We start from the raw sequence: 57,671 nt of genomic DNA, 5'->3' as shown, positions 1-57,671 counted from the left end.
GACGGGCTCCTCCAGACCCGGGCGAGGCGCGCGCGCTCGCTCATCCGCGAGGCGTATCAGCTCGTCAGCGAGCGGACATCGATGGTCTCGAAGAAGGAGACATCGATCGACGGCGAGCGCGTCCTGCTCGGATGAGCCAGCGTGCCAGTGGAGGGTCCCTGAGATGAAGATGCCCGCAGCGACGAAGGCCGGCGGCATGTGCTTCGCGATGCCCGACGTGTGCAAGGTGCCAGCGCCGCCGGCGCCCCCCGTGCCGACGCCGTTCCCGAACATCGGCACGCTGAACGGCTGCGAGTCGACCGTCTCCAAGGTGCTCGTGCAGAAGAAGGAGACCGTGACCGAGGCGTCGAAGATGCCGAGCAGCAAGGGCGACGAGGCCGGCACGCTCGGCGGGATGGTCTCGAACGTGAACCGCGGGCAGGTGACCTTCAAGCGCGCGAGCTCGAAGGTCTACGCCAAGGGGAAGAAGATCGTCTATCACACCGCCATGTCGGCCCATAACGGGTCGAACGCGAACATGCCCGCCGGCGCGCACGTCGCGCCGTCGCAGGTGAAGGTATTCGTGGCGATGTGAGCGCACGCTCGATGGGAGCGCACGCTCGACGGGAGCGCACGCTCGACGGGAGCGCAGGCTCAGCGCGTCGCGTCGCCGCGGCGGTACTCGGCGGTCACCTCGTCGAGCCGGGCCTTGAGCTGCGGATCGAGCGCGAGGTTGCCCGCGGCGAGCGTGGCGTCGAGCTGATCGGGCCGGCTCGCGCCGATGATCGCCGACGTGATCGCCGGGTGGGCGAGCACCCACGCGACGGCGACCGTCGTGAGCGACTGGCCCGCTTCGGCGACGATGCCCTGGAGCTTCTCGACCGTCGCGAACTCGCGCTCGTGCCAGTAGCGCTGCTGGTAGTTCGTGGCCGCCGCGCCGAGCGTGAAGCGCGTGCCCGGCGTGGGCTCGCCGCGGCGGTGCTTTCCGGTGAGGAGGCCGCCGGCGAGCGGGTTGTACGGGATCACGCCGAGGCCCTCCTCCTGCGCGAGCGGGAGCAGCTCGCGCTCGATCTCGCGGAACAGCAGCGCATAGCGCGGCTGCACGGAGACGAACCGCGCGAGCCCGCGCACGTCGGCGCGGCCGAGCGCGCGCGCCAGGCGATAGGCCAGGTAGTTGGAGACGCCGATGTACCGGGCCTTGCCGGAGCGAACCACGATGTCGAGCGCCTCCAGCGTCTCGTCGATCGGCGTGTCGCGATCGTCGGCGTGGAGCTGATAGAGATCCACGTAGTCGGTGCCGAGCCGGCGCAGCGAGGCGTCGATGGCGTCCAGGATGTGCTTGCGCGAGGCGCCCTGGTCCCAGTCGTTCGGGCCGACGCGGCCGACGCACTTCGTGGCAACGATGAAGCGGTCGCGCTTGCCCTTGAGCCAGCGGCCGACGATCTCCTCGGTGCGCCCGGCCGTCTGCAGGCCGCCGCCCAGCGGGTACACATCGGCGGTGTCGAGGAAGTTGACGCCGGCGTCCGCGGCCTTGTCGAGGATGACGCGGGACGTCTCCTCGTCCGTCTGGAAGCCGAACGTCATCGTGCCGAGGCACAGGCGGGAAACGGTGAGGCCGGTACGGCCGAGGCGGGTGGTCGGGAGGGTCATGGTCTTCTCTTCAGTTCAGCGCGAGATGCGATGGATCAATAGTAGATCGGGCCGACGCTGCCACCGCCCGCGACCACGGAATCGCCGTTGATCGCGACGCTCCTCGGCGACGCCAGGAACGTGACCACCCAGGCGACCTCCCGGGCGTCCACGATGCGGCCGATGCTCACCGAGGCGGCCAGGTCCTTCTCGGACTCGGCGCGGACGCGCTCGGTGCGCGTCGCGCCGGGGTGCACGACCGTGACGTTGATCCCCTTCGGGCCGAGCTCGTCGGCGAGGTTCTTCGTGATCGCCGCGACGCCGACGTTGCGCAGGGTGGCGACCGGGCGGCCGGTCTTGCGCACGGCGAGCCCGCCGATGTTGATGATGCGGCCCCAGCCGTTCGCGATGAGGTGCGGCGCCACGGCGCGCGCGGTCCGCAGGTAGCCAACGACCTTGATGTTGATGTCCTCGATCACCTGCTCGTCGACGATCTGGTCGAGGCGGGTGGCCGGCGAGATCCCGCCCGGCAAGGCGGCGTTGTTGACCAGGATGTCCACGCCCCCCAGCGCGTCGACGGCGCGCTCGACCAGCGCGTTGACCGAGGTCCCGTTGCCCGTGTCGACCACCAGCGGGACGACGCGGCGGCCGGTCTCGGCCGAGAGCTCGGCGGCGGTCGCCTCGAGCTTGTCCTTGCCGCGCGCGGCGATCACGACGTCGGCGCCCTCGCGCGCCAGCTCCCGCGCGATGGCCTTGCCGATGCCGCGGCTGCCGCCGGTGACGATGGCACGCTTTCCAGTGAGCTCGAGGTCCAAGAGAGGCTTCCTTTCGATCGATCGGCAGACACGAGGTCTGGGGTTCTTGCGCCCGTGCGCGGCAGCGGCAGCGCGGCATCGCGCTCCACAGCGCCCTCGCACAGCACGTTCCGTTCCAGCCTGATCTCCTCACCCGCGCTCCGTGGTTCGCTTGCGCCGGCGCGCGGCGCCGCCCGGCGATTCGCCTGGCGCGAGCGTCCGGGCGCCGTCGGGCAGCGCCGGTACGCCCGGCGGCTCGCCTGCTGCGCAGGCAGCAACCTGCGGGCGCTGTGCTGCGTGCGAGGCAGCCGCGCGGCGACGCGTGGCGGGCGGGCCCGCAGGCCACACCGGCGCGGCGCCCTCGAGGCTCGGTCCTCCGCAGGGCCGATCACAGGACATCTGGACTCGCCACGTCCTCCAGATCAGGCAAGGGTTGCAGGTCGAAGCCGCGAGTCTCCTCCTCGTCACCCACGGAGTCCCCCTCCTTGTGCAGCCATTTTCAGCGGGAAAATTGAACAGGGAGGCGGGGAGACGGGGAGTATTTGAAGATTTCCCTCCCCGCCTCCCCGCCTCCCTGTGAATTTTCTGAAGATTTCGAGAGGATGCCTCAGCCTCGTCACAGGGCGTCAGGAAGTTGCTCTCTCCGACGTGGTACGCTCGCCCATGAGAGGATGTTTGCCTTCTCACAGGGAGATTATCCATCCATGGTTAACTGGACACCCAGGGCAGGGTTCGCTGCCTGGATCATCGTGTCGGCGATCGCGAGCAGCGCGCTCGTCGCTTGCGGCGACGACGGCGAGCAGGCATCGGGCTCGGCGGCTACGGGAACCGGCGGAGACGGCGGTAGCGGCGGAGGAGCGAGCGGCACCGGGGGCGCGGGGGGCACCGGGGGCGCCACGGGGTCGGGAGGCGCCACGGGGTCGGGGGGCGCCACGGGGACTGGCGGCGAAGACCCGTATACGTGGCTGGAAGACGCGACCTCCGACGAGTCGCTCGAGTGGGTGAGGGAGACCAACCAGGCGACGCTCGACGCCCTCACCGAGGGGGAGCCGTTCACCTCGCTCTACGAGGATCACTACCGCGAGCGGACGAAGGAGCCGCCGCTCCGGTGCATCCCCGAGCCGGACGGCTTCGTCTACCAGTTCAAGCAGGACGCGACGAACCCGCGCGGGGTGTGGCGCCGGACGGCGGCGGAGGCCTGCCTGGCCGGCAATCCCGCGTGGGATGTGCTGCTCGACGTCGACCAGATCGCCACCGCGGAGGACGAGGACTGGGTCTACGCGGGAGCGGACTGCTACTACAACGACACCGACATGTGCCTGATCTCGCTCTCACGGGGCGGCAAGGACGCCACCGTGATCCGCGAGTTCGACAAGACCACGAAGGCGTTCGTGGCGGGCGGCTTCACCCTGCCCGAGGCGAAGTCCTATGCCGCGTGGAGCGACGAGGATACCCTCCTCATCGCGCACGGCGCCGACGAGGACTCGCTCACGACCTCGGGCTACCCGCGGCGCGTGAAGATCTGGCGCCGGGGCACCCCGCTCTCCGAAGCGAAGCTCGTCTTCGAGTCGGCGAAGGACAGCGTCCTCTCCGCCGGCGCGAGCGTCCACGACGTCGACGGATCGAGCCTCATGATCATCACGAGCTACGTCGACTTCTATCACGCGGACAACTACGTGCTGGGGAGCGACGATGTCCCGGTGAAGATCGAGGTGCCCCAGGACGCCACGCTCTGGGATCTCTTCCAGGGCAAGCTGCTGGTCCGGCTCGCCTCGGACTGGACCGTCTCCGGCACGACGCTGAAGTCCGGCTCTCTGGCCTCCGTCGCGCCGGACGACGCCGAGGCGACAGCGGAGCTCGTGTACGCGCCCGACGAGCGGAGCGCGTTCGTCGGGCTCGCGAAGTCGAGGGAGGGCATCCTCGTCACCCAGCTCCACGACGTCGCTTCCGAGATCCTCTCGTTCACGTACGCGGAGGGCGCGTGGACCTCGAAGCCGATCCCGATCCCGCCGCTCGGGACCGCCGAGGTCACCGCGGATCCGCGCATGGATGACGCGTATGTCACGTTCCGGAGCTTCCTCCAGCCCACCACGGTGTACCAGGTGAGGCCCGAGGGCGACTCGTACGATGTGACGGAGATCAGCGCGTATCCCGCGCTGTTCGACGCGTCGCCGTTCGAGGTCTCGCAGGACACCGCGACGAGCAAGGACGGCACCAAGGTGCCGTATTTCATCGTCAAGCCCAGGGCGGCGGCCGCGGACGGCAAGAACCCCACGCTCCTCTACGGCTATGGCGGGTTCGAGTACACCCTGTCGCCGTACTACCTGGGGCTCACGGGCAAGCACTGGCTCGAGGAGGGCGGCGTCTACGTGGCCGCCAACATCCGCGGCGGCGGGGAGTTCGGGCCCGCGTGGCACCAGGCCGCGCTCCTCGAGAACAAGCAGCGGTCGTACGACGACTTCATCGCGATCGCCGAGGACCTGATCGAGAAGGGCGTCACCTCCCCCGCGCACCTGGCGATCCAGGGCGGGAGCAACGGCGGCCTCCTGGTCGGCGCCGTCACGATGCAGCGGCCCGATCTCTTCGGCGCCGTCTCGTGCCAGGTCCCGCTGCTCGACATGCTGCGCTATCACGAGATCGGCGCAGGGGCGAGCTGGATGGGCGAGTACGGCAACCCCGAAGATCCCGAGATGGCCGAGATCATCCGGGCCTACTCGCCGTACCACAACATCGAGGCCGGCGTGGCGTATCCGCCGATCCTGTTCACGACGACCACGACCGACGATCGCGTCCACCCCGCCCACGCGCGCAAGATGGCCGCGCGCCTGAAGGAGATGAACATCCCCTTCTACTTCTACGAGGGTGAGAAGGGCGGACACGCGGGCTCCGCCGATCCCGCGACGTATTCGTTCCTCCAGGCGCTGAACACGACCTACCTTTACCGCGTCTTCGAGAGCCAGTAGCAAACCAGGGTCCTGACGCCTCGAGGGGGGCGCTCGAGGCGTCAGGACGGCTCGAACAGGACGTGGAGCGCGTCGGGGCCGCGGAACGCGAAGCCCTTGATCTCCGGCGCCGGCGCGGCCGGGTCGAGGCGCAGGTCCGGGAGCCGATCGAAGATCGCGTTGAGCCCGACGCGCATCTCGAGGCGCGCGAGGTGCAGGCCGAGGCACTGGTGCGGGCCGGTGCCGAACGCGAGGTGCGGCTGCGGCGGCCGGTCGAGGCGGAAGGCGTCGGCCGCCTCGTAGCGGGCCTCGTCGCGGCCGGCCGAGCCCGTGACGACGCGGAGGGCCGCGCCGGCGGGGATGGGGCACCCCGCGATCTCCGTGTCTCGCGTGGCCACGCGGGAGACCAGGGTGACGCTCGTCTCCCAGCGCAGCGTCTCCTCGATGACGGCGGGGACCAGCGACCGGTCGGCGACCACCTGCGCCATCATCGCCGGGCGGGTGAGCAGCGCGGCGAGCGCGTTGCCCAGCGCCCGGAACGTCGTCTCGGCGCCGGCGGGCAGCAGCAGGAGGAGCAGGCCGTAGATCTTCTCCTCGGTGAGGCGCTGGCCGTCGATCTCGGCGGCCAGGAGCTCGCTGATGAGATCGCCCGCGGGCTCGCGCCGGCGGGCCTCGATGATGTCGGCGAGGTAGCGCCGCATCGCCTGCGACGACGCGAGGCCCCGCGGCGGGTCGAGCGGGCCCTGCGCGACGTCCTCGGACCACCGCGCGAACTGCTCCTGATCCTGGAGCGGCACGCCGACGATACCGCAGATGACCTGAACAGGATACTTGAGGACGACATCGCGCATGAGCTCGGCGCGCCCGGCGGGCGCGATGCCGTCGAGGAGCGCGTGAAGGGTGGGCCGCACCAGCGCGTCGTCCCACCGATCGAGCACGGAGGCGCGGAACGCGTGCGCCACCAGGTTGCGGTACTGGCGGTGCTCCTTGCCGTCCATGCCCAGCATGAACTCGCCCATGTACTTGCCGACGACCTCGTTGTTGATCGAGCTCGAGAACGTCCCGGCGTCGCGCAGCACCCGCTCGGCGTCCTCGTACCGGGACACGACGAACGTGGGCGCGGGGTTGATCGACGAGGCGTCGAAGCGCTGGACCGGGGTCTCCGCCCTGGCCCTCGCCCACTGCGGATACGGCTGAGTCACGGAGAGATCGAGGATGGAGAGAGGCTCGCTGTCGTCCATCGTGAGACGCTATCGACGCGCCGGCGGCAGATCAACGGGCGGCGGCCGCGCGGAATTGCCTCGTCACGATCGCGCGGGTCACGGCGAGGAGGTTGTCGCGCGTGAAGCGGAACCAGAAGCCGGCATAACAGCCGTTCGCGCGGAAGCCGGGGTTGACCGCGGCGTAGCGCTTCGCGGCCGGACGGTCGAAGTAGCGCGGCGGATAGCGGCGCAGCGTGTCCTCGGTCATGAAGATGTTGACGAAGAAGAGGCCCGTCTCCTCGTCGACGCGAAAGTCGCTCTCGCCGGCGAGCTGGAGGAACGCCGCGCGCACCGCCTCGTCCTCCACCGTGCCCCGCCGCCCCGGGTCGAAGATCTGGTAGCGCGCGAGCGCCTCGGTGATCGCGACGAACCCGAACAGGCTGGCGATGGAGAGCCGGTACAGGCGGGCCCGCGGCGCGCGGCGCTTCGTGTCGATCAGGAACAGGAGGCCCGAGACGAGGTGCAGCCCGCGGGTGCGGAACTCGGGCGCGATCCGCAGCTTGCCGCCGACGATGGCCAGGCCGCGGGGCAAGGCCAGCGGCGCGGTCTTCCAGAACTGGAACCCGACGATCGCGCCCGTGTCGGCGCGGCGAAAGACGTGGACGACGTCGTTGGTGTGGGCGTGGACGCGGAAATGGTCGAAGTCCTCGGCCATCAGCGCGTTCGAGAGCGCGTGGAGCTCGCGCAGGCGCGGGTCGGTGAAGTCGCTCCGCCGGAGGACCTCGACGCGGACGGAGGGGCGGAGCGGGGAGAGGCGGAGGAGGAGGTTCAGCATGTCGACTCCCATCATCGCTCCTCCAGCTTGGTCCCCGCCGTGAACGCCTCCGCGAGGCGCGCCTCGGCGGTGCGCGCCTTCCATGTCTCGGCCTGGTACAGGTTGGCGCCGCGCAGGTCGGCCCCCTCGAGGTCGGCGCCGTCGAAGGCAGCGCGCATCAGGTTCGCCTGGCGCAGGCGCGCGCCGCGGAGCCGCGCCTTGCGGAAGCGGCCGTCGACGAGGTCGGCGGCGTCGAAGACGGCCCCGTCGAGCGTCGCCCGGGTGAAGCTCGCCTCCCGGAGCGCCGCGCCCGCGAAGACGGCCTCGGTGAGGTCGGCGCCCTCCCACACGGAGCCCGGGCCGCTCGCGCGGCGGAACGAGCCGCTCCGGAGCACCACGTCGTCGGCGCGGAGGTCGGCGAGCGAGGCCCCATCGAGGGTGACGCGCGTTCCCGTCGCACCGTAAATCTTCACATCGTCGAGCGTCGCGTCGCGGAAGCTCGCCCCGTCGATGGCGGCCTGCATCATCTCGGCGCCCGTGAGGTCCGCGCGGTCGAAGCAGGCCCCCGTGAGCGTGGCCCCGGCGAAGCTGGCGCCGGGCGCCCGGATGCCCTCGAAGGCGGCGCCCGCGCAGCGTGCCGCCCCCGCCGCCGCGAGCTCCAGGACGGCGCCGGCGAGGCGCGCGGCCTCGAGGTTGGCGCCGGTGAGGTCGGCCCGGGTGAGGTCGGCGCCATCGAAGCGCGCGCCCTCGGCGTCGGCCTCGGCGAGGACGGCCTCGACGAGCCGCGCGCCGTCCAGGCGGGCGCCCCGGAGGTTCGCCCGCTTCAGGATGACGCCGCTCAGGTCGGCCCCGGCGAGGTCCGCGCCGGAGAGGTCGATGCCGGTCAGATCCACGCCGGCGAGCGGCTCGCCAAGGCGGAGGAGCTCGAGGACCGCGTCGCGTCCGGCAGGCGGCGGCGCCTCCACGGGATCGGCGGGCGCTGCCTCGCGCGGCGGGGCGTCGCCTTCCGCCGGCGCTGCCGCCGCCGCCGGCTCCGCGGCGGCCTCCGCGGCCGCCCCGGCCACCGCCGCCGCCGCGGCCGCGCCGCCCCCGACCGCGGCGCGCCGCCGCGCGCGCGCCTGGGCGAGCGCCTCGGCGATGCGCGCGTCGAGGGCCGAGTCGCCCTCCTCGGCCGCAGTGTCGTTCGCCGCCCCCTCCTCGCCCGCGGCCGGCGCCTCGGCCGCCTCGCGCGCCGCCAGCTCCGCGAAGAAGCGCGCCCGCGCGTCGCGCTTCGCCGTCGGCTCGCTCTTCGCCCCGCCCTTCGCCATCGGCTCGCTCACGACGAACAGCGACGCGATCTCGGAGGCGTCCTCGTCGGCGACGTCGAGCAGGCCCCGCCAGACCAGCACGAGCCGGAGCGCGTCGGCGTCGAACCACACGGTGTCGAGCCGCATCGGCACCTCGGAGAACCCGCCGCCGGCCTTCTCCGTGGCCTGCTTGAACACGCGCACGCGCAGCTCGGGCAATCGCCCGCGGACGACCTCACCCTCCGGGCGCACGGACCAGAGCTCGAAGGGCTCGTCTCCCCGCGGATAGGCGATCTGCTGCTCGGCGGGGGCGGCGTTGAAGAACGTCCAGTCGAAGTCGTCGGGAAAGAACGGCCAGCGCGTCTTCCTCCAGCGATCGCCGTAAGAGCCGATCTTCTTGAGTCGATCGCTCCACGTCGCCGCGATCGGCGCGAAGCACGCGGGAGAGGGCCTGTCGCCCGACGAGCGGATCAGCCTGTCCGGCTGCTCGAGCGACGGCAGCGCGCCGCCCGCCCGCGCGCCGTGCCCGGTCCCCACGGGGTTCGCGCCATACCCGGCGCCGCCGAAGGCGCTCTCGAAGCGGAGCGGGATGCGGTCCCACGGCTCGGGCGCGGTGGGCGCGCCGAGCGCGTCCCAGCGGCGCGGGCCGATGGCCGCGACGGAGCGGTCGAGCGCGTCGCCGAGGCGCAGCCGGACGAGCGCCGCGGCGTCGCCGGCGCTCGCGCGGTGCGCGTGCCCGACCAGCAGGACGTCGGCCTTCGGCTTGAAGATCGCGAAATCGGACGGGTAGCGGAGGCTCTTCTCGGGGTCGTCGTCGACGTGGACGTCGCCGCCGGGGAGCTCCTGCTCGGCCGCGATCGCCGCCGGCGCCCCGGGCACGAGGTCGAAGGTGCCCTTGACCACGACGGTGAGCGAGTCCCTCGGCGGCCGGGCCTGCCACGGGACGGTGAACGCGGCGAACGGGGTGAGGTTCAGGATCGGGACGTGCTCGGTCGCCCTCGCGGGCGGCGGCAGGTCGGGCGAGCCGGCGAGATCCTCGCTTGTCGGCTTCGACGGCTCCGGCTCCGGCAGCGGGAGCGTGGCCGTGGGCAGCGGCGCGCCGCCGTGCGCCGCGATGTGCGCGGCCATTGCGGGGAACGCCTGCCGGAGGGCCTCGAGCGAGACCTCGGCCGGGGCCCGCGCGCCCTCGGCCTGCGCCGCAGGCGGCGGCGCGAGCGGGAACGGCGCGTCCTCCTGGCGGGCGCCGCGCAGCACGTCCTGCAGGTTGAACTCGCGCGTCTCGACGAGCACCGGAGGCTGCCCGGACGCCCGCGACGCCGGCGGGGCGCCCGCGCCGCCGGCCGCCTCCGCGGCGCCGGGCCTCGCCGCGGAGGCCGCGCCCGCGCCTCCCGGCGCCTCCGTCGCGCCGGGTCTCGCCCCAGCGGCCTCCGTCGCGCCGGGCCTCGCCCCGGGGGCCTCCGGGGCGACGGCGCCGGGCGGCGCCGGGTCGAACGCCAGGAGCGCCTCGGCGAACGCGGCGGGATCCAGGGGGCGCGTCTGCGTCAGGTCGAGCGACGGGCGGCCCGGCTCCGCGCCCGCGCCGCGCGCGGCCCACTCCTCGGCGCTCATGCCGCGGGCAGCCGACGGATCCGGCTCGGAGATCGGGAGCGACGGCCGCGCGACGGCAGGCGGCCTCACGCCCTCCGGCAGCGGCGCCGTCGTCGCGCCCACCGGCGGCGCCGCCGCGGCGGCTGGCTCGGGCGCGGGCCACGCCACGCGCTCGCCGGGGAGCGCGAGCGTCACCAGGACGCTGCCGCGCTCGACCATCTCCAGGGCGCGCTCGGCGACGGCCAGGGACGCGCGCCACGTCAGGGTGCACCGGAGCGCGTCGGCGTCGATCCAGAGCGTGTCGCAGCGGACGGTGAGCTCGACGCCGGCGGGGTCGACGAGGCGCGGGGCGCGGAGGAGCACGCGCGCCCTCAGCCCGGGCAGGCGAGAGCGCACCTGAGCGGCCGTGGGGTGGAGGCCTTCGAGCAGGATCCACTCGTCCCCTCGGAGATAGGGTATCTGCTGGTCGCGCGGGGCAGCGTTGAAGTAGCCCCAGTCCATGGCGGTCGGCAGCTCTGGCACGGGCAGCAGGAGCTTCGCGGGATCCCACGCGCCGAGCGCGCGCCGCCGCTGGGGCCAGGCGCTGGAGAGGGGCCCGAAGCCGTCGGGGGTGTCCGGCGCGGCGGGGTTCAGGAGGCTCGGCAGCCGGAGGTCGGCGGGGTCGGCCCCCCTGCCGACGGGGTTCTCGGGGCAGCGGGCGCCGCCGAAGGCGAGCTCGTAGCGCACGGGCAGCCGGGAGAACGGGGTCGGCGTCGTCGCCTGGCCGGTCGCCGGATCGCGCTGCCGCTCGCCCACGACCTGGAGCCGCTTGTCGACCGCGGGCACCTGCCCTTGCGCATCGAAGACCGCGAGGCGCACCCACCGGTGGCTCACGTGCTGGCCCAGCGGGGCGTACGCGCTGCCGGTGAGCAGGACGTCCGCGCGCGGCTTGTGCGGCACGGCGTCCGAGGCGACATAGAGGCTCCGCCCCGCGTTCTGCTCGTGGAAGACGTCGTGGAAGAGCGGCAGCGGCGCGGCCAGCGCGGCGACGTCGTCGGGCGAGAGCTGGAAGGTCGCCTTCACGGCGACGGTGACACACGGGCCGTTCGCCGTTCGCCAGAGCAACGTCGACGCTGCCAGGGGGCACAGGGAGATGAGCTGCATGGGCGGCGCGCCACCCTAGCCGAGGCTGGTTCCTTGATGGGAGAAGAATTTGAACCACAGAGGCACAGAGGGCACAGAGGGAGAGAGAAGAGAGAGACAGAGAAGAGAGAATATTTTATCTTTCTCTCTTCTCTCCCTCTGTGCCCTCTGTGCCTCTGGGGTTCATTCTCTCATGATCAAGAGAAGAACCTGGGCCACCCGGTACGAGGTCCCTCGCCGTCACGCCACGGCGAAGCCGGCGCTCACCAGGTCCTGCGGTCGAGACGACGCGCCGATGTGGACGCGGAAATCCCCCGGCTCCACCACGCGGCGCCCCTCGGCGTCGAGCAGGGAGAGCTCCGAGGCGGGGACGTCGAAGCGCACCGTGCGCGCCTCGCCCGGGGCGAGGGTCAGGCGGCGGAACGCCTTGAGCTCCTTCAGCGCCCACGTGGACGACGTCACGAGATCCTCGATGTAGAGCTGGACGATCTCGACGCCCTCGCGCCCGCCCGTATTGGTGACCGTCACCTCGAAGGAGGCCGTGCCGTCCCGCGCCACGCTGGGCGTCAGGACCTTCAGGTCGGCATACGCGAAGCGCGTGTAGCTCAGGCCGAAGCCGAAGGCGAACGCCGGCTCCTGCGTGAGGTCGGCGTAACGGCTCCCGTGCTGGCCGCGGGCCTGGTTGTAGAACACCGGCTGCTGGCCCACGTGATAGGGGAACGAGATCGTCAGCTTGCCAGAGGGGTTGAGCTGCCCGAAGAGCGCCTCGGCCACCGCCCGCCCGCCCATCATCCCCGGGTTGAACGCCTCGAAGATGGCCGCCGCGCCGAGCACCGAGCGCGGCAGGACCAGCGGCTTGCTGTTGACCAGGACCACCACCGTGGGCACCCCCGCCCGGGCGATCGCGTCCGCCAGGGCCCGCTGCCCGCCCATCAGCTCGAGCGTCGCCGTGCTCTTCGTCTCGCCGATGAACTCGATGCGATCGCCGACGACGAGGACCACCACGTCGGCGCCCCGCGCCAGCTCGACCGCCGCCGCGATGCCCGACTCGTCCTCGCTGACCACCGAACAGCCTGCGGCGTGGACCACCTCGCACCCCGCGGGCGCGAGCTCCCGTATCCCGTCCACGATCGTCACGATGCTCGAGCGCGGGTGCTGAGGGCCGTTGCCGCCGCTCATCTGGCCCGACCCGAGCGACCAGTCGCCGAGCTGGGCGATCGGGTCGTCCGCGTTGGGGCCGATCACCGCGATCCGCCGGAGCGGCGCCGCGCCGGCCGCGAGCGGCAAGAGGCCGTCGTTCTTGAGCAGCACCAGCGACGCCCGCGCCACCTCCAGGTTCAGATCCCGGTGGGCCGCGCACCCGATGACCTCCTTGATCCGCCGCTCGCTGCTGTACCCGGGGTCCTCGAAGAGCCCCAGCGAGAACTTGAGCGAGAGGACGCGCCGCACCACCGCGTCGATCTCCGGCTCGGCCAGGAGCCCGCGGCGCACCGCCTCCTGGGCCCCCTCGTAGAACTGCGGGGTCGCCATCATCAGATCGTTGCCGCTGCGGACCGCCACCGCGGCCGCCTCGGCCATGTCCTTGCAGACCTTCTGATCGAGCACGAGGTTGGCCACGTTGTTCCAGTCGGTCACGACGATGCCCTTGAAGCCCCACTCCTCCTTGAGCACCTCGGTGAGGAGCCAGCGGTTCGCGGTGGCCGGGATCCCGTCCATCGACTGATATCCCGTCATGAACGCCATGCAGCCGCTCTGCGCGGCCCGCTCGAAGGGCGGCAAGAAATACGAGCGCAGGTAACGACGCGAGATGTTCGCCTCCGAGGCGTCGCGGCCGCCCAGCGTCTCCGAATACCCCGCGTAGTGCTTGGCCGTGGCCAGCACCGCGTCCGGATCGTCGAGGCCCTTGCCCTGATAGCCCTTGACCATCGCGCAGGCGAGCTCGCCGATCAGGTAGGGATCCTCGCCGAAGGTCTCCCCCACCCTGCCCCAGCGGAGATCGCGCGTGAGGCACAGGACCGGAGAGAACGTCCACTTGAGCCCGGTCGCCCGCATCTCGACGGCGGTCACCCGCGCGACCTGCTCCAGCAGCCCCGGGTCCCAGCTGCACGCCATGCCGAGCTGCGTGGGGAAGATCGTGGCGCCCGCCCAGAAGGAGTGGCCGTGAATCCCGTCGTCGGCCATCAGCACCGGAATGCCGAGCCGCGTGCCGAGCGCGCGCCGTATCGCCGCGTCCGCGTCCTTGCCGTTGCAGTGCAGCAGACTGCCGACCTTCATGCGCCCGATCGCGTCCTCGAGATCTCCCTGGGCGTCGAGCTGCATGAGCTGTCCCACCTTCTCGTCCAGGGTCATCCGACTCAGGAGGTCTTCCACCCGCCTGTCCACGGGCTGCCGGGCATCTCTGTAGAGGGGAGCGTCGTTCATGAGTTCTCCTGAGCGGGATGAGGCGCGCACGATAACAGGTCCGTCCACCGTCGCAAGACCGGGCCTCCCGCCGCGTTGGCTCGGGAGACGTCGATCACGCGCGATGAACCGACAGGCGATCTGCGCGCCGCGCGCGCTCGACTCCCCCTCACGCGGCCGCGAGCTTGCTCGCCGCCTCGCCCATCACCGCCTCGGCCGCGGCGAGCTCGCTCCACCCGCGCCCCTCGGGGAACCCGCGGAGCGCGCGCGCCAGCGCGTCGTGGATCTCGCCGTACCGCCCCTCGCCCTCGATCAGACGCGCGAGGTGGAGCGACGCGCGCAGCTCGGGCGACCGCGCGCCCTGGCCCCGCGCGAGCTCGATCGCCTCCCGGTAGCTGCGCTCGGCCGCGCGCTCTTCCCCCAGCCCGCGCAGGCAGTCGCCCTTCAGGCGGTGGAGCTCCGCGACGCAGCGGCGCTCCTGGACCACCCCCGCCGCGGCGAGGCACCGGTCGATCCGCGCCAGCGCCGCGTCGAAGCGGCCGAGATCCATCTCCGACTCCGCGGCGAGCGAGCCCCAGCGCGGATAGGGCTGCCCCATGCCGGCCGCGCGCATGTCCGCGAGCAGCCGATCCGCGCCCTCCACGTCCCGCTCGATCCACGCCCGCAGCAGCCCGCCGAACGTCAGCCACTGCGTCAGCCCGAGGGGCTCGGCGAGCCCGAAGAGCCGCTGCGCCGCGCTCGCGATCGCGTCGCGGTCTCGCCGGCAGTGATGCACCATGGCCGCGTGGACGAGCTGGTGGCAGGTGGTGCCCACGTCCTGCAGCGCCCCGGCGGCCTCGTCGGCGCTCCTCAGCCACGCCGCCGAGCGCTCCAGGTACCCCTTCGACCAGAGGACCGCCGCGAGCGCGACCTGGGCGCCGACCGCGAGATCGACGCCGAACACGCGCGCGGACCCGCGGTGCTGCGCCGGGTCGTACAGCGCGACCGCCCGCTCCAGGGCAGCCTGCGCCTCGTCGAGCCGCGCGGCGATCAGGAGCGACCGCCCCAGCGCCAGGTGCGCCGCGATCGCGTGCTGCGCGTCGCCGGCGCGCTCGCTCAGGGCGACGTACTGCTGCGCCAGCGCGTGCGCCTGCTCGGCGTCGCCCCGCTTCCAGCGGTGGTTGAACCGCGCCCACAGCATCGCGAGGGCGTGCGACCCGTCGCCGACGCGCTCGATGAGCTGCTGAGAGCGCCGCACCGCCGAGTCGACCTCCTCCGCCGCGAAGCTCCGGATCGACGCCACGGCGGCGATCGTGATCTGGTTGAGATCGAGCTCCACCTCGGCGCGCTCGCGCGGCTCCTCGAGGGCGTCCAGCCAGGAGATCGCCTGGAACGCCGCCGCGAGCGCCTCCGCGTTCATCGATCGGTGGAGCGCGCGGCGCGCCGCCGCCCGGCCGTAGGCGATCGCCTCCCGCTTCTGCTCCGCCCTCGCGTGGTGCATCGCGAGGAGCCCCGGCCGCTCCGCGGCGATCTCGGGGAAGCGCTCCTCCAGCGCCCGCGCGATGCGCGCGTGCGCGCGCTGGCGCGCCCGCCTCGGCAGCGACTCGTACGCCGCGTCCCGGAGCAGGACATGCCGGAAGACGTAGGTCGACTGCCGCGCCCGACGCCTCAGGAACAGGATGTCCGCGGCGACGAGCCGGTCGAGATCCTCCTGGACCGCGGCCTCGTCGAGCGCGCTGATCTCGGCCAGCAGCTTCGCGCTGAACTCGCGCCCCAGCGCCGAGGCGAGCTGCGCCGTCTCCCGCGCGCGCCCCAGCCGGTCCAGGCGCGCCGTGAGCGACGCCCGGAGCGGCGTCGGGATCGACAGCGCGCACGACGGGCGCTCGGTCATCAGCGGCCCCAGCGCCGCGCGCTCGTCCACCGACGCGCCCGACTCGATCACCGCGCGCGTGAGCTCCTCGACGAAGAGCGGCACGCCCTCGGCCTGCTCGATCACCCGCTCGACGACCCGGGGCGGGAGCTCCTTCCCCGCGGCGATGCTGGCGATCAGCGCCGCGACCTGGCCGCTCTCCAGGGCGCTGAGCTGGATCTGCAGCGTGCCCGCCAGCGGCCACGGCGGTGAGAACTCGGGCCGCGCCGTGAGCAGCACGCAGACGCGGGCCGCCGCCACCTCGGGCAGGAGCCGCGTCAGGAGCTCGAGCGTCGTCGGGTCCGCCCACTGGAGATCCTCGACCAGGAACAGCACCGGCCGCCGCTCCGCCATCTCGATCAGCAGCGAGACGAGCGCGCCCAGCGTCAGCTTCTTCCGGCGCCGCGGGCCCAGGTCGAGCGGCGCGGGGTCGTCGCCCGCCGGGATCGAGAGCAGCGACGCGAGCAGCGGCATCGTGTCGCTCAGCCGGAAGCCGTACGCCGTGAGCAGCGCCCGCAGCTTGCCGGCCTTCTCCTCGGGCGTCTGGCGCTCGTCGATGTCGGCGAGCTGCTCGAGCGCCTCGATGATCGGACGGAGCGCGCTGCTGCGGTTCTCGGGCGCGCAGCGGCACTCGATCCAGAAGTGCGGCTCCCCGCGGATCTCGCGGTAGAGCTCCGCCGAAAGGCGCGACTTGCCGATCCCCGGCTGCCCGGTGATGAGCACGCTCTGCCCGGACCCCTCCCGGGCGCGGCGCCAGCGCTGCGAGAGCAGCGCGAGCTCGTGCGTCCGCCCGATCATCGGCAGCGCGGCGACGCGCGGCTCGATCGACGGGCGCTCGGCCGCGACGCGGTGGACCTCGACCTGCCCGGCGCCGCCGCCGAGCTGGCAGGCCCCCAGCGGCTCCGTCACGAACCGGTCGCGGAGCAGGCGGCGCGTGTCGCCGCTGAGGAGGACGGCCCCCGGCTGCGCGAGCCCGCTCAGGTGCGCGGCGACGCTCGCCGTCGTCCCCACGCACGCCCCCGAGCCGCCGGCGCTCGTCTCTCCGCCCTCGGGGACGTTCACGAGCCCCGTGTGCGCGCCGATCCTGACCTGCGGGCCGAGCCGCCGCCCGGCCTCGATGAGGTGGCCCAGCTCGCCGATCCTCGCCGCGATCTCCAGCGCCGCGCGCGCCGCGCGCTCGGCGTCGTCCTCGCCCGTGACCGGGTGGCCGAAGCAGAGGAGCACCCGCTCGCCCAGCGCGCCGGCGACCGTCCCCTGGAAGCGCCGGGCGACCTCGAAGCAGATCTCCTGCTGCGCGCGGAGCAGCTCGTCCCGCTCCTCGACGTCGCAGCAGTCCCGCTCGGGCGCCGACACCTGCAGCCAGCAGCACACCGCCGTGAGCAGCCGGCGCTGCCCCGTTCCTTCGCCCGGGAGGCGCGGCGGCGCGGGCGGCGCGCGGCGGTCATCGTACGCCGTCGCCGCCTCCGGAGCCGGGCGGGCCGCGGCGCCCGGCCCGGGCTCCGGCCCGGCGCGCAGCCCCCGCGGGAGGTCGCTCAGGTCGCACGCCTCGAGCTCCCTCAGCAGGCCCTCGGCGGTCACCTGGCGCGCCTCGACCTTCTTGGTGAGCGCGCGCGACAGGAGCCGGCCGACGGGGTGGCGGAGCAGCGCGGCGGGCACCGGGATCGGCTCGGGGTCGAGCTGCATGGACACCACCTCCGCCACCCGCCGCCCGGAGAAGACCGGCTGTCCCGTGATGCACTCCAGGAAGACGAGCCCCCACGAGAAGAGGTCGGCGCGCGGCGTGGCGACGCCCCCCTGGAGCTGCTCGGGCGCCGCGTACGCCGGGGTCCCCAGCAGCTCGTCGTCGCCCGTCAGGGTGACCTCGCCCGCGGCCTCGACGTCCTCGGCGATCGCGCCGATGCCGAAGTCGAGCACGAGCGCGTTCCGCCGCGCCCCCGTGGGCATGATCATGATGTTGGACGGCTTCAGGTCCCGGTGCGTGATCCCCTGGGCGTGCGCGGCCGCGAGCGCGTCGAGGACCTGCAGCATGAGGTGGCGCGCCTCCTGCGGATCGAGCGCCCCCTCCTCGCGCAGGACCTCCCTGAGGTTCTTTCCGGGGACGAACTCGAACACAAGGTAGATCTGCCCGTCGTCCGTGCGCCCGGAGTCGACGAGACCGACGATGTTCGTGTGGTGCAGGCGCGCGCACAGCCGCATCTCCCGCTGGAAGCGCGCGACGCGCTTCGAGGCCGCCCCCTCGCGGGCGCCGGGCTTCAGGACCTTGACCGCGACCATCTGGCCCGTCGCGACCTGGCGCGCCTGGAACACGGTGCCGAACCCCCCGGCGCCGATCCTGGACAGGATCTCGTAATGGCCCTGGAGGCGGGCGCCTCGGATCAGCTTGTCCTCACCGCGGCTGCTCATGGCGCACTCCGGTGGCTGGAGCTGGCGACGCCGCGCCGGCGCGCGCCTCGGCCTTCAGGCGACCATCCGGAAGCTCGAGAGCGGCATGCCGTACACCCGCTGCGACCCCTGCACGTCGAGCTCGGTGATCCTGAGATCGCGGCTCCCGACGTCGCCGCAGTAATAGTGCATCACCGACCGGGGATCATAGGCCGTGAGATCGAGCGTCTGCGACGCGTCCTCCCTCGGGCAGACGGGCGGGGCGCCGCTCCGGATGTGCTCGTGGCGGAAGCCGAGGACGTGGCCCAGCTCGTGCCGGAGCACGCCGACGGGGTCGAACCCGAGCGAGGGAGAGAAATACGAAGGATCGATGAGGACCTGCCGCCTCGAGGCCGGCTCGTGCGGGAAGAAGGCCGCGGCGATGAACCTCCCGCCGGCGTTGAAGCGCCGCACCGGGAACACGACCTCTTCGGGGCGGCCGTCGCGCCCGTCGAGCTCGGCGACGTGGCGGAACGAGACGCCGCACGTCGCCTCCCAGTCGCGCGTGGCCGCGAGCATGTTGGCGCGCGCCGTCGCGTACTCGCCCTCGTCCCGGAAGGTCGACCTGAGCACGCAATACGTGATCACGAACCCGGGAGGCCAGCGCACCAGCTTGCCGTCTTGCAGGACGCCGATCAGCCCCTCTCCCTCGGGGCCGGCGGGCACGTTCGGCGGCTCCACGTTGGCGGCGCGAGGCACGTAGTCGGCGAGCTGCCCCTCGTCCAGCAGGAGGTCGCCCTCCGCGACATACATCGGCTTCCCATCGAGCTCGAACGTCGGGAGCCTCGTCTTGAGCTCCTCGACCTTCTGTGCGGTGACCGGATCGGTGATGGCCATGGCGATGTCTCCTCGGCCAGGAGCGCCCTGGCCCCTGGGTGGTTGTTCTGGATCGGATCGCGTCGCGCCGCGGATCACCTCCTGGAGGTGCCCGGGCAATTCAAGGAAGAGCGCGCGGCTGAGCGGGTCGGCGCCCTCGGGCGCGGCGCCGCGGGCGAGCGCGTCGACGAGCAGATCCTCGCGCGAGCCGAGCGTGTCTCCCCGCACCAGGTAGTGCGTCCGGCCGTCGAGCTCGACGCGATACAGCTCCTCGACGCGGCGGAAGATCGCGGACCGGTCGAGGAGCGCCAGCAGCTCCGGGTGCGCCTCGAGCAGCGGTGGCCGACGGTCCTCCGGCCCGGTCGGTCCCCTGCCGATCTCTGCGCTGCGCGGCCTCATGGCAAAGCCACCACGATCGCATTATTCCACCCACACAAGAATATCTTCGGGTCGGACGCGAGGGCGTCAACCCGTAGTTCGTAGACGGCGGGGAACATGCCGGGCAGCGTCAGATCGGCCTCGAACAGCGGGCCGGCGCCGAGCGTCACCGGCTCTCCGGCGGGGCTGGACGCGAAGAACCGCACCTCGCCCGGCTGATCGAGCGCGAAGTACGCGCGCAGCCCGGCGGCCTTGAGCGCCGCCCCCGGCCGGGCGGCGCGCGGCGCGATCGCCTCGGCGAACGACAGCCGGCCTTCCAGGCGCGACACCGTGAGCGAGCCCGTGAGCTGCACGGACACCTGCACGGTGTCGCCGGGCTTCGCCTCGGCCCGCGTGGGCCACACGAGGGAGGCGCCCCGCTCCCGCCGGCGGTCGAGGAACGCCGACTCCACGGTGTCGAGCATGACGCTCGAGAACTGCCGGGTCTCCGGGGGCAGCGTGGCGGGCAGCTCGCTCAGCGTCTTCCAGACCTTGTCGCGGAGCTCCTGCTCGTGCTCGTCGAGCGGGTCGTAGGCGGTCGGCGCGGTGCACAGGAAGTCGAACAGCGGCTCGGTGCCGGGCGCGCGGAAGAGGACGGGCGCCGACCAGCTCGGCGGATAGATCTTCTGCGCGAACATCTCCTCGCGGCCCGCCCGCACGGCGCGCTCGACGTCGCCGGGGCTCTGCTTGAGCAGGCTGAGGACGAACGCCTGGAGGAAGCGCTCGGCGTCCGTCGTCTCCAGCCGGTGGCGCATCCCGATCGCGCACTGCACGCCGGACTCGCCGTGGATGAGCGCGTGCGCCACGCTCTGGCTGCCGCGCATCCACTGCGGGAGCCGCTCGCGCAGCACCTCGCTCCCCGCCGTCAGGCAGCCCGCGAGCACCACGACCGGCACCGGGCGGTTCATGAACTCGCTCCGGATCTGGTCGGCGCGGATCGGGTTGGCGAACTCGCTGCCGTCGAGCTCGAACAGGAGGACGCCGATCGGGGGGAACCCCTCGAACCCGACGTCCTGCAGGTCGCCGTGCCCGAGGTAAACGAGGAGGTTATAGCTCGCGTTGCGCAGCTCGGCGCGGAGGGCGTCGTAGGTGACGGGCCTGCCCGCGCCGCCCTCGCTGGTCAGCACGGCGACCTCCACCACCTCGGCGAGCCCGCACCCGCGCGCGATCGAGAGGACGCGATCGCGCAGGGGCAGCGCGGGCGGCACGCACCCGCCGAGGTCCTTCGGGTTCGTGCGGACGATCAGCACGCGGAAGGGCCAGCCCCAGCGCATCGTCGGCGGAATCGCCGCCGCGCGGTGGCGCTTCTGCGTGTGGACGATCCCCCGCACGCTCGGGTGCAGCGCCAGCCGGTCGGCGTCGAGCTTGAGCAGCTCGAAGGGGACGTCGCTCAGGTGCGGGAGCACCGCCGGGTGCGGCCGGAAGACGATCCGGAACGGCTGGGTCGCCGCGTTCACCGCCGTGCCCAGGTGGCCGCGGAGGTCGTTCTGGAGGAGCCAGCCGGTGACCAGATCGGCCATGGACTCGGTCATCTGCTCCGACCCGTAGCCGCTCCGCAGCTCGTCGAGCTCCGCGGGTGGGAAGCTCGGAAAGGGCCGCTCCAGCTCGTCCTCGATCGGCGCGAGGTTGCGCGCGTGGACGCACAGCCGCAGGCGAGAGCCCCCGCCGGGCTCGATGTCCACCACGAACTCGGGGTTCCTCATGTCTCCTCGGTCAGCGATTGCTCGAGCGCCTCGTCGAGGCCGGCCTGCCGCTGGCTCTCGCGCTCGATGAGCGCCTTGCCGGGGAACTCGAGCCCGAGCGACGCGTAGCGCGCCTCCAGCGTCCTCGCCGCGTCGAGCAGATCGCGGGAGCACGAGAGATCGGCGGTCACCTGCGCGGGCGTGAGCGGCACGTCCCCGGCGGGGGTCTGGCCCGCGCCGGACGTCGGCCACGCGGGGGAGCGCCGCGTGTCGTCGTCTTGCCGGGTGAACTGCCGGCCGAAGCGGTGCCGGAGGAACAGGACGACGGGCGTCATCAGGGGGCGCTCCGACGCGCTCATCATCGCGTCCTCCACGTCGAGCGCCGCCGCGAGCCGCTGGTAGAACGCGCGCCAGAACTCGCGGGAGACGCGGGGGTGCATGGGGCCGAGCTGCGCGGCGATCGTGGGGCAGCCGGCGCTGTCGTGGCAGAAGCGCGCGAAGGCGTGGTGGACGGTGGGCATGCCGCCGTGGCCGACGCGGGGGATCTCCGGGGGGGTGAGCGAGAGGATCGTGACGTTCGACCCGCGCAGCATGGCGGAGAGCTCCAGCGGCGAGAGCGTGTCCTCCTCGTCCCCCGAGAACTCGAGCAGGCCCTCGAGGCCGAGCGGCGCCGCGCCGTCGGCCACCACGTGGAGCACCTCGAAGCCCGCGCGGATCGCCACGGAGAGCGCCTTGCGCGCGTCGTCCTCCTCGATCCAGGCGACCTCGATCCCGGGGCCGAGGTCCTCCAGCGCGTCGGCGAGCGCGGCCGGCGCGCCGCCGGTCGGGTCGACAACGGCGACGCGCAGCGGCTGCTCTGGCCGCAGCGGGAGCGGCGGCACGACCCTCCCCGGATCGCCCCGCACGATCGAGAGGCAGGGCGGGCGGCGCTCGCCGAGGAAGAGGATCTCCCAGGGCAGGTCCTCGAGCTCGGGCGACTCGGGCGACCACCAGATGCGCAGCCGCTGGGGCGCGCGCGGCCGGAGCCGCAAGAGCGCCCGGAGGCCGCGGGAGATCGACCCGGCGACGCGGCGCCGCAGCTCGAGCAGGGCCTCCTCGCCGCCGTAGAAGCTGCTCAGGTACTCGGCGTAGCTCAGCCAGTGGACGGCGATCTCCTCGTGCCCGATGAGCGGCAGCCCCCCCACCTCCGGCGCCGGCGGCGGCGCGACGCCCGGATCGGCCGCGCCGGGGTCGCCGAGCTCCAGGGAGGAGAGCGCGAGCTTCGTGTAGATCCACGCGTGGTAGCGCCGGCACACGCGGCCGCCGGTCGCCCGCGGCGCGGGCCTCCCCGCGGGGCAGAGCGGCGCGACGCGCACGAGGATCTCGTGGTACCGGGAGGGCGGCGCGGCCGTTGCCGGGGTCATGCGCCGTCTCCGGTGAAGTCGACCGATCGCGCGAGCCGCGCGTAGGACGACGCGCGCTGCGGGGACAGCGACGCCGCGCCCGCGAGCATCGGCGGCCGCGGGATCGCCGCGAAGAACTCCATCGCCCGCCGCTGGACGGCGCCGAGATCGGCCGGCGGCGGCTCCGAGGCGACCGCGAGCTGCGCCGCGATCGGCACGAGGCGGTAGGGGAAGTACGACGGCCTGTCCGGCGCGGGGCGGAGCGCGCCGCTCGCGAGGAAGCGCGCGAGCGGGGCCGCGCGCCGCACGTCGGCCGCGGCGTCCGGGTGGAGCTCGGCGAGCGCGCGGCCGCCGAGCGCGTCGAGCTTCGTCTCCAGGAACGTCCCCGCGATCGCGCCGAGGTCGTCGAGGAACGGCGCGACCCACGCCGGCGCGCGCAGCGCCCGCCATTCCCGATCTAGCCGGTCGGCCGCCTCGTCGAGCGGCGCGACCCCGAGCCGCCGCAGGAGCGCGGCGAGCAGCGGCACGCGGACCATCGGGTGCGGGTGCGGATCGAGCCTGTCGAGCTCCCCTTGCTGGCTCCCGGGCGCGACCACGAGGAGGAACGACGCGAGCGCCAGCGCGAGGCCGGCGTTGCCGAGCAGCACGCCGATCGCGTCGGCGAGGATCTCCCGGGTCCAGCCGAACCAGATCGCCTGTCGCTCCGACGGGATCTTCCCGTCCGTGCCGAGGAGCAGCGCCCGGGCCAGCTCGCTCGAGAGCGCGAGATCCTGATCGACGTTGTGGCCGACCTCGTGGCAGAGCGTGGACAGGAGCCAGGCGCACTCGGTCTGATCGGCCGGCAGGAGCACGATCGGGATGGGCAGCCGGAGATCGCGGTAGCTCCGGAGCGAGCTGCGGAGGACGCGCAGCGGGTTCTGGCGGCTCACGGCGACGGGCCCGTAGTGCGCCTCCAGGCAGACCAGCGGCGGCTCGCGCATCGCCTCGCGGGGGATGAGCCCCCAGTTGCGCGCCCGGTTCATGCACGCCTGGTAACAGTCGGCGGCCACGAGATCGGCCGCGTCGAGCGAGGGGGCGAGCGCCGGCAGCTCCCGCTGCGCGAGCGTCTGCGAGAAGACGCTCCACACCCCGTGCGCGCCCGCGATCTCGACGAGGAGCTTGCCGAAGCCGTCCGCGTAGTCGGTGTCGGACAGATCCGCGCCGAGCTGCTCCACGATCCAGCGCTGGCGCTGGATCAGCTCGTCCATGAGGATCTTCAGCGCGAGCACCTGGGTCGCGTGGATCCCGAAGCCGCGCGCGTTCTCCGCGGCGGCCGCCTCGAACCGCTCGACGTCGCGCGGGAGCACGTCGATGCGGCGCTGGAGCTCGGCGGTCGCCCTTGCACGCAGCGTGGACACGGCCCCTCCCCTCCCGATCTGCTTAACGGCGCGGGGCTCGATGTAAAGCCTGCGCCGCCGCGCAGCCGATCGCGCACGAGCCCGGCGGCGCCGCCGCGAGGATGAGCGCGCTCGACGCGGGCGGCGCCCGCGCGGGCAGGCCGAAGAGGCCCGCGAAGAGCGAGGGGCCCGCGTAGGCGATCAGGAACCCGACGGCGACGCCGCCCCAGAAGTCCTCGATCGCGAGGACGGGCTGCACGTCCTTCTTCCGCGCGAGCAGGACGACCGCCATGGCGACCAGGACGAGCGACACGGCCAGGCTGACGCCGGCCTCGGCGTCGAGCGGCGCGGCGCTGCCCCGCGCGGCGAACCAGCCCCCGACGCCGCCGGCGACGGCGCCGCAGATCATGCTCCCGAGCGACGCGCTCACCCTGAGGACGTGCTCGATCGTGTCGAGGTTGCTCGCGCCGTCGATCTCGTACTCGACCTCGATGAGCAGCCGGTACGAGGCGGCGCGGAACCACAGCGCGCGCCGCGATCGCACGGTGAAGCTCCGCGCCGTCGAGTTCCCGGCCTGGAGCACCGCAGGCGGGTCCGGCGACCGCAGCGACCGGATGGCGCTGCGGAAGGCGCCGGCGTCGTCGCCGAGGAGCCCCGGGGTCGCGGCGCTCGGATCGACCTCGTCGTCGCCGTCCCACGCGCGAGCCGCCTGCGCGGGGTCGCGGAAGCCGGCGCTGCCGTCGGCGGGCCTCTCGAGCGCCGCGAGGGCCGCCGCGCCCCCCGCGCCCCGGAGATCGCGCGCGATCGCGGGCGCGCCCGGCGCGGCGGCGCGCCCGGGCGAGCGCCGTCGCAGCAGCCGCCCGAGGGCGCGGCGCAGGCGCGCGCCGAGGGAGGCGCGGCCCGGCGCGAACGCGTGCGCGGCGTCCTCGAGGCCGGCGAGCCGGTCCTCGAGCTGGCGGATCCGCCGCTCCGTCCATCGGCGGTCGACATCGACGAGCTCGGCGGGCAGCGCGGTGCTCACGCGGCGCAGCGCGAGCGGCGCCTCGAAGGGGTTCTGCACCGTGACGAAGATGGAGAAGTCCTGCCCGGCGACGAGCCCGTCCGTCGATGTCGACACCGAGGTCCGGATGGCTCCTCTGAACGGCTTTGCTGGCTCCGGTGCCGCCATGAGGTCGTTGGATGAGCGCACCGCGGACGGCGTCTTGCGCGCCGCGATCGGCGCGACGCTGGACCACCTCACCTCGTCGGGCTGCGGCGCGCGCGCGGCCGCGAGCGCACGGCCGCGAGCGCAGCACGGCCGCGAGCGCGCGGACGCGAGCGCGCTCCGGCCGGGCGCGCCGGTCCGGGGCAGCCGCGGCGCGGGCCTCGGGTCCGCGTGCTAGAGCGCCCCCGCAGGGGGGTCGTTCATGGGGGAGAGGTGCCTCGCGATAAAGCACCACCTGCGCGTCGAGCCCGCCGACGAGGAGACGGTCTTCCTCGTCGGCGAGCGGGAGCGGTTCATGCTCCGCGGTCGGCTCTACCGCCTCCTCGGGCCGCTGCTCGACGGGCGCCGGACCGAGGCCGAGCTCGTCGCGGCGCTCTCCGGCGCGGCGTCGGCCGCCGAGGTCCGCTATGCGCTGGGCCGGCTGGAGGAGCGCGGCTACCTCGACGAGCCCGCGCCCGCGCCGGAGCGCGCGGGGTTCTGGCAGGCGCTCGGCGAGCGCGCCGGGCGCGCGGCCGAGCGGCTGGCCGCGACGCCTGTCTCGGTGATCGCGGTCGGCGGAGACGATCCGCGCGCCCCCGGCGCGCTCGCCGGCGCGCTCTGCGACGCGCTGTCGGCGGCGGGCGTCACGGTGGGGGACGAGCCCGCGCTGGTCGTCGTGCTGACCAGCGATTACCTGGCCGTCGAGCTCGACGCGTGGAACCGGCGCGCGCTCCGCGAGGCGGTGCGCTGGGTGCCGGTCAAGCCCGGCGGGGTGGAGCCCTGGATCGGGCCCGTGTTCCGGCCCGGCGCGGGGCCTTGCTGGGCGTGCCTGGCGCACCGCCTGCGGCACAACCGCCCCGTCGAGGCCTACCTGGAGCGGCGCCGCGGCCTCGCCGGGCCGCTGCTGCCGCCCCTCGTGGGCCTGCCCGCCGCCCGCGCCGCGGCGCTCGATCTGGCGGCCGTCCTCGTGGCCCGGTGGATCGCCGCCGGCGGCGCCGGCCTGCTCGACGACCGGCTGATCTCGCTCGACCTCGCCGCCGCGCGGACCGCGGAGCACGTCGTGGCGCGGCGCCCCCAGTGCCCCGCCTGCGGCGATCCGGAGGGCGCGCGGGCGCGCGCGGTCGCGCCGGTGCGGCTCGAGCGGCGTCCGAAGCGGTTCACGGACGACGGCGGGCACCGGATCGCCTCTCCCGAGGAGACCCTGGCGCGCACCCTGCACCTGGTCAGCCCGATCAGCGGCATCGTCGCCAGCCTCGGGCCCGTGGACGGGCGCGATCACCCGCTCCGGCCGGTGTACGGCGCCACGTATCGCGCCTGTCCCGCGGCGGGCTCACCGTCGTTCGACGACTTTCACCGCGCGAGCGGCGGCAAGGGCAAGACGCCCGCGCAGGCGCGCGCCGCCGCGCTGAGCGAGGCGGTCGAGCGTCACAGCGCCGTCTTCCAGGGCGACGAGCCGCTGATCCGCGCGCGGCGCGCCGAGCTCGGGGCCGCCGCGATCCATCCCCACGATCTCCAGAACTTCAGCGAGGCGCAGTACCGCGGCCGGCGGGCCGCGGGCGCCGCCGCGGACGACCCGCGCCGCGCCGTCCCGCTCCCCTTCCACGAGGACGCGGCGATCGACTGGGCGCCTGCGTGGTCGCTGACGCGCGACGAGCGGCGCTTCCTGCCGGCCGCGTACTGTTATCTCCACGTCCCGGTGCCCCCGGAAGAGCGGTTTGCCTCGCCGAGCCCGAGCGGCCACGCGGCGGGCAACTGCCTCGAGGAGGCGATCCTGCAAGGCTTCCTGGAGCTCGTGGAGCGGGATGCGGTCGCGCTCTGGTGGTACAACCGCGCGGCGCGGCCCGCGGTCGATCTGCGCAGCTTCGAGGAGCCTTATTTCGAGGCGCTGGCGGCGCATTATCGCTCGCTCGGCCGGCGCCTCTGGGTGCTGGACGCCACGACCGACCTGCGCATCCCGGCGTTCGTCGCGGTGGCGCGGGCGGCCGACACGGGCCGGCTCACGCTGGGCTTCGGCTGCCATCTCGAGGCCCGTCTCGGGGTGCAGCGGGCGCTGACCGAGCTGAACCAGCTCTTCGATCCGCGCGATCGCGCGCGCGCCGCGTGGCAGGAGGTCGTCTCCGGCGACGTGTCGTATGTGCAGCCGGCCGAGGGGGCCTCGCCGCGGCGGTGCGACGATTACGAGGGCGCGCCGGGCGACGATCTCCGCGACGATGTCCGCGCGTGCGTCGAGCGCGCCGCCCGCGCCGGGCTGGAGACGGTGGTGCTCGACCAGACGCGCCCTGACACCGGGCTCTCGGCGGTGAAGGTGGTTGTCCCCGGGCTGCGGCACATCTGGCCTCGCTTCGGCCCAGGGCGCCTGTACGACGTCCCGGTCCGCCTGGGCTGGCTGCCCCGGCCGACGCGGGAGGAGGATCTCAACCCGGTGCCCCTCGTCATGTGACCGGCGGGGCACGAGGAGAAGGGAGCGCGCATGCGCGACGGGTACCGCATTCTCGACGCCGATCGCCATGTGATCGAGCCGCTCGATCTCTGGCGCACCTACATGGATCCAGAGCTCCGGTCGCACGCGCCGCGCTACGCGTACGTTGGCGAGGGCGATCTGGCGGATCGCGTGGCGTACGCAGGCCCGGACGGATGGCTGCCGCTCCCGCCGCAGCCGGTGGTCGACGGGCGCCCCCTCTTTCGCCGGCTGAGCGTGCGGGCCTCTCGCGAGCTCGCGCTGGCGTCCTGTCGGCGGAACCGGCAGGGCGTTCCGGTCGAGCGGCCCGAGGCGCAGATTGCGGACATGGACCGGGAGGGCATCGACGTGGCCTTTCTGTATCCCACGGTCGGGCTCTACCTGGTGGGCCTGTCCCCGCTGGATCCGCCGCTCGCGACGGCGTTTGCGCGGGCCTACAACGTGTGGCTTCGGGACTTCTGCGCTCACGATCCCGGACGGCTCCGGGGGGTCGGCCTGATGAGCCTTCATGATCCAGGCGCGATGGTCGTCGAGCTCGCGCGGGCGGCGGCGCTCGGCTTCGGGGCTGTCGTGGTCCGGCCCAACCCGGTCGATGGCCGGACGCTGGGCGACCCCGCCTACGAGCCTTTCTGGGCTGAGTGCGAGCGGCGCTCGATCGCGGTGGCGGTACACGAGGGCACGCACGCGCACCTGCCGGCGGCCGGGGCCGATCGATTTCACAGCCGCTTCGCCCTGCACGCGTGCTCGCACCCGATGGAGCAGATGATGGCGTTGCTCGCCTTGATCGAGGGCGGCGTGCTCGAGCGCCACCCGGGCCTACGGGTCGCCTTTCTCGAGGCCGGCTGCGGGTGGCTGCCCTACTGGCTCTGGCGCCTCGATGAGGTCGAGTACCGCCACCTGGCCGGCGAGGTCGAGCCGTACGTCCGGCAGGAGCCGTCGGCCTATTTCCGTCGCCAGTGCTTCGTCGGTCTCGAGCCTGACGAGCCCTATCTGCCGGAGGTCGTTCCGCGCATCGGAGAGGACAACCTGCTCTTCGGCACGGATTACCCTCACCTGGACCACGACGCCGGCATCGTGGGCCAAGCGCTCGCGCTCCGCGACAGGCTGCCGGGAGAGATCGTTCGCAAGCTGCTCTGGGACAACCCTGCCCGCTTTTACGGGATCGATGGCTGATTCAGCAGCAGATCGGCGGCAACTTGTCAGGATCACCGAGCTCAGCCAGCGCGACAGCCCGCTCGGCCAGATCCGGCGGTGGTGGGACGTAGAGGGTGATCTCAGCCTTTGGCAGGTTCCATCTTCCGTGCCGACTGTCCCAGCCCCAAGCGCTGCCGCTCTCCGCCGGGGGAGCTTGCCGCGACTCGCGAATGTTCAGCTCGAGGTTCTGCGGAAGCTCATAGTCACAGAACGTCCTGAAAAACCGCCTTGGATCGTTCCTCAGCAGTTCGAGCTTCGCCAGGTCTTCCCATGCCAGAGCGATAGCGCGCAGGCAGGCAGACTCGAACGCTTGAAGCCTGTCCGCCAACGATGCCCCCTCGCGCGCGGGCACCTGCTCCCTGGGGTCAAGGAGGGGCGTGCGACGAGCCCCTTCGTAGGTACCCTCACATGCCGGCGCGTGGGGCTCGCGGGCCGCAAATTCGTCCTTGAACATGACTCCTCTCTCTCTTCTCAGGCGTCGCCATGTCGCCCATCGGCACTCCATGGAGCTGCAGTCGCGGCGCCGTAAGGCTTGGTCTCGCCGCATCACGCGCGGCGGGGCTCACCGGAGTGCTCTCGAAGCAGCCCCCGGGCCTCCGCAAGCTCGGGCATCCCGGCGTACTCGGCCGGCCAACGGTCGAGCTCGCTCAGAAGCACGAGAGCCTCGTCGTTCCTGCGTTGCCCCAGCAGCGTGCGGCAGAGCGCGAGCGTCGAGCGGAGTTCGGGCAGCCGTGCCCCCTGCGCGCGGGCGTGCACGATCGCCTGCTGCAGGCACTCCTCGCCTTCTGGCGCGAACCGGTCGCACGCCAGCACGGAGGCGGCCTTGAGGCGATAGAGCTCAGGAACGTAGTACGTCTCCGCCATCCGTTCGGCGGTACGCAAGCAGTCATCGAGCCGTTCGATGGCTGCACCGTGCTCCGCGCGCTCGGCCATCAGCTCCGCCACCAGGGACGGGTAGTACGTCATGCCTAGAAGGAGGCCGGTGTTGCGGAGCGCGTCTACATGCTCCATCAGCCGATCCATGTCTCCCTCCGCCCAGCAGCGAAAAGTACAGCAATAGTCCTTGAACCAGAGCCTCTCCCGGTCCACGAGCGCGGCGAGCTCACGGCTTTCCTCGGCAAGATCCGCGCGCATCCGGCAATAGTGGTAAACCATGAGCCTGTAGAGCTGCGCCATTCCGACGCTGGCGAAGTGCTGTAGTTGGTGAGCCCACGCCGCAGCAGCCTCCCCGCACGCGAGCGCCTCTCTCGGGTAGCCCATCAGGCAGAGCACGACCGAAAGCGTGATCTCGGCGTAGACCCTTGCATCCAATCCGTAGACGAACACCTGCCCGCCATGCGCCTCGGGGTTATACAGCGCGAGGACGCGCTCGAGGTGCACACGAGCTTCCGGGAGCTTTCCCTCGATCCACAAGCATTGCCCAAGCAAAGGCAGCGACCAGACGAGCTGACCGGTGTCCCCGGATCGCTCTGCCGACGCCACGAGTCGATCCGCCACCGCCCGCGCCTCGCGGCGCGGACTACGCACGTGGTGGTAAACGAACATCGCCCCCAGCGTCGCCGTCGTCAGCGGGCTCTCTCCCAGCGACTCGTTCAGCTCCTCGCAGCGCCTCACTGCCGCGACGAGCTCCGGGGCCATGTATCCTCGTCGGTCCAGCAGCGCCAGGATGAGCAGGTTGTTGAGCCGCAGCTCGGTCATGGCGCGCTCCCGGTCGTCCGGGAGCGCCGACAGCCAGCCCAGCGCGCTGTGGACGTGCGTGACGGCCTCCGTCTCGTCGGCGCGCGCGGCCGGCCGCTGGAGCGCGCGCTCGGCCGCGCGCTCCGCGTACGCGATCGCCTGCCGCATCTGCCCCGCGGACGCGTGATGCCACGCCAGGAGCTCCGGACGCGCCTCGGCGATCTCCGGAAAGCGCTCCTCGATCGCCCTCGCGCTCCGCGCGTGCGCCTGCTTCCGCGTGCGCCGCGGCAGCGACTCGTACGCCGCGTCCCGGAGCAGCGCGTGCCTGAACATGTACACCACGCTCCGCGCCCGGTGCCTGGTGTGGAGCAGATCCGCCGCGATCAGCCGCTCGAGATCCTCCCTCACCGCCTCCTCGCCGAGCGGGCTCACCGCGCCGAGCACCTCCTCGCTGAACTCCCGGCCGAGCACCGCCGCGACCTGCGCGGTCTCCTTGGCCCGCCCCAGCCGGTCGAGGCGGGCCATCAGCAGCCCTCGCAGCGTCGTGGGGATGGCGATCTCCGGGAGCGGCTCTGCCGCGACATAGCGATCGCCCTCCCCCCGCAGCGCCCCCGACTCCAGCACCATCCGCGTCAGCTCCTCGACGAAGAGCGGCACGCCGTCGGCCCGGCGCACGATCTGCTCCACCACCGCGCCGGGCAGCGCCCGCCCGCCCGCGATCCCCGCGGCCATCCCCTCCACGTGCGCGCGCTCCAGGCGGCCGAGCTGGATCTGGAGCATCCCCGACGTCGGCCAGGGCGGCACGAACTCCGGCCGCGCCGTCATCAGCGCCAGCACCCGGGCCGACGAGATCTCCGAGACGAGCGCGCCCAGCCACTCGATCGTCACGGGATCGGCCCAGTGCAGATCCTCCACCACGAGCAGCACCGGACGCTTCTCCGCCTTCTCGAAGAGCAAGGACAGCAGCGTCGCAAATGTCCGCTCCTTCTGTCGCTGCGGCGGGTCCGTGAGCGGGGCGTAGCGCTCCCCGAGCGGGATGGATAACAGCGCCGCGAGCACCGGCACCGCGTCCGCCAGATCGAACGGATATTTCGAGAGGAGCCCCTCGAGCCGATCCAGCCTGCTCCGGGAGGTGTCGCCCTCGTCCGGCTCCAGGTGCCGCTCGAGCAGATCGACGATCGGATGGAGCGCGCTGTGCCGGCGGTCGTGCACGCAGCGACACTCCAGCCAGTCGCGCGGCTCCGGGCCCAGCCTGCGGAAGAGCTCCAGCGCGAGCCGCGACTTGCCGATCCCCGGCCCGCCCGTCACGAGCACGCTCTGCCCCGCTCCCTTGCGGATCTGCCCCCAGCGCTGGATCAGCAGGTCGAGCTCCTGCTCCCTGCCGAACATCGGCGCCGCCGCGTCGCCAGGGCCGGGCCGCTCCGGCATGTCGCGGGGGAGCTCCTCGCGCACCCGGTAGACGGGGACGGGGCGCGCGCTCCCCAGGCTCACCCGCAGCTCGGTCTCCTCGAGCGCGAAGGCGCCGCGGAGGAGCTGGTGCGTATCGCCGCTGGCCACGACGGCGCCCGGGGCCGCGAGCGCGCCGAGCCGCGCCGCGGTCTGCAGCGTCATCCCGAGGTGCTGGATGCGCTGCTGCCCCTCGCGCGCGACAACGACGCCGGTGTGGATGCCCGCGCGGACGTCGAGCGCGATCCCGCGCTCCGCCTCCAGGCGAACGCTCCGCGCGCGCATCCTCGCCGCGATCTCCAGCGCCGCGCGGGCGGCGCGCCGGGCGTCGTCCTCCTGGGCCACCGGAAAGCCGAAGTGCAGCAGCACCTGGTCGCCGAGCGCGCCCGCGAGGCGCCCGCGGTGCCGGCGCGCGGCCTCGGCGCAGAGCTCCTGCATCTCGCCGAAGAGCTCGTCGACCTCCTCGACATCCATCGCCGCGATCCCCGAGCCCGTGGCGCTCACGACGCAGCACACCGCCGTGAGCGGCCGCCGCTCTGCCTCCATCGGGCGGGCCGTCGCGTCGAGCTCCGCCGGCAGCACGAGCGTCCCGGGCCACGCCGCGTCCTCGCGCGTCGCGCCCGCGAGCGACGATCCGGGCACCCGCGGCGCCGCGGCCCACGACGACCACGGCACCTCCGCGGTCGCCTCGCTCGCGCTCCGCGCCGGCTCCGTCTCCGCTCCGGCGTCGTCCGGGCGGCGCGGCGCGGCGGGCCGGGTCAGGTCCTCGCGGCGCAGCCCGTCGGCGCTGCAGGCCTCGAGCTCGCGCAGCAGGCTCTCGGCCGTCACCGCGCGCGCCCCGAGGTCCTCGAGGATCGTCCGCCGGAGGAGCCCCCCGAGCGGGTGCCCGACGAGCGCGGGCGGGATCCGGACCGGCGGCGGGTGCTCCGGCTGCCGCGCCCCGACAGGCGCCGCGGGCCTGCCGGTGAGGCACTCGAGGAACACGAGCCCCCAGACATACAGATCCGATCGCGCCGTCGGCGGGAACCCGCGGCGCTGCTCTGGCGCCGCGTAGAGCGCCTCCACCCCGGCGGGCGTCTCGTCGTCGCCCCCCCGCGCGCCCGCGACGGCCGCGCCGATCCCGAAGTCGAGCACCAGCGCGTTCCGCCGCGCCCCCGTGGGGACGATCATGACGGCGCCCGGCCGCAGATCCCCGTGCACCACGCCCCGGCCGTGCGCGCAGCTCAGCGCGTCGAGGACCTGCAGCATGAGGTGCCGCGCCTCGCGCGGCTCCAGCGCGCCCTCGGCCGCCAGCAGCTCGGCCAGGCTCTGCCCCGGCACGAACTCGAAGACGGTGTAGAGCTGCCCCGCGTCCGTCTGCCCCGAGTCGATGAGCCGCACGATGTTGGGGTGGTGGAGCTGCGCGCAGAAGCGCATCTCCCGCCGGAACCGCGCGCCGCGCCGCCGCGCCGCGTCCGCAGAGCCGCCGTCCCGGCCCGGGCGCAGGACCTTGATGGCGACCAGCTGCCCGGTGGCGAGCTGCCGTCCCTTGTAGAGCGTGGCGAGGTCTTCCTTGCACAGCAGGGAGACGATCTCGTAGCGGCCCTGGAACACGCTCTCCGGAGCGACGGCCTCGACGCTCATCCTGCCCCCCTGCGCCGGCGCCGCGTCATGCGGCGCCTCCGAGCGGCCGGTCGCCTCGCCGCGGAGCTCGACCCGGGCTCCAGGGCCGACCCGACGCGCCTGCGGCGGAGCGCACGGCTCATCGTCGCTTTGTAATGTCGTCGCGCGCCCGTGATGAGCTGGGGGCGCGCCGCCGGCTCACACGCGGACGACCGCGCTGCCCCAGGTGAGGCCGCCGCCGAGCGCGCACAGCAGCACGCGGTGCCCGGGCTGGATGCGGCCGTCGCGGAGCCCCTCGTCGAGCGCCATGGCAACCGACCCGGCGCTGGCGCCCGCCGCGTTGCCCCCGTCGAGCGCGCCGAGCACGCGCTGCCTCGGGCACCCGAGGTGCTCGGCGAGGAGCCCGGCGAGGTGGGCGTCGGCGTGGTGCGGGATCACCCAGTCGAGGTCCGCCGGCGTGAGCCCCGCGGCCACGAGCGCGGCGAGCGCCTGCCCGCCGAGGCGCTCCTCGACGGCGCGCCGCAGCTCGGCGTGGTTCACGCGCAGGGCGTGCCGCAGGTCGGCGAGCCGCTCCTGGGTGAGCGGCTCCGCGGAGCCGCCGCCGGGCACCTGGAGCACGTCGGCCTTGTTCCCGTCGGCGCGGAGGCTGACGCTCAGGATCCCGCGCCCGTCGCCGGCCGCCGGCCCGACCACGACCGCGCCCGCGCCGTCGCCGAAGAGCGCGGCCGCGGCGCGGTCGCGCGGATCCAGGCGGCGCGAGAGCAGGTCCGCGCCGATCACGAGGACGTGCCGCAGGGTCCCCGCCGTGACGAACTGGTTCGCCACCGAGAGCCCGTAGAGGAAGCCCGTCAGCGAGGCGGAGAGGTCGAACGACGGGATGAGCTCCGCGCCGAGCTTCTGCTGCACGTACACGGCCGTCGCCGGCATCGGCGCGTCGCCGCTCGAGGTGGCGAGGATGATCATCCCGAGGTCGCGCGGCCCGAGGCCGGCCGCGTCGAGGGCCGCCCTGGCCGCCCTCGCCGCCAGGTCGCTCGTCGTCTCGCCGTCCGCGGCGCGGCGCCGCTCGGGGCCCGCGCTCGCCTGGCTCGGGGCGCCGTCCGCCGGCGGCGCGTCGCTCGGCGCTGCGCGCTCCTGGGCGGCGGGCAGGGCGCGGCCTGTCCCGAGGATGCACGCGCGGGGATTTCTGGCATCGGACGTCATTGGGAGCGCAGCCTACAACAAGGGCTGCGCGTTGAGACGGTCGATCTCCCGCCGCCGTTCGGTCCACGGAATGCTTGAGTCGGGGGCGCGCTCCGGTACATAAAGCGCCGCGATGGCTACGAGCTCCGAAGACAAGGACCGCCTCGACGACGACGCGCCGGCCGACGAGGCTGGCGCGCAGGACACCACGACGGAGGAGGACGGCGGGAGCCGGGCCGCTTCCCGTGCGGACGCAGCGGCGCCCGCCAGGGCTTCGCGGCCAGCGAAGCAGGCCGGCGCCGCCAGGCGCCCGGCGGGCAAGAAGGCCGGCGCGCGCCCCCGCGCGGCCGCGCAGCCGCAGGGCGGGTCGCTCGGCAAGAGCATGATCCTGTTCCTGATCATCATTGGCGGCCTGGCCGCGGCGTTCGCCTATTTCGGGCGCGAGCCCACGCCCGGCACCGCCGGCCCCAAGTGGAAGCCCGGGGACAAGTCCCAGGTCGAGGTCACCCTCGTGTCCTCGGACATCAAGGATCTCGCCTGCTGGTCGTCCGAGGAGGTCAACGGGCGCCACTGCGCGTTCGAGTCGCCGACCAAGGGCTGGTCCAAGGGCGATGCGGACGACAAGAAGCTGCTCCGCCCTTACACAACGACCGATCGCGTGCAGTTCCTCGCCGCCGGCCTGTGGAGCGAGCCCGCCCTCACTGCCAAGCTGCCGTCCGCGCGGTTCGCGGTGAAGTGCACCTACACCGTCGAAGGCAAGATGAAGAGGCCGGGCATCCGCTGGTCCAGCGAGGGCGCATGGCTCGACAGGGCGGATGACTGGTACACGGGGGTCTTGTCCGACTGCAAGCTCATCACACCCTGATGTCGCATGGGCCGCGCGACCCTGCTGGCGCGGGCGGTCGCGCTGCGCGCAGCGGACTCTGCGATGACGCCCGCTGCACGCGGCGCGTCGTGCTCCATGCCCCTCGTGTGGCCGTGACCCTCCGTGGTAGTGTCATTCTTGGTTTGGAGGTGCTCATGCCCTGTCATCGGGTGATCGCGTTGGTGTCGCTGGCTGCATGGTTCGCCGTCGCTGGATGTGAAGCTGACCCGGGCACCGTGGACCTTCTGCCGACGTACGTCACCGCATCGAGCGCCTCCGGCGGCGGCGCGGAGCCCGGGACGACGACCACGAGCGTCGTCACGACCACCAGCTCCAGCGGCGAGGGGGGCGCGGGCGGCGTGGCGTGCACGTGCGAGGAAGGGCTCTCGTGCTGCGGCCCGACCTGCGTGAACCTGGTCAACGATCCGCACAACTGCGGCGAGTGCGGCGCGCCCTGCGGTCCGGAACAGGCCTGTATCCAGGGCGAGTGCAAGGACCCGTGCGCCCCCGGGTTCGGCTGCGAAGAGGGCATCTGCTGCGGCGAGGCGTGCTGCGTCGGCGGCACGCTCTGCTGCGACTACGGCACCAGCGCGGACGCGCCGAACGTGAGCTGCCAGGATCCGGTGAACGGGACCTGCCCCGTCGCCTGCAGCGGCTGCTAGCACCGACGCCCCTCGAGAGCGCGCGCCGTCCTGCGCGGCGCGCGATGGGACGACGCGCGGCGCGGGCCGATCGCGCGTGCGACGCGCCGGCGCGTCGCACGCGTGGAACGCCCGCGCGCTGAAGGCTCACGGCGCCTGGAAGGTCTTACCCGGGTACTTCCGCTCGAAGTGCCCCACGATGCCGTGGCCGATCGCCTCGATGGTGAGCCCGGCGATCGTCATCTTGATGGCCGGCCCGATCACGGGGACGAAGCCGACCGCCCGCGTGGCGAGGAATTTGAGCCCCTGCCCGAGGATCGCGAAGCTCCCGCCGGCGGCGGTCGTCGCCACGGATCCCACGGTCTCGCCGTAGATCTGGCCGACCATCGACATCATGTGGGTCTCGATCGCGACGAGCCCGGCGGAGGTGGAGATCGGGAGCGGAAGCGCGGCGAACGCGGCCCCGCCGATCGCATAGCGGTGAACCCAGCGGAGAGCTTCATCCCTGCACGTCGTCATGCTTCGAGGTTGCCGCAAGTCACGCCGTCCGTCCATCGAGCAACGCGCCGGCGGCGCGGGCGCGGCGAGCAGCCTGGGCGCACCTCGCGCCTTCTGTGCGCTGCCTTCCCGCTCGGCGGGAACCGCGCGTGCATGGGCCTCGCTCGGCTCGACCTCCGCGCTCACGCCGGAGGGCGGCGCCCGAGGCAAAGCGACCCCGCGAGGGGATGTTGGACCGTCGGAGCTCGCGCTTCCGAGCTCCAGCGAGGTGCCCATGACAGCTCGACCCGCGCTCTTCACCCTGCCCCTTCTCTGGTCCTGCGCCGCCCTCGCCGCGTGCGGCGCGGAGCCACGCCCCCCCTCGCCCGGAGCGGAGCCGCCTCCGGGCGCGGAGACCCCGGGGGCGCCCGACGCCGACGGCGTCCCCCTGTTCGGGGACATCGGCTCTCTGCATCACCCCGTGACGACCTCATCGCAGATCGCGCAGCGCTACTTCGATCAGGGGCTGAGGCTCGTCTACGCGTTCAACCACGACGAGGCGAAGAGGGCGTTTCAGGAGGCCGCGCGCCTCGATCCCGGCCTCGCCATGGCCCGCTGGGGCGTCGCGCTCACGCTCGGCCCCAACATCAACCAGCCGGCCGATCCCGCGCGGGAGCGGGCCGCCTTCGAGGCCATCGAGGAGGCGCGCGCGCTCGCCGCGTCCGCGAGCGAGCCCGAGCGCGCGTACATCGAGGCGCTGGCGACGCGCCACGCCGCCGTGCCGGGCGGCGACCGCGGCGCCCTCGACAGCGCGTATGCGGACGCGATGCGCGAGCTCGCCCGCCGCTACCCCGACGACCTCGACGCCAGCGTCCTCTTCGCCGAGGCGCTCATGGACCTGCGCCCGTGGGATCTCTGGACGCTCGACGGCCGGCCGCAGCCCGGGACCGAGGAGATTGCCCTCACGCTCGAGCGCGTGCTCCAGCGCGATCCCGAGCACACGGGCGCGAATCACTACCTCATCCACGCGGTCGAGGCGTCGCCCGCGCCCGAGCGGGCGCTGCCGAGCGCCGAGCGGCTCGCCGGCCTCGCCCCGGGCGCCGGGCACCTCGTGCACATGCCGTCGCACATCTTCTTTCGCGTCGGTCGCTACGCGGACGCCTCCGACGCGAACGAGCGCGCCGCCGAGGTCGATCGCCGGTACATCCGCGAGCAGCGCCCGGAGGGCATCTATCCGATGATGTACTTCCCTCACAACCTCCACTTCCTCTCGGTCTCCGCCGGCATGGAGGGGCGCGGCGCCGTCGCGCTGCGCGCCGCCCGGGAGCTCGTCGCCGAGGTGCCCGACCAGCACGTGCAGCACATGCCGACGCTCGAGATGTTCCGGCCTGCGCCGCTGTTCGCGCTCGTCCGGTTCGCCCGGTGGGACGACCTCCTCGCGGAGCCGGCGCCGCCGCCCGAGCAGCGTTACACGACGGGAATATGGCGCTATGCGCGCGGCCGCGCGCTCGCGTCCAGGGGGCGCCCCGACGACGCCGCGCGCGAGGCGGCGGCGCTCCGGGCGATGTCGTCCGGGGGCGCCGGCGACGTGACGATCGGCATGAACAGCGCGAAGGACCTGCTCGAGATCGCCGCGCTCGTGCTGGAGAGCCAGATCGCGTCGGAGCGCGGCGAGACCGGCGCCGCCATCGGCATGCTGGAGGCGGCCGCGCGCGTCGAGGACACACTGCGCTATTTCGAGCCGCCGGACTGGCCCGAGCCGGTCCGGCACACGCTCGGCGCGGCGCTCCTCAAGGCCGGCCGCCCGCGCGACGCCGAGGCGGTCTACCGGGAGGACCTGCGGCGGAACCCCGACAACGGCTGGTCGCTCTGCGGGCTCGAGCAGAGCCTGCGCGCACAGGGCAGGGAAGAGGAGGCAGACGCCGCACACGCGCGCTTCGAGCGCGCCTGGGCGCGCGCCGACGTGCGGCTGTCCGGGTCACGCCTCTGAATGTCCGGCCTCGAGCGGCGATGAAGGACGAGGAAAAGCGCGCGTTGCCGGCATGCGCGAGGAGCGATCTGCTACGTTCCTGAGGTGTCGCGCGCGAAGCTTGGACTCTCGACGCTCCGGCGTCTCTTCTCTTCTCTCCCTGCCTGCCTGTACGCCTCGCTCCTCGGCTGCGAGAGCACCGAGCTCCCGCCGTACAGCGAGCCTCCGGACGAGGGCGAACTCACGTGTCTTCCGGCGGAGCTCCTCGGCCCGAACGGCTGTATCACGGTGGGAATCCAGGGCTGCGTCGGCGACTTCATCGGGGACGACGGCCTCTGTCGTCCCGCGCCCGAGCGTTGCGCGCCCGGGACGATCCCGCAGCACGATCACGGCTGCATCGAAGTCGGGCTCCCCGGCTGTGCGGCGGAGTTCGTGGAGGACGGGGCCTGTCATCCGACGATGGCCCGATGCCCGGAAGGGACATTCGCGCTCCCGCAGGAGGGATGTGTCTCCATCGACGGACCGGACGGCTGCGGCGAGGGCCCGTGGGGCCAGGTCGTCGAGATACCCGGCGATATCCATGTCGACCCCGGGTACGGCGGAGGCAACGGCGCCGGGTCGCGGGAGCGGCCGTTCGCGACGATCGCCGAGGCGCTGGGGGCGGTGGAGGCGGGCGGGCGCGTCGTCCTGGCCGAGGGCGAGTACGATGAGCCGATCGAGGTCACGCAGCCGATCGAGATCGTCGGGCGGTGCGCCTCCAGGGTCACGCTCCGGGGCGAGCAGAGCGACGCGAGCGGCAACGTCAGCGCGGTCTGGTTCCACGACGTCGAGGGCGCCGGCGTCCGCGGCGTGAGCGTGATCAGCCCCTCGATCGGGCTGCTCGTCCAGGCGGCGACGGTGGCGGTGCGCGACGTGCGCGTCACGGGCGCGAGCGGCAGCGGCGTCGTGGTCGCAGAGCCGGGGGCGAGCCTCGCCATGTCCCGCAGCCTCGTCGCGCGGGCGGGCGGGGTCGACGGCGACACCTGGACGAACGTGCTCGTCCTCTCGGGGGCGCGGGCGCAGCTCGCCGACAACGCGCTGATCGGCGGCACGGTCAACCTGCGGATCAGCTCCGAGGCGCAGGAGGTTGTCGCGGAGGGCAACCTGCTGGAGGCCGCGGCCCCGCAGGCGGGGACGGGCGACGGCGTCGGCGTGCTCCTCGAGGAGGGCCTGCTCACGCTCGAGGCCAGCGCCCTGGTCGATCACCGCGCTGGCCTGCTGGTGACGGGTGCCGGCGCGTCGCTCGTGGCGGCGCACAGCCTCATCGCGGCCTCCGCTGCGGGGGTCCAGGGTTCCGGCGCCGTGATCGTGGAGCAGGGCGCCCTCGCGTCGCTCGCCGCCAACGTGCTGTCGGGCGCGTGCGACGCGCAGCTCCTCATCACCGACGCGGGCACGAAGGTCGACGCCCACAACAACCTCTTCCAGGGCGCGGCCGCGGAGCACGACCGCCTCGGGATCGCGGTCGAGCAGCGGGGCGGAGCGCTCTCGCTGTCGTCGAGCCTCGTGCGCGGGGCCGGCGACGTCGGCGTGCTCGTCTCGGGCGGGGAGCTCTCGGCCTCGGGCGTGGTGGTCGAGGGCACGCGCGCGAGCCCGCTCCATCGGGATCGCGCCGCCGGCGTGCTCGTGCAGGGCGCGCGCGCCACGCTGGCGTCGACCTATGTCCTCGAGGCCCACGTCGCCGGGGTCGCGGCCACCCAGGGCGCGGATCTCGAGCTCGACGGCAGCCTCATCGAGCGCACGCGGCCGGAGGAGCGCGACGGCACGGGCGGCGTCGGCCTGCTGAGCGGTGGGGCAGCGGGCATCGTCATCCGGCGGTCGGCGGTGCTGGAGAGCCGCGCGTCGGGCGTGCTGCTGCTGTCCTCGCCGGGCCGGGTGGAGGAGACGCTCGTCCGGGGCGTCGACGGCGGAACGTTCTCCACCCTGAGCGACGAGGGACAGCTGGAGTCGGTGCCGGACATGGCGGACGGCCTCCTGGTCCTGCGCTCGACGGCGCAGGTGAGCTCGGTGCAGGTGGAGGGCTGCGCGCGCGCCGGGCTGCTCTTCGACGGCAGCGACGGCGCGCTCGCGAACTCCCGCTCCACGGGCAACCGGTTCGGCCTGGTCGTGCAGGGCGCGCGCGCGCCGACGGTGGCTCAGGACAACACCTTCGAGGACAACGAGGAAAGCGACCACGTCAACGCGGGCGATCTCCCCGTCCCCGGGAGCGCGTCGCCCGCGCCGTAGCGAGCCCACGCCACCCCAGACGCCCGGCGCGTCACGCGATGGACGTCAGTCCCGGAGGGCCGCGCATGGCGCCGTCGGGAGGGCGCCAGTTGCCCTGTCACGAGCGCGTCGCGCGCGTGGCCTCCGGGCGTCACAGGCCGTGACGGCGCGTCTCCGTGCCGCGCAGGGAGGACGGGTGTCCAGCCGTGATTTTCAGCGTGTGGTCGCGACTCAAGGCGCCTCTCGGAGGGGCGGATCGCGTCGCCGAGAGCTTGCGTCGATGTCGCGGGAACGACGTGGGTCGCATGTCACGATGATGTGGATGACAACGATCGCGCACCTCACGGATTTTCATCTCCTCGAGGCGGATCACGACCGGCGCCGCGGCGCCCAGCGGTGGCGGCTTCGCTACCTCAGCTTCGGCCGCCCGATCGACGCCGAGCAGCGCCGCCGTCGCGCGGTGACCGCGCTGATCGAGGCGCGGCGGAGCGGGGCGGACCACCTGGTGCTCACCGGCGATCTCACGGAGGACGGGACTCCCGCGCAGTTCGAGGTGCTCGCCGCGGCGCTGGCGGAGAGCGGCTGGGACCCGTCGCGCGTCACGCTGGTGCCTGGCAATCACGACGCCTATACGGGAGACGACGCCTGGGGGCGCGCCCTCCTCGGCTGTCTCCGTCCCTTCGCGGCGACGAGCGGGCCAGGGACGACCGTCGCGCTCCCGGGGGCCGTCGTGGCCGCGGTGTCGACGGCCATGGCGCAGCCGGTGACCCGCTCGGCGGGCGCGATCGCGGCGCACGAGCTCTCGCAGGTCGCCTCGCTGGCCGCCGAGACGCGGCGCTCGGGCAACGCGCTCGTGCTCGCGCAGCACCACCCGCCGCTCCGCCATCCCGTCGGCGCGATGCAATGGCTGGACGGGCTCATCAACAGCGCGGAGCTCATGGCGCTCCTCCGCGAGCACGATCACCTCCACGTGATCCACGGCCATACACACCGTGAAAGTGACGCGCCCGTGCGCTCCGGCGCGCCTCCTCGCATCTTCTGCGCTCAGGCGCTCGTGGACGGCCCCTCCCCGCTGCGGCTCTACCGAGCGCGCCACGGGCGCCTGCTCTCCGAGCGGACCAGCGTCTGGAGCGGCGCGTCGGCGCTGGCGATGGCGTAGAATCTCTCACAGGCACTGGACAGGCGCGCGCCGCGCAGCGCCCTCTTTTCGCCGAAGACGAGGCTCGTATAGAGTCGCCTTCGGATCATGAAATTCACTCGCCTTCTCAGGGGCTCCCTCACCCTCGTTGTCGTCTCGTCGCTCGCGTCCGTTCTGGGCTGTGGCGGCGCCGAGCCCGCGCCCGCGACGCCGGAGATGCTCGACGCCGAGCCTGTCACCGAGTCGCGCCCGTCGATGCACTCGCGGTCCGAGATCGGCGGGATGAACGAGGAGAAGGTGCAGGCGGCGTTCCAGCGCGCCTCGCCTCGGCTCTCGCGCTGCTACGAGAAGGGCGTCGAGCGCATCCCCTATCTCGGCGGCGAGATCCGCTTCAAGGTCCGGGTGACCGAGGACGGCACCGCGCGCTGGGCGTTCGTGAAGGACTCGACGCTGGGCGACCGTGAGACCGAGGCGTGCATGCTCAAGATCCTGAAGGCGACGCGGTGGCCGAAGCCGGTCGGCGGGGAGGGCCTGGCGGAGAACAGCTTCACCTTCGAGCCAAGCAGCGACGAGCGCCCGCCCGTGCCGTGGACGCCTGACCAGCTCGGGACGCCGTACAAGAAGGCGCGGCCGGCGCTCGAGACCTGCCGCAGCCAGGCGGGCGCGAGCCAGCTCAAGGCCACGCTCTACATCGACACCGACGGCAAGCCGCTCAGCGTGGGCGTCTCCAGCGCCGACGAACGCGGCGAGGAGGCGGCCGAGTGTGTCGCCGGCGCGCTCCGCGAGATCACCTTCCCCTCCCCTGGCAGCTACGCCTCGAAGGTGAGCGTGGACATCGACTGACGCGAGCCGGGGGCGCACGTCGCGGGACTGCGCTACGCTCTCGGCGTGGGCAAGGTACTCCGGCAGATCCTGGTGCTCTTGTGGAAGGTGGCTCGCCTCGTCCTGTGGAGGTGGCTGAAGCCGCGGCTGACGAGGCTCATGATGATCGCCGCGGCGCTCGTCGGGGTCATCCTGCTCGTGGTGGCCGTGCTCGGCAGGCTGTAGAGCGCGAGCGGGGCGTCCGCCCCTGCGCCGTTCGCTTGTCCGCGGCGGGTCCTGGCAAGTAGTCTCCCCTGCTTGCATGGGTAGCTCGCCGTCCTCCTTGCTCCTCGCGACCCTCGCGTGCGCGATCGTGTCGGGGGGCGCCGCCGCTTGCTCCGAAGAGAGCCCCGCCGCCGGCTCGCCGCAGCCGCTCGCGGCGGACGCCCCCCAGCAGCCGGCCGCGTCGAGCGCTCCGCGCGCGTCCTCGGAAGCAGAGGCGCCACGCGCGCCATCCGAAGCGGACGCTCCCCGCGCCGAGGCGGTCGAGTCCGCCGCGCACGTCGACAGGGCGCCCGCGGAGGCCGAGGCGGCGCCCGCGGAGGCCGAGGCGGCGCCGTCTGCGGTCGCGAAGGAGGGCGCGCGCATCTACTCGAAGGCGCGGTTCGCCTGGATCAACCCCGGCCCGTACCCGACGCGGGGCTGGAGCGGCTACCTGGGGCTCGGCGGCTCCGTCGCGCTGCGCGGCGGCAGCGTCGAGGCCGCGCGGACGCCGGGCGAGGGTTGCGACGCGTGGTACGCCGTCGAGCCGCGGGGCTACGTCTGCGCGGGCGCCTCCGCGACGATCGATCCGAACGACCCGGTCGTGGCCGCGCTGCGGCCGCACGCGCCGCGGACCGACTCCCCGTGGCCGTACGACTACGCCGAGTCGACCGGCGCCCCACGCTACCGCGCCCTCCCGGGCGCGAAGGAGCAGCGGCGCGCCGAGTGGGATCTCGCGGAGCACCTCGGGAACATCGCGAAGGTGCGCGCGGCCGACGGCTCGAGCGATGACGCCATCCGGGAGATCGACGAGGCCCTCGTGGGGGTCGATCTGAAGCCGGCGGGCGTCGCGGCCCCCGCGCTCTTTCCGTTCGGCGACCTCGTGCGCGAGGGGCGCGACCGGATCGTGAACGGCTCGACGGTGGCGTTCACCCAGGTGTTCGACGCGCAGGATCGGACCTGGGTGGTGACCTCGGATCAGGCGTACATGCCGAAGGATCGGCTGAAGCCCTACCCGCGCTCGGGCTTCCAGGGCGTATGGCTGAAGGACGGCCGCTCGCTCCCGCTCGCGTTCTTCCGCAAGATCGATCGACCGAAGTACCAGCGGGGCGCCGGCGGCCGCTTCGAGCCGACCGGCGTGTCCTTCGCGCGCCTCGCCTCGGTCGGGCTCACCGGTCGCGCCGAGGTCGAGGACGGCGAGCGGTACCTGGAGACGCAGGAGCCCGGCATCTACGTGCTCGAGGACGACGCCGTGGTGATCGAGGCGGCGAAGCGCTCGCCGCTCGAGGGCGAGAACGCTCCTTCCACGCCGCCGCGCAAGTGGATCGAGGTGAGCGTGCTCGGCGGCTGGTTCGTCGCCTACGAGGAGCTCACCCCGGTCTTCGCGACGCTCATCTCGCCGGGCCGCGGCGGCGTCCCGAGGAAGGGCATCCCTGCCATCGAGACCGCGGCGACGCCGACGGGGCGCTTCCGCATCGACGGAAAGTTCGTGACGGCGACGATGGTGTCGAGCTCGAACGACAGCATCGTCCACTCCGAGGTGCAGTTCGTGCAGAACTTCCACGGCCCCCACGCGCTGCACGGCGCGTACTGGCACGACGCCTGGGGCGAGCTGAAGAGCGGCGGCTGCGTGAACCTCTCCCCGATCGACGCGAAGCAGATGTTCGCCTGGACCGACCCGCCGGTGCCCGACGGCTGGCATGGCCTGCGGGCCTCCCGCGACGCCGGCCGCTCCACGGTGGTCCTCATCCACCGCTGATCGCGCGCGCGATCCGGTCCACGAGCCGCAGCGCGGCCTCCGCGAACGCGGCCGGATCGAGCAGCAGGCTGGCCACGAGGAAGCCGTCGCGCGGCATGTCGAAGAAGTAGCCGGGGTGGACGATGATCCCCTCGTCGCGCACGAGCAGCTCGACCCAGCCGTCCTCGTCGTGGACGCGCGGGACCTCCAGCGTCGCGTACCAGCCGCCGTCGATCGGGAGCCGCCGGACCGCGCCCCCGGCGCGGGCTGCGATCGCGGCGTCGAGCGCCGCGAGGTTCGCCTGGACGCGCGACCCGATCGCGCGCTGCACGGGCGCGCGCGCGGCGAGGATCTCCGGCAGCGCGAGCTGCACCGGCGTGCCGACCGACAGGTAGGTGTCGGCGATCATCTCGATCCGCTCCACCGCCGCCGCGGCGAGCTCCGGCGGCCCCGAGACCGCGATCCAGCCGAGCTTGACCTGCGGCAGCGCCATCACCTTGGACAGCCCGCTCAGGACGAACGTCAGCGCCTGCCGCCGGCCTGCGAAGCTCGGCAGGCGGTCCGGGGCGAGCTCTCCGTGCGCGTAGTCGCCGAAGACCTCGTCGACGATCAGCGCGAGGCCGCGCTCGCTGGCGATCGCCTCGAGCGCCGCGGCGTCGTCGCGGCGCACGAACGAGCCGGTGGGGTTGTTCGGGTGGACGAGCACCACCGCGCGCGTCCGTTCGCCGGCGGCGCGCTCCAGCGCGCCGACATCGATGCGCCACCCTTCTTCCCTGACGAGCGGGTACGGCGTGAGGGCGACGTCCTCGAGGCAGGCGAGGTACTCGAGCAGCGGGTAGGACGGCACCGGAACGAGCACATCGTCGCCGCGCTCCGCGAGCAGCTTGAGCAGCCAGCCGTACGCCTCGCTGGTGCTGGCGGTCAGCACGACGCTGGCCGGCTCAACGTCGAGGCCTCGCTCCTTGTAGTAGCGCGACACCGCGGCGCGCGCGGCGGGATCGCCGAGCGGCAGCGGCGCGTACCTCGCGCCGCGCGGCTCGCCCAGCCGCGCGATGAGGGGAGCCGTCTCGATGATCCCGCAGCGCGTCGGGTTCGACTCGGTGAAGTCGACGAGGGCGCGCCCTGCCCGGCGGGCCTCGGCGAGCACGGACGCGAGCCGGTTCTCCGAGAGATCCCAGCCGGTGCGCGCCGCGAACCGGAGCGACCTCGGCGCGCTCGCGCGCCCCGCGTCCGTCTCTGCCGTGGGAGGTCGATCTGAGCTCACCCGTTTCTCCATCGCGTCCTGATCCATCGCCGTCGTGGTCTACCCCGCCCCGCCGCCCGGCCACGGTGACACGGACGGCGCCGCAGGGCAGCCGGCCGTGAAGCCGCGACGACGACCTCGAGCGCCGGGCACCGGCGTGCCTCGGCCGCAGCGGCGCTCCGCGCGATCGAGCTCAGCCGCGGCGGCGCCGGCGCGCGGCGGCGGCCATGGCGAGGGCGCCCGCGAGGCCGCACGCCACGCGGCTCGACGGGAGCCCGCGATCCGAGCCGGCCGCTGCGCAGGAGCACGCGCCGCTCGCCGCCCCGAGCTCCCCGTTCGCCATCCACACGTCGCTCCCGATCGGGAGCTCGCGCGCGCCGAGCGAGACGCCGTCGTAGAGCACGTCGACCGTCAGCGTGGATCCGCCGGAGCCGCGGGGCGCGGCGACCGCGAACTGCCACAGCCCGCGGCGCACCTGCCGCAGCGGCGTGTGCATCACCCCGCCGCTGAGCGCGACCGTGAGCTGCTCCTCGCCGCCCCCCAGCGGCGAGCCGTCAGGGCGCCGCATCTCGATCGTCCCCCAAACCGGCCATGACGGGTCGGGTCTGGCGTAGGCGCTCGACAGCACGTACCAGCTCCGGTCGAACGCCGGCTCGTTTCCCCTCGCCCCGGCCTCCTGCAACGCGAGGCGCGCGCCCTCGAGATCGAGCACGCCAGGACCGAGCTGCGCGTCGAGCGGCACGTCGCCCTTCGGGTACCGCGCGCCCGCCTGGAGCACCTCGGTGACCTCGGCCTGGCTCAGGTTCGGGTCGATCTGGAAGAGGAGCGCGATCGCGCCCGCGACCTGCGGCGCGGACATCGAGGAGCCCGAGGCGATTGCGTGGAAATCGTCGACGACGAAGCAGGGCACGTCGTCGGGGCACCCGGGCATGTCGAACAGCCCTCCGTGCCCGTCGCGCGGGTTCACCCCGCTCGCCATGGCCGCCGCGACGAGGCCGCCGGGCGCGCTGATCTCGGGCTTGGCCACGCCGAACGGCGTGGGGCCGGCCGCGCTGAAATAGCAGGCGCTGTCCTCGTGGATCGCCTCGCCGTCGAGGCTCATGAGGAGCACGCTGTCGCTGCTCCCCTGCGGCTTCCAGCGGACGCGGTTGATGGTGCACCCCACGGCGAGCAGGCCAGGGTGGCTCGCGGGCACGTTGATCGTGCCTTGCTTGATGCCGCGCGTGAACTGGAGCCCGAGGTCGTGCGACGGCGAGACGTCGCCGAGCCCCGTCACCCAGAGCTGCGCGTCCCCGCGGCCCTTCAGACGGATGGCGAACTCGCCTGCCTTCCACGCCCCGCTGAACGCCACGACCGCGCTGTTCGTGTCCGCGGTGATGGGCGACTTCCCGTTCGCGAGCCGGTTGATCACGGCGCCGGTCGTCTCGTCGTCGTCGCCCGTGTAGCCCGCGTCATGCCCGGGATCGACCAGGCCGATCCACGCCTCGCCGCCGGGTCCCTCGAGGCCGACCGACACCTCGTCTCCAGGCCGGAAGGTGATCCACACGTATCCTTGCCCGCTCGACGCGCTCGGCGTGCGGATGGGCACCCGCGTCTCCGCGTGCGGCGAGACGTGCGCCTCCGTGTGGATCCCCATCGGTCCTGCGCCGTCGACCTCGTACAGCGCGCCGCTGTTGCCGGCCGCGACAACGATCGCCCGTCCGGGGTGCGCGCTGCCGACCATCGCGGCGAGCCCGGCCTCGAGCGGGCTCGTCCCGTCGTGGGGCCCGAAGTCGCTCCCCACGCTCAGGTTGACGACCGCCGGCACGTTCAGCTCATCGGCGCGGTCGAAGATGAACTGCACCGCCTTGAGGATGTCCGGATCGTCGAAGCCCTCGCCGGGCCTCGACGGCGCCGCGACGATCAGCGTGGCCGCGGGCGCTACCCCGACGTACCGCGGCCGCTCCGACACCATCGGCCCCCCGTTGCCCGCGGCGATGGAGGCGACGTGCGTACCGTGCCCCGTGATGTCGCGGGGGAGTCCCGGCTCGCCTTTCGCGAGTATGGCGTCGATGTCCGCGTCGGAGAAGATCGCGCACGACGACTGGGCCGGGTCATCGCACCCGTAGGTCTGCTCGAGCGACGGGTGCAGCCCTCTCGGGCTTCCGGCCTGCAGCATCCATCGGATCCGCGTCTTGCCGTTCTCGTCCCGGAAATCCGGGTGGGTCACGTCGATACCGGTATCGACGACGCCGACGACCACCCCCTTGCCATCGGCGCCGGTGGCCCGCCGGTACTGCTCGACCCGGATCCACACCTTGGACCGATCCAGGAGCGGTCGCCGCGGCGGCCCCGTGAGCAACGCGAGCCCCGGATGCGCGGCGGAGAAGGCGTCGACGTCGCCGGGCGCGAGCCGGACCGCCCCGAAGCCCGGCGCGACCGGGAGCAGCCCGAGCGACCGCGCGTCGGCGCCCGCAGGGAGCGGCACCAGCACGGGGATGCGCCCGCGCGGATCGGCGAGCGGATGCCGCCCCGCGCGCGGTCGGAGCAGCCGTGCCATCGCCGGGGCCGGGGCGTCGGCGCGCGCTTCACCCGCCGCGAGAGCGAGGCCGAGCAGCGCGAGGGAGAGCGGAAATCTGCGGGCAAGCACGGGGCGAGTCTACATCACCTTCACGCGCGGCCGCGCCGCCCTCGCCGCCCGTCCTCGCTGCCCTCGCGCTTGCCGCGCCCGCAACGCCGCCCGCCAGCGCGTCGCGCGCCGCTCACACAGGCGGCACGAGGTGCTTCTTGCGCGGCCGTTCCTCGACCTTGCCGGCGTACCGCTCGAAGCGGCGCGCCACCTCGCGGCGGAGGTTCGCCGTCGGGATGACCGCGTCGATCACGAGCTCGCTCGCGAGCTTCTCCAGGTCGACGTCGGCCCGGTACTCGTCGCGCAGCTTCTGGACGAGCGCCTCGCGCTCTGGCCCCGCCGGGATCGCCTGGATCTTGTTGTAGTAAACGGCGTTCACCGCGGCGCTCGGCCCCATGACGGCGATGGACGCCGACGGCAGGGCGATGCACTCGTCCGGCGCGAACGCCGGCCCGCACATCGCGTAGAGGCCGGCGCCGTACGCCTTGCGCACGATGACGGACAGCTTCGGCACGCTCGCCTCGCTCACCGCGGCGATCATCTTCGCGCCGGCCCGGATGATCCCCTGCCGCTCCACGACGGTCCCGATCATGAAGCCGGGCACGTCCGCGAGGTACAGGAGCGGGATGTTGAAGGCGTCGCAGAGCCAGATGAACCGCGCTGCCTTGTCGGCCGAGTCCACGAACAGCACGCCGCCCTTGTATTTCGGCTGGTTCGCGACGATCCCGACCGCGCGTCCCTCGATCCGCGCGAGCCCCGTGATGATCTCCCTCGCGTAGAGCTTCTTGATCTCGACGAAGCTGCCCTCGTCGATGATGGCGTCGATGACGGCCATGATGTCGAACGGCTTGTTCTCGTCGGCGGGGATGACGTCCTCGAGCGGCCGCTGCCCCGCCTTCTCCGGCCGCGGCTCGGCGCGGGGCGGCGCCTCCGCGGAGCTCTGGGGCATGAGCGCGAGGTAGCGCTTCGCGAACGCGATCGCCTCCTCCTCGGTCTTCACGAGCACGTCCCCGCACCCCGAGACCGAGCAGTGCATGCGCGCGCCGCCGAGCTCCTCGAGCGTGACCTTCTCGCCGATCACCATCTCCGCCATGCGCGGCGAGCCCAGGTACATGCTCGCGTTGCTCTCGACCATGCACACGACGTCGCAGAACGCCGGGATGTACGCGCCGCCCGCGGCCGACGGGCCGAACAGCAGGCAGATCTGCGGCACCAGGCCGCTCAGCTCGACCTGGTTGTAGAAGATCCGGCCCGCGCCGCGCCGCCCCGGGAACATCTCGATCTGGTCGGTGATCCGCGCGCCCGCCGAGTCGACGAGGTAGAGCAGCGGGCACCTGAGGCGCCGCGCGGTCTCCTGCACGCGCAGGATCTTCTCGACGGTGCGGCGCCCCCACGAGCCGGCCTTCACGGTCGAGTCGTTCGCCATCACGCACACGGGGCGCCCGCCCATCGTCCCGGTGCCCGTGATGACGCCATCGGCCGGCAGCTCGGGATCCATCGCGTTGGCGAGCGCCGCGTCCTCGATGAAGCTCCCTTCGTCGAGGAGCAGCGCGACGCGCTGCCGCGCGAACAGCTTGCCCTGCTCCGCGTTCTTGTCGTGGTACTTCTGCGCGCCCCCTTTCTCGATGCGCGCCGTGAGCTCCCTCAGCTTCTGATCGAGCGACATGGCGCGACCCATAGCCCTAAGCGCGCCGGGCGACCACCTCCCGCGCCGCCGTTTCGAGCTCCCGCGCGGTCCGGGCCACCAGCACCTTGGTCGACGCCGCGGCGTAGCGCAGCATCGCGCTGTCCCCCGTCCCCCAGGCGCCGGGCCCCTCGGGGCAGATCCAGAGCAGCGCCCGCGCCCTGTCGCGGAGCCTCCTGACGACCTCCGCCTGGTCCGCGAAGTAGTTCGTGCGGCCGTCGCCCAGGATCACGAGCGTCACCCGCCTGTCGACCTCACGTCCGTGGCGCTCCTCGAAGGCGCTGAGGACGCGCCCGTAGTTCGAGTTGTGCGCGCGGCTCACCACCTCACCGCGCTGGATCCGCTCGAGCGCCGAGCTCGTCGGCAGCGCCGCGAAGAGCTGGGTCGTCTCCGCGAGCTCGCTCACGAAGACGAACGACCGTGTCCGGTCGAAGAGCTCCTGCGCCGCGCAGACGAACTCGAGCATGAACCGCGCGGCGACGCGGACCGAGTCCGACACGTCGCACAGGACCATGAGGCGCGGCTTGTCGCGCCGGCGCGCCCGCCGCGCCGGGTGGAACGGCACCCCGCCCGTCTGGAGGCTGCGCCGCAGGGTCCGGTGAGGATCGATCCTGCCCCGCCGCGCGCGGCGCCGCCTGACCCGCTCGGCGCCGCGGAGCCGCTCGGACAGCGCACGAACGGCGCGGCGCACCTCCTCCATCTCGCCTTCGCCGAGCGAGGCGAACGGCACATCCATGCGGCCCAGGGTCGCGCGCTCGTCGCCCTCGAAGCGCCGCAGCGCCAGCGTCACGTGCTCGCGCACGCGGTGCCGCATCCGCTCCATCTCCGCGCCGAGCGCCTCTGCGAGCGCCCTTCCCCGCTCTTCGCCGAGCGCCTCCTCGAGCGCGCTCCGGATCCGCCGCAGCGCGCTCGCGACGGCCGGCACCCCGAGCTGGTCCATCACCCGCTGCGCGAAGAACCCGACCTGGAGCGAGCTCGTCATCGGCGCGAGCACGCGCGCGATCCCGGCCGACTGGAGCGCGCGGTCGAGCTCCCCCGCGGTCCCGGCGAGCGCCTGGAAGCCGATCGCGTCGCCGGAGACGCCGCTGCGCTCCGCCGCGGCGTTCAGCAGATCGCGGAGGGCCGAGAGCTCTCCCTCCGAGAACCCGCGCTCCCGCAGGCGCGCCCAGAGGTCCCCGACGTGCGCGCCCTCGGGCGAGAAGAAGCGGTCGAAGGAGGCGTTATACCGGCGGAGGTCGGCCGCGCGATCGACGACCACCGCGCCGATGGCGTCCCGCAGCGCCGCCCGGCTGCCGAACCCGACCAGCTCGCACGCGCGCGCGACGTCGATCGCCTGCGCCGTCGACACCGCGAAGCCGTCGCGCCGCAGCGCCCACAGGAACTCGTCGATGGAGAGCAGCATGGCGGGCTACCCGGCGGGCGGGCGGAGCCCCGCAGCCGTCACAGCGACGGAGCGGGCTCGGCGAGCAGCGCCTGAAGGAGCTTCTCGACCTCGGCGTGCCGCGACGGGTCGTACCCGACCAGCACCTCGCGAATGACGCCCTTCTTGTCGATCACGAACATCGTGGGGAGCGCCTTGACGCCGTACGCCGCCGAGGTCGACTCCGAGGCGTCCGACGCGACCGCGTAGCGCATCGCGAGGGCCTGCGCGGTCTTCGTCGCGACGCCGACGTTGTCGCTCGTCACGCCGACGACCCGCAGCCCCTGCGCGGCGTACGTCGCGTGCCACTTCGAGAGCTGCGGGGCCATCAAGCGGCACGGCGCGCACCAGGTGGCCCAGAAATCGAGCAGCACCACGTTTCCACGCAGGGCCCCGACGTTGGCCGGGACGGTCCCCGCGACGGTGGCGAGCGACTTCCACGCCGGCGCGAAGGTGCCGAGCTTGTCGAGGCGCAGGATCTGATCGTGCCCGGGGAACGGCACGAGCGTCGGCGCGACCTCCCGCTCTCGGCCGCCGCGCCGGATCCGGAGGTTCACCACGTTGCCCGGTCCCGCGAGGGCGACCCGCGCGACGAGCTGCTTCGGGTCCTCGAGCGGGACGCCATCCGCCGCGACGACATGGTCCCCGTCCACGATGCCCGCCTTGGCCGCCGGCGAGCTGGTGATCACGTGCTTCGCGACCACCCCTCCCGCCGGACCGGGCTCCAGCTCCACGCCCAGCCAGGCGCGGCGAGACGCTTCCTCGGCCGCCGCATGCGAGGCTCCTCCCATCAGCGCGGCGCCTGACAGCGCGACCAGCGTTGCAGCGAAGAGGGCGCGCCACGCGCGACCTCGCCTGGAAGAGGCCAGGTGCATCCCGGGCAGTGTAGCATCTCGACCGGTGCGGTCCCGGTCCCGACCCTGGCTCTCTGCGTGCTGCGCGCTCGCTGCCGTGTCCCTGGCGTCGGCCGTGGTCGCGACCGAGGCGCGCTCCCCCTCGGGGTGGGCCCCCTTGCCGCTCGGCTGTGCGCCGCCGCCTCGCCCGCGAGGGCACGCCGCGGACGCGGAGACGACGGCGTGGATCGAGGGCGGCTCCAGCCCCATCGCCGAGCCGCGTGCGCCGGCTGCAGCGCCCGCTGCATCCTCCGCCCCGGAGCCCGCCGCCTGGGAGCTCGCCCCGCAACTCGCGAGCTTCAAGTCCGCCACCGGGCGAACTCGCTCCCAGCACTTCACTGGCGAGCTGGAAGGGGAGGTGCGGATCAACGCGGCCGCCGCCCCCTACCCGGTGCTCGGCCCGGCTCGCGTCCTCCCGCCCGGCGCCGCTGTGGTCGAGCTTCATTACCCGGCGGACTCGACAGAGCCCGTGACGCTCCTGGCCATGGTGAAGCGGCCAGCCGGCTACGACCCCGACGGCGGCGACTGGGAGTACGTCATCCTGACGCCTCGAGGCACGTCCACGCACCGCGGCGCCCTGGCGCTCTGCAAGCGTTGCCACGCTGACGCGCCGCACGATCATCTCTTTGGCGGCCCGCGCTAGCGCAACGCGTTATCGATCACCGGCCGTCACCGGCCCCAGTCTGCAAACATTGCGAAGCACGGATTCCGGCGCGACATCGTTGCCCGAGCTTGGGCCGCTCGGGAGCCCGTACCCCCCGGAGAAACCGTTGCGAAACGTGATGATTCCGCCGGAGGTCGCGCGATGGAAGCGCGCCGCGGACGACGCGCCGAAGTGGCACAGAGGCTGCTCAAGGCGGAATTGACCGCGCTCTTCGCTGTGGGCTGCAGCGTCTCGCGGTCTTCCTCACCTCGTGAGGGCCTCGTTGGCTTGTGCTTGGTCGTTCGCTGGCGCTTATCTCGCCTCGTCGATAGCTCGGCTGCTGCTTGGCTTACGATTGCTTCCGTTCCTTCAGCTTGGCCTGCGCTCCGCTTCTCGCGTCATTCGAGCTTCGCCTTGCCGTTCGAGAGCGTTCGAAAGCGCGCGGCCATTCCCCGATGGAATCGCCGCGCGCCATGTTTTTGTGGCGCTGCCCCGGCAGTCGGCTCGATGGGCAGCGGATCGGCGCAATGAGCAGTTCGCTCGCTCGGCCTCTCCGGGTCGCGTCAGCGGGCAAGCTCTCGGAAGACAAGCTCATCATGGTGCCCCCGGACCTCACGTCCCCGGAGGCGAGGTGCCCGACCGCGGAGCAGCGAGAACGGAGCCGCGTTCGTCCCCGAAAGCCGCACGTCGGAGCGGGCCCGCTCAGGCCCATCACTTTTCCTTTGACAGCACGCTCGGGGGCGTATAAACGCCGGCACTCACTTCGCGCAACGGAGCGCGACGCGAGAGTGCAGTGGCGTAGCCACGTCTTGTTTCTTGCCTTCACCAGAGCGCCCATAGCTCAGCTGGATAGAGCATCGGCCTACGAAGCCGGGGGTCGGAAGTTCGAATCTTCCTGGGCGCGCCTGATCGGTCGTGTGACAGTTCCCGAGACCTGCAATGGATGACGGAGCAGAGGTGCTCCTCTCCGCCGCCGCACGGGCGGAGGATGCCGTCGACGTGCTGCGGATGCGCGAGGCGATCGCGGAGGCCGAAGCCGCGGCAGCATCCGGTGACGTCCCTGTCGGGGCGCTGATCGTCGATGCGAACGGGGCCGTGCTGGCGCGCGGCCGAAACCGGCGCGAGATCGATCAGGATCCGACCGGGCACGCCGAGGTGGACGCGCTCCGGGCAGCGGCCAGGCAGCTTGGCCGGTGGCGGCTCGAGGGAGCGACGGTCTACGCGACGCTGGAGCCGTGCCCCATGTGCGCGGGCGCGCTCGTGAATGCCAGGATTGCGCGGCTTGTCTATGGTTGCCCGGATCCGAAGGCGGGGGCGGTGGATACGCTCTTCACGATCGGCCGTGACCCTCGGCTCAACCATCGCTTCGCGGTCACGTCGGGCGTGCTCGCGGACGAGTGCGCCGCCCTGCTTCGCGCCTTCTTCGCGAAGCTCCGGACCGCTGCGCTCAAGCGCTGACCGCCAGCTCCGCGCGGGCCAAAGGCAGAGGGCCGGCCGTCGGGCGTCGCCAATTCCAAGGGCGCCTCGTCGCAACCCCGGCACGGCAGATCGCCGCACGACTGGAGGGCCACCGGGCCCGTTCCGCGCGTGCGCGGGTCATGGCGCTGTCCAGACGTCGCCCAGCTCCTCTTCCGGCCTCTCCTCGCCGCCTTCCCCGGCGGGCTGCCGCGGCGCCAGGTGAGGCGCTGGCGAGCCTCGCACGACGGTCTCCTGCAGCCCCTTCTCGAGCTCCTCGTCGGAGATCCGATGGCGCCTGTGCGCGATCTGCATGAGCTTGCGCAGGTACCCGCTCCACGCAGGCGTCACCTCGCCGTTCGCGTCGAAGTGCTGCACGCTCGGGTTTGGCAGGATCGACGCGATGTAGAGCGCCTGTCCGAGCGAGAGCTGCGCGGCCGACGCGTTGAAGTAGTGCCGCGCGGCAGCGCCGATGCCGTAGACCAGCGGCCCGAACTCCACCACGTTCAGGTAGAGCTCCATGATCTGCTCCTTGGTCAGCTCCTGCTCGAGGTACATCGTGAGCAGGGTTTCCTGGAGCTTGCGCGCCACGCTCTTGGTCCGCTCGAGGTAGAGGTTCTTGGCGAGCTGCATGCTGACCGTGCTCGCCCCCCGCACGAACCTCCTCTTGCGGAGGTTCTCGCGGATCGAGTTCTTGATCGCCTCCTCGTCGAACCCGTGGTGTCGATGGAAGCCGCCGTCTTCCGTGGTCAGCACGGCGACTTCCATGAAGCGAGAGATGTCTTCGTAGGGGACCCACTCGGCGGTCCCCGGCCCGGACTCGATCTCCACGCGCTGGCGACCGGGCCCGTGGACCATGCGCTTGAACGCGCGCTTGAAGCGGTCGACGCTCAGCTCCGGCGGCATCTCTGTCACGCGGCAGGTGTTGGAGATGCCCCAGTCGAGCGAGAATGTCCTGTCCAGGCTGCCGGTATCGAAGCGGAGCTTCCCTTCGATCCCGAACGAGCCGGCGAGCCGCATTCCGTGGAGCTTCGCCACGACCCCTCTGGGCGCCGAGTCCAGCATGGACTGGCAGGCCGTGAGGGGAACCTCGAAGCTGCCGCGGACCCGATGTGAAGCCCCGGCGCGCTCGTACTCGCCCCGCGCGATCAACCTCAGCGCGCCGAGGTCGACCTCGGCGTCCTCTGCGGTGATCTTGGACCCATCAAGCCTGCCGTTTGCCTTTGCCCGCCACGCCAGATCCAGGCCGGCGATGGGCTCGTCGGCGAGGGCCGTGCTCCGCAGAGACAGGTTCTTCAACCTCCCCTCACCGTCGATGCCCAGCGTCTGGCCGTCCGCCGACAGTACGACCCGCGCGCGGCTGACGATCGAGGTGCGCGCCACATCGAACAGCCCCATGTCGCCCTCGTGGACGCCGAGGGTCGACAGCCAGATGGGTCCTCCCTGCACGTCCGCGACGATCTCCTGCGGGACCTCCTTCGCGTCGCTGATCGGCACGCGGAGCCGGAACGTGAGCGCCTGCTGGGCGTCAGCGCCGACCGCCGCGATCGCCGCCTCTCCAGGCGACAGCTCCACCACGAGAGAACCTGCCTCCCGCCGCACCGCGAGGCTTCCGGGCCCCAGGTTGAGCATGTCGACGTCGCGCTTGAGCCGCGCGGTCACGCCTGCCACGTCCACCTTGGCCCCGTCACCGAGCGCCAGGTCGACCCCGCGGGCCGTTCGCAGGAGGGCTTCTCGGATCGCGGCCCCCCGGTTCTGGCCCGCCTCGTCCCCGGCCGCGTCTTCCGCCGCTCTCTTGACCTGTGCCGGCCGGGTGCTGCCGCCGTGCTCCGGCGCCGCCTGCTTTTCAGGCTGGATCTCCAGGAGCGCGACCTCGGCGTCGATGGCCGCCGCCGAGAGTTCGTTCACCTGGTACCGCGCCTGCTCCCGGACGAGCACCAGCCGGCCCTCTCGCACCGAAAACGCCGCGCGTCCGAGGGACAGCATCGCTTCCTGGGCGGAGATGGCCGTCCGCCCTTCGGCGCGCGACAGGCGCACGCCGGCCGCCGACAGGCTCTCGGTGGGCGCGTCGCTCCGGTCGCTCCAGACGAGCCTCAACCCCTCCAGTTCGGTGCTCCCGCCGCCTGTCGACGCGGTGCCGGGACGACCCGCGGGCTGCCCAGCGCGCCACGTCTCCAGCTCGTGAAGGATCGCGTCGCGCGGACCGACGGCCGAAACCGTTCCGCCGCGCATTGCCACGCGACGCCCCGAGAAGCCGAGGGAGACGTCCACCTCTTCCAGCCGGATGGAAATGCTCGGAGCGCCCCGCAGCTGAACGTCCACCCCTTTGAGCGAGACGCCGCCCCACGTGGGCCGAACCTGCTCGATCGCGAGCGATGCCCCGTATCCATCAGCAGCCTGCTCCGCGCGGTAGCGCACAAAGGGCGCAAACCCCACGATGAGCCCGCAGCCGAGGGCACCACCGACGCCTGCGGCGACTTTCCAGCGCTTGGGTCCCAAGGTTTCCCTAGGCTAGCAACGCCTGGCCGCTGGGAGAAACTCGCCGTTCCATCTAGCGCAGTACCTCCGAGTTCCGCCGCGTGCGCCGGGCCCGGAGAGCCCATCGGAGCCCGCTGCCCGTGACATCCCCCGGTCCGCAGGCCCGTCAACATTCACCGACACTGGCACGCGTAACAAAAACTACAGTTCGCGCCAGATGGCAGGCTGCCATTCCGAGCGCGCCTCACGCAGCCCGCGACCGCCGCCGGCTGAGCTCGCACGGCGGGCACGAAAGAGAACGTCTGCGAAAGGACAAAAAAAAACCTGCGCACGGCGATGCCTGTGCGCAGGTTCAAAGAAAATCCCGGCGGCGTCCTACTCTCCCACCAGGTTGCCCTGGCAGTACCATCGGCTCCAAGAAGCTTAACTTCCGAGTTCGGTATGGGATCGGGTGTGACCTTCTCGATATCACCACCGGAAACTTGTGGGTGCGTCCAATCGGAACCCGCGGAGCCCGCTTCTCGCGGTGCTCTACGCTGGGCCAGCTGTGTCACGCTGCTCGTCACCCGAACTCCGGGCGCGACGCTTCGATGTTTGCCTTAGAAGTATGGTCAAGCCGCACGACCTATTAGTACCGGTT

General features: G+C 73.0%; 38 protein-coding genes, 1 tRNA gene and 2 rRNA genes (2 of these 41 only partly in view). 17 read left to right on the top strand and 24 right to left on the bottom strand.

The window, feature by feature from the left end; translation table 11 throughout:
- Window positions 1-135 carry the 3' portion of a DUF3540 domain-containing protein gene (locus tag WME76_RS09240; RefSeq protein WP_437959792.1) on the top strand. It extends 741 nt beyond the left edge of the window, so only the last 135 of its 876 coding nucleotides appear in the window; the start codon falls outside the window, past its left edge; its stop codon occupies window positions 133-135.
- A 28-nt stretch (window positions 136-163) separates the two neighbouring features.
- On the top strand, window positions 164-574 hold the full coding sequence (locus WME76_RS09235) for a PAAR-like domain-containing protein (RefSeq protein ID WP_233561068.1): 411 nt from the start codon (window positions 164-166) through the stop codon (window positions 572-574).
- A gap of 59 nt (window positions 575-633) precedes the next feature.
- On the opposite strand, the gene WME76_RS09230 is transcribed toward WME76_RS09235, so the two are convergent.
- Window positions 634-1,629: an aldo/keto reductase gene (locus WME76_RS09230; RefSeq protein WP_437959791.1), complete on the bottom strand. Its 996-nt coding sequence runs from the start codon at window positions 1,627-1,629 to the stop codon at window positions 634-636.
- A 35-nt stretch (window positions 1,630-1,664) separates the two neighbouring features.
- Window positions 1,665-2,423 (bottom strand): SDR family NAD(P)-dependent oxidoreductase, encoded by a 759-nt coding sequence (locus tag WME76_RS09225; protein WP_437959790.1) that lies wholly within the window; start codon window positions 2,421-2,423, stop codon window positions 1,665-1,667.
- A gap of 683 nt (window positions 2,424-3,106) precedes the next feature.
- On the opposite strand from WME76_RS09225, the gene WME76_RS09220 reads away from it, so the two are divergent.
- Window positions 3,107-5,365 (top strand): prolyl oligopeptidase family serine peptidase, encoded by a 2,259-nt coding sequence (locus WME76_RS09220; RefSeq protein WP_437959789.1) that lies wholly within the window; start codon window positions 3,107-3,109, stop codon window positions 5,363-5,365.
- Window positions 5,366-5,406: 41 nt separating this feature from the next.
- Here WME76_RS09220 and WME76_RS09215 read toward each other — a convergent pair whose 3' ends face one another.
- The 10 genes from WME76_RS09215 to WME76_RS09170 all read right to left on the bottom strand — a co-directional run bounded on the left by WME76_RS09215 (window position 5,407) and on the right by WME76_RS09170 (window position 24,854).
- The gene (locus tag WME76_RS09215; RefSeq protein WP_437959788.1) at window positions 5,407-6,585 is read right to left on the bottom strand and encodes a cytochrome P450; all 1,179 of its coding nucleotides are present in this window, start codon (window positions 6,583-6,585) and stop codon (window positions 5,407-5,409) included.
- A gap of 31 nt (window positions 6,586-6,616) precedes the next feature.
- Entirely contained in the window at window positions 6,617-7,381 is a 765-nt protein-coding gene (locus WME76_RS09210) for a hypothetical protein (RefSeq protein WP_437959787.1), read from the bottom strand.
- An 11-nt stretch (window positions 7,382-7,392) separates the two neighbouring features.
- Window positions 7,393-11,376: a DUF2169 domain-containing protein gene (locus tag WME76_RS09205; RefSeq protein ID WP_437959786.1), complete on the bottom strand. Its 3,984-nt coding sequence runs from the start codon at window positions 11,374-11,376 to the stop codon at window positions 7,393-7,395.
- Between the two features lie 219 nt (window positions 11,377-11,595).
- Window positions 11,596-13,776 (bottom strand): glycoside hydrolase family 3 N-terminal domain-containing protein, encoded by a 2,181-nt coding sequence (locus WME76_RS09200; protein ID WP_437959785.1) that lies wholly within the window; start codon window positions 13,774-13,776, stop codon window positions 11,596-11,598.
- A gap of 148 nt (window positions 13,777-13,924) precedes the next feature.
- Complete coding sequence (locus tag WME76_RS09195; protein ID WP_437959784.1) at window positions 13,925-18,046, bottom strand: TOMM system kinase/cyclase fusion protein; 4,122 nt, start codon at window positions 18,044-18,046, stop codon at window positions 13,925-13,927.
- Between the two features lie 54 nt (window positions 18,047-18,100).
- Window positions 18,101-19,279: a hypothetical protein gene (locus WME76_RS09190; protein ID WP_437959783.1), complete on the bottom strand. Its 1,179-nt coding sequence runs from the start codon at window positions 19,277-19,279 to the stop codon at window positions 18,101-18,103.
- Window positions 19,276-21,000: a CHAT domain-containing protein gene (locus WME76_RS09185; protein ID WP_437959782.1), complete on the bottom strand. Its 1,725-nt coding sequence runs from the start codon at window positions 20,998-21,000 to the stop codon at window positions 19,276-19,278. Before WME76_RS09185 ends, WME76_RS09190 begins: the two co-directional genes overlap by 4 nt.
- Window positions 20,997-22,382 (bottom strand): hypothetical protein, encoded by a 1,386-nt coding sequence (locus WME76_RS09180; protein WP_437959781.1) that lies wholly within the window; start codon window positions 22,380-22,382, stop codon window positions 20,997-20,999. The genes WME76_RS09185 and WME76_RS09180 overlap by 4 nt, the downstream gene beginning before the upstream one ends.
- Complete coding sequence (locus tag WME76_RS09175) at window positions 22,379-23,758, bottom strand: hypothetical protein (RefSeq protein WP_437959780.1); 1,380 nt, start codon at window positions 23,756-23,758, stop codon at window positions 22,379-22,381. The genes WME76_RS09180 and WME76_RS09175 overlap by 4 nt, the downstream gene beginning before the upstream one ends.
- A 22-nt stretch (window positions 23,759-23,780) precedes the next feature.
- Window positions 23,781-24,854, bottom strand: a complete 1,074-nt coding sequence (locus tag WME76_RS09170) for a hypothetical protein (protein ID WP_437959779.1) — start codon at window positions 24,852-24,854, stop codon at window positions 23,781-23,783.
- A gap of 49 nt (window positions 24,855-24,903) precedes the next feature.
- Between WME76_RS09170 and WME76_RS09165 the strand changes: the two genes are divergently transcribed.
- The 3 genes from WME76_RS09165 to WME76_RS09155 are packed head-to-tail and all read left to right on the top strand — an operon-like array spanning window position 24,904 to window position 28,551.
- Complete coding sequence (locus tag WME76_RS09165; protein WP_437959778.1) at window positions 24,904-25,119, top strand: hypothetical protein; 216 nt, start codon at window positions 24,904-24,906, stop codon at window positions 25,117-25,119.
- 24 nt (window positions 25,120-25,143) lie between these two features.
- Window positions 25,144-27,360 (top strand): TOMM precursor leader peptide-binding protein, encoded by a 2,217-nt coding sequence (locus tag WME76_RS09160; RefSeq protein ID WP_437959777.1) that lies wholly within the window; start codon window positions 25,144-25,146, stop codon window positions 27,358-27,360.
- A gap of 30 nt (window positions 27,361-27,390) precedes the next feature.
- Window positions 27,391-28,551 carry an amidohydrolase family protein gene (locus WME76_RS09155; protein WP_437959776.1) on the top strand — a complete coding sequence of 387 codons (1,161 nt, stop codon included), beginning with the start codon at window positions 27,391-27,393 and terminating at the stop codon, window positions 28,549-28,551.
- Window position 28,552: 1 nt separating this feature from the next.
- On the opposite strand, the gene WME76_RS09150 is transcribed toward WME76_RS09155, so the two are convergent.
- The 3 genes from WME76_RS09150 to WME76_RS09140 form a co-directional block, all read right to left on the bottom strand.
- Window positions 28,553-29,026, bottom strand: a complete 474-nt coding sequence (locus tag WME76_RS09150; RefSeq protein ID WP_437959775.1) for a BMA_0021/BMA_0022 family TOMM bacteriocin — start codon at window positions 29,024-29,026, stop codon at window positions 28,553-28,555.
- A gap of 92 nt (window positions 29,027-29,118) precedes the next feature.
- Complete coding sequence (locus WME76_RS09145) at window positions 29,119-33,318, bottom strand: TOMM system kinase/cyclase fusion protein (protein ID WP_437959774.1); 4,200 nt, start codon at window positions 33,316-33,318, stop codon at window positions 29,119-29,121.
- A gap of 177 nt (window positions 33,319-33,495) precedes the next feature.
- On the bottom strand, window positions 33,496-34,497 hold the full coding sequence (locus WME76_RS09140) for a beta-ketoacyl-ACP synthase 3 (RefSeq protein ID WP_437959773.1): 1,002 nt from the start codon (window positions 34,495-34,497) through the stop codon (window positions 33,496-33,498).
- Between the two features lie 112 nt (window positions 34,498-34,609).
- Here WME76_RS09140 and WME76_RS09135 point away from each other — a divergent pair, with 112 nt between their 5' ends.
- Entirely contained in the window at window positions 34,610-35,341 is a 732-nt protein-coding gene (locus WME76_RS09135) for a hypothetical protein (RefSeq protein ID WP_437959772.1), read from the top strand.
- Window positions 35,342-35,496: 155 nt separating this feature from the next.
- Window positions 35,497-36,003, top strand: coding sequence for a hypothetical protein (locus WME76_RS09130; RefSeq protein WP_437959771.1), 507 nt, complete (start codon window positions 35,497-35,499; stop codon window positions 36,001-36,003).
- A 126-nt stretch (window positions 36,004-36,129) separates the two neighbouring features.
- Here the strand turns inward: WME76_RS09130 and WME76_RS09125 are convergent, their stop codons facing one another.
- Window positions 36,130-36,501 carry a hypothetical protein gene (locus WME76_RS09125; RefSeq protein ID WP_437959770.1) on the bottom strand — a complete coding sequence of 124 codons (372 nt, stop codon included), beginning with the start codon at window positions 36,499-36,501 and terminating at the stop codon, window positions 36,130-36,132.
- Window positions 36,502-36,754: 253 nt separating this feature from the next.
- On the opposite strand from WME76_RS09125, the gene WME76_RS09120 reads away from it, so the two are divergent.
- The 6 genes from WME76_RS09120 (at window position 36,755) to WME76_RS09095 (ending at window position 44,628) form a co-directional block, all read left to right on the top strand.
- Window positions 36,755-38,449 (top strand): hypothetical protein, encoded by a 1,695-nt coding sequence (locus WME76_RS09120; RefSeq protein WP_437959769.1) that lies wholly within the window; start codon window positions 36,755-36,757, stop codon window positions 38,447-38,449.
- An 84-nt stretch (window positions 38,450-38,533) separates the two neighbouring features.
- Complete coding sequence (locus WME76_RS09115; RefSeq protein WP_437959768.1) at window positions 38,534-40,690, top strand: DUF1565 domain-containing protein; 2,157 nt, start codon at window positions 38,534-38,536, stop codon at window positions 40,688-40,690.
- 301 nt (window positions 40,691-40,991) lie between these two features.
- Window positions 40,992-41,828, top strand: coding sequence for a metallophosphoesterase family protein (locus tag WME76_RS09110; protein WP_437959767.1), 837 nt, complete (start codon window positions 40,992-40,994; stop codon window positions 41,826-41,828).
- An 87-nt stretch (window positions 41,829-41,915) separates the two neighbouring features.
- Complete coding sequence (locus WME76_RS09105) at window positions 41,916-42,650, top strand: AgmX/PglI C-terminal domain-containing protein (protein WP_437959766.1); 735 nt, start codon at window positions 41,916-41,918, stop codon at window positions 42,648-42,650.
- A gap of 45 nt (window positions 42,651-42,695) precedes the next feature.
- Window positions 42,696-42,854: a hypothetical protein gene (locus WME76_RS09100; protein WP_437959765.1), complete on the top strand. Its 159-nt coding sequence runs from the start codon at window positions 42,696-42,698 to the stop codon at window positions 42,852-42,854.
- A gap of 76 nt (window positions 42,855-42,930) precedes the next feature.
- Window positions 42,931-44,628, top strand: a complete 1,698-nt coding sequence (locus tag WME76_RS09095; protein ID WP_437959764.1) for a L,D-transpeptidase — start codon at window positions 42,931-42,933, stop codon at window positions 44,626-44,628.
- On the opposite strand, the gene WME76_RS09090 is transcribed toward WME76_RS09095, so the two are convergent.
- The 5 genes from WME76_RS09090 to WME76_RS09070 form a co-directional block, all read right to left on the bottom strand.
- Window positions 44,615-45,871 carry a pyridoxal phosphate-dependent aminotransferase gene (locus WME76_RS09090; RefSeq protein WP_437959763.1) on the bottom strand — a complete coding sequence of 419 codons (1,257 nt, stop codon included), beginning with the start codon at window positions 45,869-45,871 and terminating at the stop codon, window positions 44,615-44,617. The genes WME76_RS09095 and WME76_RS09090 overlap by 14 nt on opposite strands.
- A 172-nt stretch (window positions 45,872-46,043) precedes the next feature.
- The gene (locus tag WME76_RS09085) at window positions 46,044-48,479 is read right to left on the bottom strand and encodes a S8 family serine peptidase (protein WP_437959762.1); all 2,436 of its coding nucleotides are present in this window, start codon (window positions 48,477-48,479) and stop codon (window positions 46,044-46,046) included.
- 112 nt (window positions 48,480-48,591) lie between these two features.
- Complete coding sequence (locus tag WME76_RS09080) at window positions 48,592-50,124, bottom strand: acyl-CoA carboxylase subunit beta (RefSeq protein WP_437959761.1); 1,533 nt, start codon at window positions 50,122-50,124, stop codon at window positions 48,592-48,594.
- Window positions 50,125-50,140: 16 nt separating this feature from the next.
- On the bottom strand, window positions 50,141-51,544 hold the full coding sequence (locus WME76_RS09075) for a VWA domain-containing protein (RefSeq protein ID WP_437959760.1): 1,404 nt from the start codon (window positions 51,542-51,544) through the stop codon (window positions 50,141-50,143).
- A 38-nt stretch (window positions 51,545-51,582) separates the two neighbouring features.
- Window positions 51,583-52,353 carry a redoxin domain-containing protein gene (locus WME76_RS09070; RefSeq protein WP_437959759.1) on the bottom strand — a complete coding sequence of 257 codons (771 nt, stop codon included), beginning with the start codon at window positions 52,351-52,353 and terminating at the stop codon, window positions 51,583-51,585.
- A gap of 160 nt (window positions 52,354-52,513) precedes the next feature.
- On the opposite strand from WME76_RS09070, the gene WME76_RS09065 reads away from it, so the two are divergent.
- From WME76_RS09065 to tadA, 3 genes are all read left to right on the top strand, one after another.
- A complete protein-coding gene (locus WME76_RS09065; RefSeq protein ID WP_437959758.1) occupies window positions 52,514-53,098 on the top strand; it encodes a hypothetical protein in 585 nt (194 codons plus the stop codon).
- A gap of 830 nt (window positions 53,099-53,928) precedes the next feature.
- A tRNA-Arg gene (locus WME76_RS09060) sits at window positions 53,929-54,002 on the top strand.
- A 35-nt stretch (window positions 54,003-54,037) separates the two neighbouring features.
- A complete protein-coding gene (tadA, locus tag WME76_RS09055; RefSeq protein ID WP_437959757.1) occupies window positions 54,038-54,556 on the top strand; it encodes a tRNA adenosine(34) deaminase TadA in 519 nt (172 codons plus the stop codon).
- Window positions 54,557-54,694: 138 nt separating this feature from the next.
- On the opposite strand, the gene WME76_RS09050 is transcribed toward tadA, so the two are convergent.
- From WME76_RS09050 to WME76_RS09040, 3 genes are all read right to left on the bottom strand, one after another.
- Window positions 54,695-56,650 carry a biosynthetic peptidoglycan transglycosylase gene (locus WME76_RS09050; RefSeq protein WP_437959756.1) on the bottom strand — a complete coding sequence of 652 codons (1,956 nt, stop codon included), beginning with the start codon at window positions 56,648-56,650 and terminating at the stop codon, window positions 54,695-54,697.
- A gap of 743 nt (window positions 56,651-57,393) precedes the next feature.
- A 5S ribosomal RNA gene (gene rrf / locus WME76_RS09045) occupies window positions 57,394-57,510 on the bottom strand.
- Window positions 57,511-57,638: 128 nt separating this feature from the next.
- Window positions 57,639-57,671 (bottom strand): 23S ribosomal RNA (locus WME76_RS09040) (it continues 2,975 nt past the right edge of the window).

This window comes from Sorangium sp. So ce119 (assembly GCF_051524405.1).
GTDB classification, from domain to species: domain Bacteria; phylum Myxococcota_A; class Polyangia; order Polyangiales; family Polyangiaceae; genus Sorangium; species Sorangium cellulosum_G.
This window is presented reverse-complemented; position numbering and strand designations above follow the sequence as displayed.

Coding starts and splice junctions, on each gene's coding strand:
- WME76_RS09230 (WP_437959791.1), bottom strand. CDS start 1,629: ATGACCCTCCCGACCACCCGCCTCGGCCGTACCGGCCTCACCGTTTCC.
- WME76_RS09095 (WP_437959764.1), top strand. CDS start 42,931: ATGGGTAGCTCGCCGTCCTCCTTGCTCCTCGCGACCCTCGCGTGCGCG.
- WME76_RS09220 (WP_437959789.1), top strand. CDS start 3,107: ATGGTTAACTGGACACCCAGGGCAGGGTTCGCTGCCTGGATCATCGTG.
- WME76_RS09215 (WP_437959788.1), bottom strand. CDS start 6,585: ATGGACGACAGCGAGCCTCTCTCCATCCTCGATCTCTCCGTGACTCAG.
- WME76_RS09155 (WP_437959776.1), top strand. CDS start 27,391: ATGCGCGACGGGTACCGCATTCTCGACGCCGATCGCCATGTGATCGAG.
- WME76_RS09235 (WP_233561068.1), top strand. CDS start 164: ATGAAGATGCCCGCAGCGACGAAGGCCGGCGGCATGTGCTTCGCGATG.
- WME76_RS09105 (WP_437959766.1), top strand. CDS start 41,916: ATGAAATTCACTCGCCTTCTCAGGGGCTCCCTCACCCTCGTTGTCGTC.
- WME76_RS09205 (WP_437959786.1), bottom strand. CDS start 11,376: ATGCAGCTCATCTCCCTGTGCCCCCTGGCAGCGTCGACGTTGCTCTGG.
- WME76_RS09075 (WP_437959760.1), bottom strand. CDS start 51,544: ATGCTGCTCTCCATCGACGAGTTCCTGTGGGCGCTGCGGCGCGACGGC.
- WME76_RS09160 (WP_437959777.1), top strand. CDS start 25,144: ATGGGGGAGAGGTGCCTCGCGATAAAGCACCACCTGCGCGTCGAGCCC.
- WME76_RS09070 (WP_437959759.1), bottom strand. CDS start 52,353: ATGGGAGGAGCCTCGCATGCGGCGGCCGAGGAAGCGTCTCGCCGCGCC.
- WME76_RS09135 (WP_437959772.1), top strand. CDS start 34,610: ATGGCTACGAGCTCCGAAGACAAGGACCGCCTCGACGACGACGCGCCG.
- WME76_RS09200 (WP_437959785.1), bottom strand. CDS start 13,776: ATGAACGACGCTCCCCTCTACAGAGATGCCCGGCAGCCCGTGGACAGG.
- WME76_RS09110 (WP_437959767.1), top strand. CDS start 40,992: ATGACAACGATCGCGCACCTCACGGATTTTCATCTCCTCGAGGCGGAT.
- WME76_RS09190 (WP_437959783.1), bottom strand. CDS start 19,279: ATGAGGCCGCGCAGCGCAGAGATCGGCAGGGGACCGACCGGGCCGGAG.
- WME76_RS09210 (WP_437959787.1), bottom strand. CDS start 7,381: ATGCTGAACCTCCTCCTCCGCCTCTCCCCGCTCCGCCCCTCCGTCCGC.
- WME76_RS09165 (WP_437959778.1), top strand. CDS start 24,904: ATGAGGTCGTTGGATGAGCGCACCGCGGACGGCGTCTTGCGCGCCGCG.
- WME76_RS09140 (WP_437959773.1), bottom strand. CDS start 34,497: ATGACGTCCGATGCCAGAAATCCCCGCGCGTGCATCCTCGGGACAGGC.
- tadA (WP_437959757.1), top strand. CDS start 54,038: ATGGATGACGGAGCAGAGGTGCTCCTCTCCGCCGCCGCACGGGCGGAG.
- WME76_RS09080 (WP_437959761.1), bottom strand. CDS start 50,124: ATGTCGCTCGATCAGAAGCTGAGGGAGCTCACGGCGCGCATCGAGAAA.
- WME76_RS09180 (WP_437959781.1), bottom strand. CDS start 22,382: ATGACCCCGGCAACGGCCGCGCCGCCCTCCCGGTACCACGAGATCCTC.
- WME76_RS09185 (WP_437959782.1), bottom strand. CDS start 21,000: ATGAGGAACCCCGAGTTCGTGGTGGACATCGAGCCCGGCGGGGGCTCT.
- WME76_RS09120 (WP_437959769.1), top strand. CDS start 36,755: ATGACAGCTCGACCCGCGCTCTTCACCCTGCCCCTTCTCTGGTCCTGC.
- WME76_RS09130 (WP_437959771.1), top strand. CDS start 35,497: ATGCCCTGTCATCGGGTGATCGCGTTGGTGTCGCTGGCTGCATGGTTC.
- WME76_RS09150 (WP_437959775.1), bottom strand. CDS start 29,026: ATGTTCAAGGACGAATTTGCGGCCCGCGAGCCCCACGCGCCGGCATGT.
- WME76_RS09125 (WP_437959770.1), bottom strand. CDS start 36,501: ATGACGACGTGCAGGGATGAAGCTCTCCGCTGGGTTCACCGCTATGCG.
- WME76_RS09145 (WP_437959774.1), bottom strand. CDS start 33,318: ATGAGCGTCGAGGCCGTCGCTCCGGAGAGCGTGTTCCAGGGCCGCTAC.
- WME76_RS09195 (WP_437959784.1), bottom strand. CDS start 18,046: ATGAGCAGCCGCGGTGAGGACAAGCTGATCCGAGGCGCCCGCCTCCAG.